Source organism: Polynucleobacter necessarius (genome assembly GCF_900096765.1).
GTDB classification, from domain to species: Bacteria; Pseudomonadota; Gammaproteobacteria; order Burkholderiales; family Burkholderiaceae; genus Polynucleobacter; species Polynucleobacter necessarius_F.
Genome location: NZ_LT615228.1, coordinates 1316974 through 1374644 on the forward strand (window position 1 = coordinate 1316974; position 57671 = coordinate 1374644).

Consider the following 57671-nt stretch of genomic DNA (forward strand, 5'->3'; position numbering starts at 1 on the left):
AAGTGGTTTGCGGTCCAGATGGCAGCGCCAAATATTTACTGCTTTTATCAGTGACCATTGGTGTGACCATTGGTGTCAACTGACTGTTGTAGGCAGCAGTAATGTTCGGCATGATGTTGTACGGCGCTTGCACTAAATTATTCGGATCTGGCTGAAGCGTTTGGAAAGTTGCAGCCTTTGCACCAACGACCCAATTGCTCAAGCTACCAGTCAACTGCTTGGAGGTTCCTACTTCTTGACGAAACTTACTAGTAACTCCGCCAGCAATACTTTGAGAAAAATCGGTAGGGTACAAACTATCTGATACACGTGCCATATTGGCATAGCCACTCCAAGACCCTGGAAGTGGTGCACCACCAGGTCCTATACCACCACTAAATACTTGTCGTTGCTGCCAATCGTACTTCCAGCGATTAGTGCCAGTTTGTCTGTCGTATGGCAAATACTCGCCAGTTGCTACCCCAGAATATTTGCTATCTAAATATCGATAAGTTGTTCCGATCATCAAACCGCGATGCGTCATTTCCCTAGGAACCAAAAGCAGATCACGATTTGGTGCGATATTTACATAATAGGGCTGAGTGATATCTAACCCATTATTTGAGTTATATCCAACCGTTGGGGCTAAAAGACCGGAGCGGCGCTGCCCGCCTGTTGGGGCAGTAAAATATGGAACATAAGCAATAGGTACATCGAAGAAATGCATCACGCCATGTGTACCAGTCATTTCTTTTTGCTCGTTGTCAATCTCCATACTGGCTACTGTGAAATACCAATCCATATTTTCAGGTGTACAAGTAGAGTAGGTCGCCTTATCAAAAACAAACACATCTGAGTTTTCAATCGTTAATTTCTTCGCTTTTCCATTTCCGCGACTATCACGAAGCTCGTACGTTGGAGCGTCCATCGAACCTTCGCGAGCATCGACTTTAAATTGACCCCTTGGTCCTTTAAAGGTTGTATTGCCTTTTGACAGTTCCGCATTACCAATAAGATCAGCAATATCAGTATCGGGATCGTAAGTAATCTCATCAGCTTTTAGTGCTGCGCCATTACGGCGGATTTGTGCGCGCCCCTTCAGGTGCATATCGCGCTCAGCCACCCCATCAATCTCATCACTAGAAGTAAAGGTAAGGGCTTGACCATCACTAATGGGTTTGCCAACACGCAATTGATCATCCAGCTTTAATACTGTTACATTTCCCCGATCGGGCAACAGGACCGCATTAGCTGAGGCTTGTGATACTGGAGGCAAAGGAGCAGGAGCCTGAGCACTTGCCGGAAGTGCCAATTGAAGCAATACAAGCCCCGCCACTACTCGCAGGGTTACTAGCCAAAAAAGAGGGGCGCAAAGGCCGGCGCGACGGCGATAATGACTCATGGATCCAGACCCGCCTTATTATACGAATCGACCATGACTGACTCTCGCTTAAACACCCTCCGCAACTGGCTAAAAACCCTGCAGCCTAGCTGGCAATTAGATCTTGATACCTTGGCGCCTGCCTCGGCCGATGCCAGTTTTCGGCGGTATTTCCGAATTGAGTCCAAAAACCCTGATTTTGGCACTTTGATCATTATGGATGCTCCGCCGCAACATGAGCCCTTAAATGCCTTCATTCAGGTGGATTTATTACTTTCAGAAGCGGGTATTAATGTCCCTAAAATTTTGGAGCAAAGCATTGCAGAAGGTTTTCTTTTGCTTAATGACTTAGGCAATAAAACCTATCTTGCGCAACTGAATGATGAAACTGCAAATCGTTTATACCAAGATGCCACAAATACGCTAATTAAAATGCAATTGGCTAGCAAGCCAAATGTGCTACCAAACTATGATGCCGCACTGTTACAACGTGAGTTAGATTTATTTCCTCAATGGTACTTAAGCAAGCATTTGCAAATTGAACTAAGCGGTACTCAGCAAGAGCAACTCAAGAATGCATTTGAGCTCATCATTGCAAATAATCTTGCGCAGGCTAAAGTTTATGTTCACCGCGACTATCACTCTCGCAATTTAATGGTGACCGATATCAACAATCCTGGTGTCTTGGATTTTCAAGATGCCGTCTATGGCTCTATTACCTACGATGCATCTTCGCTCTGGCGCGATGCATACATCGCGTGGCCCGAGGAAAAAGTAATTGACTGGACTATCAAATTCTGGGAGCAAGGACGTAAAGCTGGACTCCCTATGCCAGATGACTTTGGTCAGTTTTACCGTGACTTTGAATGGATGGGACTACAACGTCATTTAAAAGTACTTGGTATTTTTGCCAGACTATTTCATCGGGATGAGAAAGATGGTTACCTTAAAGATATCCCATTGGTTTTGGAATATGCGATTGCAACAGCAAATCGTTACATTGAATTAAAGCCGTTGGCACGTATTCTGGAAGCAACGCGTTCAAATATTCAATCAAAGTAATGATGGACAAGTACAACTCTATTCCTTGTTTTTTGCTTGCTGCTGGCAGAGGAGAAAGGATGCGTCCTTTAACAGATCACCTCCCCAAACCTTTGCTCACTATTCAAAATAAGTCCCTACTTGCCTGGCATTTGGAAGCACTCTCTAGTGCCGGCATTCAAAATGTCGTAATCAATCATGCGTGGCTGGGCGAGAAGATTGAACAAGCACTCGGCTCTGGCGATCAGTTTGGACTCAATATCCAATACTCTCCTGAAGTGACTGCCTTAGAGACTGCAGGTGGAATTGCTAAGGCCCTTCCCATTCTTAAAGCAAAAGACTACTTTTTGGTTATTAATGGCGATGTGTTTAGTCCTGAGCTTCCCCTCCAAAGGCTTCTAGAACAAGTTTTGCAGTTACGACAAGATGTCGGTCCAATTTTGGCGCACCTCTTGCTGGTTCCCAATCCCGCTCAACACCCCAATGGTGACTTCTACCTCCAGGGTTCTCAAGTAAGTGATACACCACTAGCCGGCTCAGAAAAGCTGACTTTCTCTGGAATTGGTATCTACCACAAGGATCTCTTTAGAAATTTAGTCATTGATACATCTGCAAAGCTTGCTCCCTTGCTTAGTGAGGCTATGGCGCAAAATAAAGTGACCGGTGAAAAATATCTAGGTCCGTGGCACGATGTAGGTACGCCACAACGCCTAGAAGAACTCAATGCAGCATATGAATAAAAACAATATTTATCAACTTCGTAGAGAGCAACTCGCAAAGCAGATTTTTGCCAAAACCGGTGGCGGCATTGCCATCATTGCCACTGCACCAGAATTGGCTCGTAATCGTGATAATGATTTTCCGTATCGTCATGACAGCGACTTCTTTTATTTAACTGGGTTTGAAGAGCCTGGCGCTACCTTGGTAATGCAAATTCAAGGCGAACAAAAAAATTACACACTCCAATCGCATTTATTTTGTAGGCCCAAAGATCTAGAGCGAGAAATTTGGGATGGCTTCAGACTTGGGCCTGAAGCAGCTCCGAAGGCTTTGGGGATCGAATTTGCTCACAGCACTCAAGAGCTTGATCAAAAATTAAGTGACTTACTTGCTGATCAAGAGGCGATTTATATTCGACTTGCTGAAAGTGCAGAAGCTGATAGACGCTTACGACACTGGATGAAAGAAGTGCGAGCTCAAGCTCGCTCGGGAGTTAATCCACCCTCTGAGTTTCATGATATTGAAACTTTGATTCATGAAATGCGTCTTTTTAAAGATGCACATGAAATTGATATCATGCGTCGCGCTGCAGAAATTTCTGCACGTGCTCATGTGCGCGCGATGCAAGCCTGCAAACCGGGAATGCGCGAGTATCAACTTGAAGCCGAACTTCTTCATGAGTTTCGTAACAGCGGCGCGCAAAGTGTTGCCTATAACAGCATTGTTGCCGGGGGTGCTAACTCATGCATCTTGCACTATCGTGCAGGTTCAACGGAGTTACGTAGCGGAGAGCTCTGCTTAATTGATGCTGGCTGTGAATTAGATGGCTACGCATCCGACATCACCAGAACCTTTCCGGTTAACGGAAAATTTTCCGGGCCTCAGCGCGCGCTCTATGACATCACCCTAGCAGCACAAGAAGCCGCCATCTCCATGAGTAAGCCCGGTAATACTTTCATGCAGCCGCATGAAGCCGCTTTAAAAGTGCTCACCCAGGGCTTATTAGATGAAAAGTTGCTCAAACTATCAGAGCTAGGCTCACTTGAAAATGCACTTGAGAGTGGCGCTTATCGCCGCTTTTACATGCATCGCACTTCGCACTGGTTAGGTATGGATGTTCATGATGTAAGCTCCTATCGCGAACCAATTGATTCGCTCGCTTCTGAGAAACCATGGCGCATTCTCAAAAGCGGTATGGTGATCACTATTGAGCCTGGTTTGTATATCAGGCCAGCTTACGATATCGATGAAGCATTTTGGAATATCGGCATTCGCATTGAAGATGATGCGGTTATCAATGATTCGGGATGCGAGTTGATTTCTCGCGGTGTTCCTGTGAAGGCTGATGAAATCGAAGCCTTAATGAAAAACGCTTAAGAGTATCGAACGATATATGAGCGGATCTAGTTGCGATATTGTGATTCATGGTGGTGGGCCAGTTGGCTTATCTTGCGCTGCATGGATTTTGCAAAAATTTCCAGATGCCAAGCTCACTTTGCTCGATCGCAATCCAGTTAATGATGCCGACTTAGCAAATACTGACGGCAGAGGCATTGCACTCTCCCATGGCAGCAAACTTCTTCTCGACACCATCGATGCCTGGCCAAGCGATTGCGCTGATATTCATCGAGTACATGTCTCACAAGCGGGACGCTTTGGTCGCGCCCTCATGACGCGAGAAGAGCTGGCACAAGACGCACTAGGTCATATTATTCGCTATCGCGATATTCACATCACATTACGCAAAGCTCTTAGAACCATTCAAAAAAGTAGTCCTCATTTTTCTTGGCAACATATTGGCAAGGATGAGCAAATTCACATTGACGCAAGATGCGTAGTTCATGCTGAAGGCGGTCTCTTTAAAACTCAAGATTGGGTAGAGTCTGGTCGCGACTATGGTCAATCTGCATTAGTAGGCTTGGTTGAGGTTAAAAATGCTGTGCCTCATCAAGCGTGGGAACGCTTTACAAGCGAAGGTCCATTAGCTGTATTGCCTAGTCATTATGGCAATAATATTTTGAATCTCGTTTGGTGTGGGTCTCCTGAGTCTTCACAAAAACGCCTAGATCTAAGTGATGCAGATTTTCTCATTGCCCTGCAAAAAGAATTTGGTGCACGAATTGGCCGCTTCCTCAAAATTCAAGATCGTCGTTTATACGAACTTGGCCTGAACTACCGCAAGCACATTACCCAACATCATGAAGTGTGGATTGGCAATGCTGCGCAAACTTTGCATCCAGTAGCCGGGCAAGGACTCAATCTTGGTCTCAGGGACGCTTTCTTATTAGCCGAAAGACTCGCCGGCGTTTTTTCTGGTCCTCAAGACGAACAATCTTCAGCTCACATTCAAAACGCATTGGAAGCTTATGCACAAAGCCGCCAGGCAGACCGTAAGGCAACCATTGGTTTAACGGACTTTATGGCCAGAGTATTTACCTCAAATCTAGTGCCTGTAGTGGCAGCCCGTGGGCTGGCTTTATCAGCTCTCCAATGGCTTCCGCCGGTAAAGAAAGCCTTAGCCCGCCAGATGATGTTTGGCAGACGCTAAGGGGCTTAAATTAGCCCCAAAGATCAATATTCCAGAATTGCTCGAAACCTAGCAACCTGCCTAAAAAATAGGCAGATTTGGGCTCGACTGTGCTAAAGTGTCATGCTTTACGCAAGACTCCTTCAATATACATCCCCGTAAATGAAGATCGGCCCACATCTCCCTCGCAAATAGACTATTTGTAGCCCCTATGGCGGGGGTAACTGATCGTCCATTTCGGCAGCTTTGCAAGCAACTGGGCGCAGGATATGCAGTCTCTGAAATGGTGACATCCAATGCCTTGCTCTGGAAAAGCGAAAAAACACAGCGTCGCGCAAATCACATCGGTGAATTCAAACCCATTGCGGTACAAATTGCTGGCGCAGATCCAGCCATGATGGCTGCTGCTGCCAAAGTCAATGTTGACCATGGAGCCCAAATTATTGATATCAATATGGGCTGCCCAGCAAAAAAAGTATGTAACGTTGCAGCTGGATCCACACTCTTGCGTAATGAAACTCTTGTGCAAAATATTTTAGAGGCTGTTGTCAATGCGGTTGGCATTGGACCAGATGCGGTCCCTGTCACATTAAAAATTCGTACTGGCTGGGATTGTGAACATAAAAATGCGATCGAAGTTGCAAGAATTGCTGAACAGTCTGGCATCTCCGTGCTGACCGTTCACGGCCGCACCAGAGCCGATCTATATCATGGGGAAGCAGAATACGAAACTATCACTGCAGTCAAAAATAGTGTGCGCATACCGGTAGTGGCCAATGGAGATATCAATAGTCCTGAAAAAGCGGAGTTTGTTTTAAAACAAACCGGTGCTGATGCCATCATGATTGGTCGCGCCGCACAAGGTCGTCCATGGATATTCCGCGAAATTCATCACTTCCTAGAAACTGGTAACGAGCTACCCACCCCAGAAATCAATGAAATCCAGAGCATTATGAATGCCCATCTACTGGATCACTATGAGTTCTACGGCGAGCATATTGGTCTTCGTAAAGCCCGTAAGCATATCGGCTGGTACTGCAAAGGTTTACGTGATTCTCATGCCTTTCGTCAGCGCATGAATACTGCCGATGACTGCAAAACCCAATTGCAAATGGTGAATGATTATTTTGATGAGATGAAATCTCACTCTGATCGTTTAGTTTTTTTAGAAGCAGCGTAATTTTAGTTTTTTGTATTGATATCAATTTATGACCAATAAACATCCCATCACCGAATGTATTGAAACGCAACTACAAGCGTACCTGACGGATTTAAAGGGCACTCCACCAAGCAATATTTATCAAATGGTATTAGCTGTCGTTGAGAAACCGATGCTTGAGCTTGTCATGCGTCACGCCAAGCAAAACCAGTCACTAGCAGCACAGTATTTAGGCATTAATCGCAATACTTTGCATAAGAAATTAGTGGAGCATCAATTGCTCAGGTAAGCAGTGAATTTATTAACCTTCGAAACTACTCTTCATTCAATCCTTTAAAAACTATGATCCGCACAGCCCTTCTCTCCGTTTCCGATAAAAATGGCATCGTCCCTTTTGCTAAATCACTTCATGAGCAAGGTATTCAATTGATTTCTACCGGGGGTACTGCAAAACTATTGGCCGAGAATCATTTACCAGTTGTTGAAGTGTCTTTATTAACAAAATTTCCAGAAATGCTTGATGGGCGTGTAAAGACTTTGCATCCGATGGTTCACGGTGGCTTACTCGCCCGCAGAGATCTTCCTGAGCATATGGCCGCCCTCAAAGAACACGGTATCGATACGATTGATATGCTGGTGATTAATCTTTATCCGTTTAATGAAACGGTTGCCAAAGAAAATTGTTCGTTTGAGGATGCAGTTGAGAATATTGATATCGGCGGCCCTGCCATGTTGCGTGCTGCAGCCAAGAATCATCAAGATGTCACTGTACTGATCTCGCCAGAAGATTACGCACCGATATTGGCAGAAATGAAAGCCAATAACAATACGGTATCTTACAAAACCAATCTAGCCTTAGCAAAAAAGGTATTTGCACACACCGCCCAGTACGATGGTGCAATCGCCAACTATCTCTCAGCTTTGGGTGATGACTTAGATCACAAGGCACGCTCAGCATACCCAGAGACATTGCATTTGGCTTTTGAGAAAGTACAAGAGATGCGCTATGGTGAAAATCCACATCAATCAGCGGCCTTCTATAAAGATATCAATCCTGTAGAGGGCGCTCTAGCCAACTATAGGCAATTGCAAGGAAAAGAGCTCTCCTATAACAACATTGCTGACGCAGACTCTGCTTGGGAATGCGTCAAGAGCTTTACTGGAAACGTCGGTGGGGCTGCTGCGTGCGTCATCATTAAGCATGCCAACCCCTGTGGCGTAGCAGTTGGTGCTTCCGCTCTAGAGGCCTACCAAAAGGCTTTCAAAACTGACCCTAGTTCTGCTTTTGGCGGCATCATTGCTTTGAATGTGCCATGTGATGGCGCTGCGGCCGAAGCCATCTCAAAACAATTTGTAGAAGTATTAATTGCTCCTGGCTTTAGCGATGAAGCCAAGGCAATTTTTGCAGCCAAGCAAAATGTTCGTCTTCTAGAAATCCCCCTAGGTGGCGCATTTAATACTTTTGACTTCAAACGAGTTGGTGGCGGCTTACTGGTGCAATCACCTGACGCTAAGAATGTTTTACAAAACGAGATGCGCGTTGTCAGCCAAAGACAGCCAACCCCTAGCGAAATGAATGACATGATGTTTGCTTGGCGCGTAGCGAAGTTTGTCAAATCCAACGCAATTGTCTATTGCGCCAACGGCATGACTCTCGGCATTGGCGCCGGTCAAATGAGCCGCGTAGACTCTGCACGGATGGCCAGCATTAAAGCAGAAAATGCAGGCTTAAGCCTCAAGGGATCAGCTGTAGCCAGCGATGCCTTTTTCCCATTCCGCGACGGTTTGGATGTCGTAGTGAATGGTGGTGCAAGCTGCGCGATCCAACCTGGCGGCAGCATGCGTGATGATGAAATCATTGCAGCGGCGAATGAGCATGGCATTGCCATGATCTTCACTGGCACTCGTCACTTTCGTCACTAAGCAAATTTAGTACTCATGCGCTGGATTGGAATCGACCCGGGCTTACGGACTACTGGTTTTGGGGTCATTGATGTCGATGGCCAAAAACTCACTTACGTAGCTTCCGGAACGATTGAGAGCGGTGATCCAGTCAAGGGGCTCCCAGAGCGTCTAGGGGCTCTTTATGCTGGCGTAAAAGAGGTTTTAGATACCTATCATCCTCAGTCAGCCGCCATCGAGGAAGTGTTCTTGAACGTCAACCCTCGTTCCACATTAATGCTGGGACAAGCTAGGGGTGCTGTGATTGCAGCCCTCGTTTCTGAAAATCTTCCTGTCGCTGAATACAGTGCTCTGCGAGTAAAACAAGCGATTGTGGGTACAGGTCGTGCTGCTAAACCTCAAGTTCAAGAGATGGTGAAGCGCTTACTACGCTTAAGTCGCGCACCAGGCGCCGATGCTTCGGATGCCTTGGGGGTTGCAATTTGCGCCGCTCACCATGCGCAAATACCTAAAGCCATTAGTGCTGCACTGATTCCAAAAAAACGTAGCAAGTAAAAATATACATCACAGGTTAAGATCTTTATATGATTGGTCGCATTCAAGGTACTCTCGTTTCAGTTCACCCTCCTAGACTCTTGGTGGATTGCCAAGGCATTGGTTACGAGGTAGATGTGCCAATGAGCACCTTGTATCAATTGCCACAAGCAGGTCAAAAAATTACTTTGCTAACGCACTTTCAGGTGCGTGAAGACGCTCAACAGCTCTTTGGTTTTGCCACAGAGACTGAACGTGAAGCATTTAGGGCACTTATTAAAATTAGTGGTGTTGGCTCTCGCACAGCACTAGCCATTCTATCTGGAATGAGCGTCAATGAACTGGCTCAAGCAATTGCTCTACAAGAAGCAGGGCGCTTGACTCAAGTTCCTGGCATCGGCAAAAAGACTGCCGAACGTTTATGTCTTGAACTCAAAGGCAAGCTTGCGCCAGATCTTGGCATCACACCAGGCGGCAGCTCTCAAGCACTTGAAGCTAGCAGCGAAGTATTACAGGCCCTCTTAGCTCTGGGATATTCCGAAAAAGAAGCCATCCTTGCTCTCAAGCAAATTCCGCCTGATACCTCTGTTTCTGATGGCATCCGTATGGGACTGAAATATCTTTCAAAGCCATAAAACCACTACACTTGCAGTATGGCAATTCACACTGACGACCTAAGCTCTATCCCCGAAGATTTACCGGAAGGAAACGATCGCATTGTGAGCGGGACGGTAGGCAATGCTGAAGCAGTATTTGAAAGAGCATTGCGCCCCAAACAGCTTGATGAGTATGTCGGACAGACCAAGGCACGCGCCCAATTAGAGATTTTCATTAGCGCTACGAGAGCAAGACAAGAAGCCCTAGACCATGTACTACTATTTGGCCCTCCTGGTCTTGGTAAAACTACTCTCGCCCACATCATTGCGAGAGAGCTAGGCGTTAACTTACGTCAAACCAGCGGCCCCGTCTTAGATAGGCCTGGCGATCTTGCAGCTCTGTTAACCAATCTAGAGGAAAACGATGTGCTCTTTATCGATGAGATACATCGTCTTTCACCAGTGGTTGAAGAAATTCTCTACCCAGCACTAGAGGATTACAGTCTTGACATCATGATCGGTGAGGGCCCGGCTGCTCGCAGCGTCAAAATTGATCTCAAACCATTCACTTTAATTGGTGCCACCACTCGTGCCGGTATGCTCACCAACCCATTGCGTGATCGTTTCGGTATTGTGGCAAGACTGGAGTTCTACACCACTGAAGAACTCACCAAAATTATTGAACGCTCCGCCAATTTACTGAAGGCAGATATTGATCCAGATGGATCAGTAGAAATCGCTAAGCGTGCTCGTGGCACACCTCGTATTGCCAATCGCTTATTACGTCGCGTGCGGGATTATGCCGAGGTGAAAGGTACTGGCACCATCACTAAAGCAATGGCTGATGCCGCCTTGAAGATGCTGGATGTTGATCCGAGCGGCTTTGATGTCATGGATAGAAAACTACTAGAAGCGATCTTGCACAAGTTTGATGGAGGTCCAGTAGGCATCGATAACTTAGCGGCTGCCATTGGCGAAGAGCGCGATACGATTGAGGATGTTTTGGAGCCTTACCTGATTCAACAGGGCTACCTACAAAGAACTTCGCGCGGCCGTGTAGCTACTCGCCAAGCCTATGAGCACTTTGGCTTAACACCACCAAGTGGCAGTGCTAGCCTAGATCTTTAAGACCATCTGTTAACTGAGGGTGACTTTTACAAACTTACGTTTGCCAACCTGCACTACGTAAGTTCCTACTTCAATCTTAAGCTGCTTATCAGACACATTGACGCCGTCAATCTTGACACCATTTTGCTCAATATTGCGCATCGCTTCCGAAGTTGATGGAGCCAGCCCAGCAGCCTTCAATAAGCTTGCAACTCCCATCGGGGCACCCGAGAGATTGACCTGTGGAATATCATCAGGTACTCCACCCTTAGCGCGATGGTTAAAGTCTTCTAATGCTTTTTCTGCGGCAGCCTGAGAATGAAAGCGTGCCACGATTTCTTGGGCAAGCAACACTTTGCAGTCTTTTGGATTTCGTCCAGCGGCAACTTCTTGCTTCATCAAATCAATTTCTGACATCGGTCTAAACGACAACAGCGTGAAGTAATCCCACATTAAATCATCAGAGATACTCAAGAGCTTGCCAAACATATCACCCGCAGGCTCACTAATACCAATGTAGTTACCCTTAGATTTACTCATCTTCTCAACGCCATCTAAGCCCACTAAAAGCGGCATTGTCAGGATGCATTGAGGCTCTTGGCCATACTCGCGCTGAAGCTCGCGACCTACTAAGAGATTAAATTTTTGATCTGTACCACCCAACTCTAGATCACTCTTGAGCGCAACCGAGTCATATCCCTGCATGAGTGGGTATAAAAATTCATGAATCGAGATAGGAACACCATTGCGATAGCGCTTCGTAAAGTCATCACGCTCTAGCATGCGGGCGACGGTATGTTTTGCAGCAAGCTGAATCATACTGCGCGCACCCAATGGATCACACCACTCACTGTTATAGCGTACTTCTGTTTTAGCAGGATCGAGCACCATGCTGGCTTGTCGATAATACGTTTCTGCATTGACAGCGATTTCATCTGCGGTCAATGGAGGACGTGTCGCATTGCGGCCTGATGGATCACCAATCATGCTGGTGAAATCACCAATCAAGAAAATAACGGTATGCCCAAAATCTTGTAACTGACGCAATTTATTTAAAACTACGGTATGACCCAAATGAATATCGGGCGCAGTAGGATCTAGACCCAATTTAATTCGCAATGGAGTCTTAGTTGCTTGACTACGAGCGAGCTTTTGCACCCAGTCGGCCTCAACCAATAGCTCATCGCAACCGCGTTTAGTAACTTCGAGCGCTGCAAAGACTTCAGGAGTCAAAGGATATTTTGGATCTGGTTTGGCCGTCATGCTGATTCGGGTTGCTGATTCAGTTAAATTAGTAGTTAAATTGCTAAAGCATAATTGTCGCATCCCTGAGAGCCAAACCTAGATCTGCATGAACAAACCTTTTTCCTTCTATATCGGCCTGATGTCTGGTACCAGCCTAGATGGAATAGATGCTGTTCTTGCCAAGATTGGGCCCAATGGGGAAACCAGTGCCCAAGCCTCCATCAGCATGCCTTTTCAGCCTACACTTCGAAAAGCCCTATTTGATCTCCAGAGCCCAGGGCCAGATGAACTACACAGGGAAAAGCAGGCTGCCAATACTCTGGCTTTAGCCTATGCACAAGCCGTTGAACAATTACTGAAAAAGTCAAACCTGGAGCCTTCAGACATCTGCGCCATCGGCGCCCATGGACAGACCATCCGACATCAGCCGCATTTAGGCGATATGGCCTACACCCACCAAACCCTCAATCCAGCCTTATTAGCTGAAAAAACGGGTATTGATGTCATTGCTGATTTTAGAAGTCGTGACCTTGCTGCCGGAGGTCATGGTGCTCCACTAGTCCCCGCTTTTCATGCACAGCAATTTGCATCTTCAAAAAATATTGCAATCCTCAATATTGGAGGCATTGCCAATTTGACGCTTCTTTCAAGTGAAGGCTCTGTTAGAGGCTTTGATTGCGGACCAGGCAATATGTTGATGGATGCCTGGATACAGGAACAACAAGGAAATCCATTTGATACAAATGGCGCTTGGGCACTTCAAGGAAAAGTAAATGAAGCATTGCTCAAGTCAATGTTGTCAGATCCATTTTTCGCAAAGACACCCCCTAAAAGCACCGGTCGAGATGACTTTCATCTGCAATGGTTACAAGAAAAACTAGGAAATGAAAATCTTCAAGCAGAAGATATTCAAGCAACCCTACTACATCTCACCGCTCATAGCACCTTAGATGCCTTGTCGCGCTATGCACCGCAGACCGAAGAGTTGCTTGTCTGCGGCGGTGGAGCACGAAATGGTGCATTGATGAATTTACTCAAAGTAAAAGCACTACAGTTTTTCAAACACGCATTAAAAATCTCTTCCACTGATTCTGCTGGTATCGATCCTCAACTAGTTGAAGGTCTTGCCTTTGCATGGCTTGCGTGGGCCCATCAAGAAAAACGGCCAGCAAACTTGCCAGCCGTTACAGGAGCGAAGGGGCCTAGAGTTCTAGGTGCTCGCTACCCAGCTTAGTTTCTTAAAACTTTAAGCCGAGAAAGAAGATCCGCAACCACAAGTTGTTGTGGCATTTGGGTTCTTAATCACAAATTGAGATCCATTAATATCTTCTTTGTAATCAATTTCAGCACCAACTAAATATTGGAAGCTCATGGAGTCAACCAATAAAGTAACACCGTTCTTTTCAAAGAGAGTGTCATCTTCATTCACAGCATCATCAAATGTGAAGCCATACTGGAATCCTGAGCAACCACCACCTTGCACGAATACGCGCAACTTCAACTCTGGATTGCCTTCTTCAGCAATCAAGTCAGCCACTTTTGCAGCAGCAGCGTCAGTGAACACCAAAGGGGTTGGTGGCTCAGCCAAATCTTGTGCAGTTTGCGTAGCTAATTCAGTCATGATTTACTCCCAATTCAAAGGCAATATCTTATTTTAGGCTTTTAATGCCGAATTTGCTTAAGGGTACTGTTGCCATACCCCCACAGACATTAAGGCGATACAGCAATCTGCGTTAAGCCCGTTGTTTCTGGCAGGCCAAACATCAAGTTCATACACTGAACGCCTTGCCCAGATGCACCCTTCACCAAATTGTCCTCAACCACTAAAATCACTAAAGTATCGCCACCACCTGGACGATGGATTGCAATCCGGATGCCATTGCTGCCCCGCACCGAGCGAGTTTCTGGATGACTTCCAGCTGGCATCACATCAACAAAGGGTTCGTCTTGATAAAAATTCTCATACAGCTTTTGGTAATCCACGTCTTTGCCAGCTTCAGTCAGGCGCACATACAAAGTGGAATGAATACCCCTTACCATTGGTGTTAAGTGTGGCACAAACGTCAGACCAATTTGGTCATGCCCTGCTATCGCTTTTAAGCCTTGAACGATCTCTGGCAAATGGCGATGTCCCTTTACACCATAGGCCTTGAAGTTATCGCTAGCCTCAGAAAGCAAAGTGCCAATTTCAGCCTTGCGACCAGCTCCGGAAGTACCAGACTTCGAATCAGAAATAATGTGATTGCCATCAATCAATTGCTTGCCACCAGTTGATTTAGGAGCAAGTAATGGCGCAAGACCAAGCTGCACTGAGGTTGGATAACAGCCAGCCAGACCTACTACACGGGCCTTCTTAATTGCTTCACGATTAATTTCTGCCAAACCATAAACCGCTTCAGCCAAAATTTCGGGACAGCTATGCTCCATGCCATACCACTTGGCGAACTCTTTGACATCCTTTAAACGAAAGTCTGCAGCTAAATCCAAAATCTTCACATTATTAGCAAGCAATTCCTTTGCTTGCGCCATAGCAACACCATGTGGAGTTGCAAAGAAAACAACATCACACTCATTTAATTTAGCTTCGTCGGGGGTCGTAAATTTCAAATCAACACGACCACGCAAAGATGGGAACATCTCAGCTACTGGCATACCAGCTTCAGTACGGGAAGTAATAGCAACGATTTTGACTTCAGGGTGTTGTGCTAACAAACGCAATAGTTCAACCCCGGTATAACCTGTGCCGCCAACAATACCCACCTTAATCATGCCATTCTCCAAAATGCTTAATAATCAATTATCTTCTAAAGCGTAATACTTGATTCTTACAGATTTCTTAATTGTAGAAACAAAAAGGGCCGCTTTCGCGACCCTTTCGATAAAACTTGAGCGACTGAAAGAATTAGCGCTTGCTGAACTGTTTACGACGACGCGCGCCGTGCAGACCAACTTTTTTACGCTCAACTTCACGAGCATCGCGAGTTACCAAACCTGCTTTAGACAGAGTTGACTTCAAAGCGTTGTCGTAGTCGATCAATGCACGAGTAACACCGTGACGCACTGCACCAGCTTGACCAGTTTCACCGCCGCCAGAAACGTTTACTTTGATATCAAAGGTCGTTAAATGGGCCGTGAGAGCCAAAGGCTGACGCGCAATCATGCAGGATGTTTCACGAGCAAAATAGGCATCAATAGGCTTACCGTTAACGATAATTTCACCTTTGCCAGACTTAATAAAGACGCGCGCAACAGAACTCTTGCGACGGCCTGTACCGTAATTCCAATTTCCGTAATTAATAGCCATTTGGTTTCCTTAAATCTCTAACGCTTTAGGCTGTTGAGCCGCATGCGGATGATTAGCGTCGCCATAGACTTTTAATTTCTTGATCATGGCATAGCCGAGTGGGCCTTTTGGCAACATACCCTTCACAGCCTTCTCCAAAGCGCGACCAGGAAAACGGTCTTGCATCTTGTCGAAGTTAGTCGAGCTAATACCACCTGGGTATCCGCTGTGACGGTAGTAAATCTTGTTCAAGCCTTTTGTGCCTGTGACACGTAGCTTAGATGAATTGATCACGACGATGAAGTCGCCAGTGTCAACGTGTGGTGTGAATTCAGGCTTGTGCTTGCCGCGTAGACGGTGTGCCACTTCACTGGCGACACGACCGAGGACTTTGTCCGTAGCGTCAATCACGAACCATTCACGCTTTACCTCATGGGATTTTGCGGAAAAAGTTTTCATGATTTCTCAAATTGTTATAGTCAAAAATACTCCAACCAAACTACGTCCACCTTGGCCCTGCTTATGTTTGCAAGCTCGCAGATTCTGCAATCTAACTGGTACAACAAACTACCGCTGACTGGTTCGGTAATTCCTGACTGGTTCGGTAATTCAGTAAAGCCTTAAATTATAACCCAAAAAAAACCCAGGAACGAGTCCTGGGTTGGAATCCACCTATGTTTGGGTGGAGGAGACACTTGGAGGAAAGTCGCAGTGTATAAGACTCAGTGTATAAGATATAAGTATAATAAGACTGACTACCAATGGGGTTATTCTACACAAGTAGATTGGTGCAAAGCAAGATTCTTGACGAAAATCAAGATTTTCATGTTGCTATGCAACAACTAATGCATCTGTAAAAATTGATAAACTATTGATAATATTGATTTATTTAGTAAGTAAGTGGTCACTAATATGGAATGTCGAGTATCTTGGTTGGGTAATAGCGGAATGGCATTTTCCGCAGAAACTGGCAGCGGACACCTCGTCAATATGGATGGCGCCCCTGAAGCAGGAGGCAGAAACCTTGCCCCAAGACCCATGGAGCTGCTTTTAGCTGGCGCCGGGGGTTGCTCTGCCTATGATGTGGTTTTAATCCTACAAAGGGCTCGTCAGGCCGTTAGCGCCTGCGATGTGACCCTTCAAGCTGAACGCGCCACCGAAGATCCCAAAGTCTTCACGAAAATCAACTTGCACTTTTCCGTCAAAGGGAAAGACCTCGATCAGGCCAAAGTAGACCGTGCAGTGAAGTTGTCACATGAAAAATATTGTTCAGCCACAACTATGTTGGCCAAAACTGCAGAGCTCACTTATAGCGTTGAAGTCATATCAGAGTAGTGCAGAGTCAATCGATAAGCCGGATTCTGTCGCCTAGACTTTCATCTAGGGGCAATCATTCCTCTAGGCCGTCAGTTACCTGATGGCTCAAGCTCCCTACCCGCAGACTCAGCGGGACGCCTCATTGTCTGCATACTTGGGATTGCTCCAGGTGGAGGTTACCGCGTTTCACCGTAACTTAATACGCTCGTCTCTGTGGCCCTATTCCTCACGTCACCGTGGATGGCCGTTAGCCATCACCCTACCCTATGGAGTCCGGACTTTCCTCCCCTTCAATCAAGAAGCGGCGATTGCCTAATTGACTCTGCGCCTGCAGTCTAACGCAGTCGGAGAAAATTGGCTGATAAAAGCACTGAGCGTGATTAAACGAGTGACCAAGCAACTGTTTCGCCCGCACGCAGCGGAACAATCGTTGCATCACCCAAAGGCAACTCTACAGGTATGGCTTGTGCTTGTTTTGCCAACGTAATTTTTTTGCTATTGCGCGGCAGCCCATAAAAATCGGGGCCAAAGAAACTGGCAAAACCTTCTAACTTATCTAGCTTGCCAACACTCTCAAATGCTTCCGCATATAAACCCAGTGCATTAAATGCGCTATAGCATCCTGCGCAACCGCAAGCAGCTTCTTTAGCGCCTTTTGCGTGAGGAGCACTATCAGTTCCCAAGAAGAAACGGGCGTTACCACTAGTTGCCGCTTCTAGCAAGGCAATTCGATGCTCTTCTCGCTTGAGCACTGGAAGACAGTAATTATGAGGACGAATGCCGCCAGCAAAAATCGCATTGCGATTCATCAAGAGATGTTGCGGAGTAATCGTTGCAGCAATGCTATTTTTTTTGCTTATAGCAGCATCACGCACATAGTGAGCCGCCTGCTTGGTTGTAATATGTTCGAACACAATCTTGAGTTCAGGAAAGTCTTTGCGCAATGGCTCAAGAACAGTATCAATAAATACCGCTTCACGATCAAAAATATCAATATCAGCGCTTGTTACTTCTCCATGCACTAATAAAGGTATCCCAAGCACTTGCATTGCCTCAAGAGCTTGATAGCAGTGCTTAATGTCGCTTACTCCAGCGTCACTATTAGTTGTAGCGCCAGCAGGGTACAACTTAAATCCAGCAATGCCTTCAGCCTTAGCTTTGCGTACTTCCTCTGCAGAAGTATTGTCCGTGAGATACAAAATCATTAGTGGCAAAAAATTAGTGATACCTAAAGCTTTTAAATTCGCATCTATCCGAGATTGATATGCCTTCGCCAAAGCAACCGTAGTAACTGGTGGCTTTAAATTTGGCATGATGATCGCCCGGGCAAACTGACGAGCTGTATCGGCCAACACATCCTTCACCACCTCGCCATCACGAATGTGCAAGTGCCAATCGTCAGGCTGTATAAGTTGAATATGAGTGGGGCTATTAGTCATAATTATTTTTCTAGCAAGATGATGCGGAAATCATTCACATTCGTAAGTGTAGGGCCAGTTTCCACTAAGGCATCTAATTCTGCAAAGAAACCGTAGCAATCGTGGCCAGCTAAGAATGTTTCTGGCACTACAACCATAGCTTCACTTGCTTTACGAATATCGGCATCAAACCATGCTCCCGCATTCTTTTCACTACCATCAATGCCATCGGTGTCTGCCGCTAAAGCGGCAATATTTGGCAAATCGGAAGTGGCGGAGAATAGAGAAAGCAAATATTCGCTACAGCGACCACCGCGACCCTTCGCGCCCGCAGGAATAGTGACAGTGCACTCGCCCCCAGAGATGATTGCCTGAGGCTGACTAGCTTTTCTTAAATGATGACGAACTAATTGAGCCTGCTCCACTCCTACTTCTTGGGCTTCGCCAGTGATGGTGTCGCCCAATATGATTGGCTCATAACCTTGGCTATGAACATATTGCGCAGCAGCCTCAAGGCTTTTATAAGCAGTTGCAATGACATGATTAGCAACTTGTGCATTGATTAAATCAATATCTTTTAATGTCTCCGGTCTTTCACCTGCTAAACCTTGCTTGAGGTGAGCAAGAACAGAAGTAGGAATAGAACCTACTCCCAAGCGATATTTTTCTAAAATATTGAGCGCGTCTAAATAGGTGGAGTAGTCAGCAGCACATGGTCCACTAGCAATATCAGCTGGATCATCGCCAGTTACATCAGAAATCAATAAAGCCTCTACTCGTGCACCCCGCTCAATTGCCACGCGAGCCAAATTACCGCCAAGAATGGCAGATAGATGCTTACGGACCACATTCATCTCTTCAATTGGGGCGCCACTTCGTAAAAGGGCTTGAGTGGTAGCGCGCATATCATCTATGGAAATGCCTTCAACCGGCAACGTCAAAAGACTTGAGCCGCCACCAGAAACTAATGCAATCAACACATCGCCTGGTGCGAGCTGTTTCGCTAAAGCTAATATATCTCGCGCCCCATCCATGCCCGCTTGATCAGGGACCGGGTGTCCAGCCTCAATGATCTTAATTTGAGAAGTTGGGGAACCATGACCGTAGCGCGTTAAAACAATTCCCTCGTAGTGAATTTTGGGCCAATGTTTCATAGCAAAATTCTCAAATGCGCTGGCCATTGAAGCGCTAGCCTTACCTGCACCGACTACCAAACATTTACCACGCGGCTCCTGACCAGCAGGAAAGATCTTCGCTAAATATTGAGGAACAATCATTTGTGGGTCAGCCACTGCCACCGCAGCTGCAAAAGCATTTTTTAAAATTTCTTTGGTGAGTGTTTTTTGCAACATCGCACTATTCTAATTAAGTGCAGTTCGTTCCTGCATATACCACATTTCAGCATATTTTCCCTGGGCAGCAAGCAACTCCAGATGCGTGCCCCGCTCTACAATCTGACCATGCTCCATCACTAAAATTTGATCGGCATGAATGATGGTTGAGAGTCTGTGGGCAATGATCAGAGTCGTGCGATTTTTTGCTAAGTTCAGTAGCTCTTCCTGAAATGCTCTTTCAGTTTTTGAATCTAACGCTGAGGTTACCTCATCAAAAATTAACATGGCTGGTTTTTTGAGCAAGGTTCTGGCAATGGCAACCCGTTGCTTCTCGCCACCAGATAATTTTAAGCCACGCTCTCCTACCTGAGTGCTATAGCCATCAGGCAAGCGTTTGATAAAGCCATCAATTTGAGCTGCTCTAGCAGCCTCTTGCACCTCTTCAATCGAAGCCGAAGGATCACCATAAGCAATGTTGTAGCCGATTGTGTCATTAAATAAAACGGTATCTTGCGGAACAATACCAATTGATTTGCGTAAGCTAGCTTGGGTGACATCTTGAATATTTTGGCCATCAATCAAAATTTTTTCAGACTGAACATCGTAAAAACGAAAGAGCAGTCTTGCGAGTGTACTTTTACCAGCACCGCTTTGACCGACGACTGCCGTAATGGTGCCTGCTGGGATGTTAAAGCTGACATCGCGCAAAATCTCACGCTTTACATCGTAATGAAACGAAACATGCTCAAAACGGACATCAGGTCCGTGGCCATGATGATGAATTTGCAAAGGGTGGGCATTGGGTGAATCAGCAATCTCTTTATCTGTATCCAACAAGGAGAACATCCGATCCATATCAGTGAGAGATTGCTTAATCTCCCTATAAATCACCCCCTAAGAAGTTGAGCGGAATGTAGAGTTGAATCATGAGGGTATTTACCAAAACTAGATCACCCAAAGTCATCGTGCCATTCACCACACCGAGGGTAGCGCGCCAAAGAATCAACATTAAACCAATGGCAATAATGATTTGCTGACCCAGGTTTAGAAAAGCCAAGGTCTTTTGGGATTTCACTGCTGCAGATTGATAGCGCAATAAGTTTTCATCATAACGACGAGCCTCAAAGGCTTCGTTACCAAAATATTTCACTGTTTCAAAATTCAACAGAGAATCAATGGCTTTTTGATTCGCCTTGGAATCCATATCATTCATAGTCCGACGGTAGTGCGTGCGCCACTCGGTCACCACAATCGTAAAGACGATATACAGCACCAGCGCGACTAAAGTGATGGCTGCAAACCAAATATCATAGGAATAGGCAAAGTAGCCAAGCACTAAGCAAAACTCAATCAGCGTTGGCAGAATGCTATAGAGCGAATATGAAATGAGAGATTGAATTCCCCTAGTACCGCGTTCAATATCCCGACTCACGCCACCGGTCTGCCGGGCTAAGTGAAAACTCAGCGCCAAAGAATGTAAGTGCTCAAATACTTGCAGGGCAACTTTGCGTACCGCATTTTGGGTCACCCTCGTAAAGAGGGCCTCACGCAATTCAGCGAATAGGGATGCTGAAATTCTTAATAAACCATAAGCAACAATAATGCCCACTGGAACGACCAATAAAGCCTGAGGAGAGTTCGCCTTGACATCCAAAGAGTCAATCAAGTCTTTCATCAGAATTGGAATACCTAAATTAGCAAACTTAGCTGCTATCAAGCAGCTCAGCGCTAGCAAAACTCTAATGCGATATTCAAACAGGTAAGGCAAGAGATCGCGAATGACACGCCAATCACCTCTTTTCGGTGTTTTGAATCTGTGCTGCTACGAATGTGCCCCGATGAATGTCTCATCGTTCTATCTTATTCGCTTCTAGTTTCGTTCGCAGAAAACAATTTCAGAATTGCCTCGCCATTACTGCGTGAGAAACATTTCTGTACCGCTTGATGGTAAGACAACCATTGATAAGCCACATGCTCCCTAGGGGCTAATTGAACGGATGTTGCATCAGGTACCTCTAGAGCAAACCAGTGTTCAGTATTTTTGGTGACGCCAGGGGCATATCGAAAACGCCACTCTGGGTAAATTTCATACTCAATGTGATGATGTAAGTTGCGCAGTGCGCCAGATGGTAATTGCTCAACCGTAATGCCCGTTTCCTCAAATACCTCACGTTTAGCTGCAAAGGCTAGGTCTTCATTCGGGGTATCCAAACTGCCAGTAACAGACTGCCAAAACCCAGCGCGATCAGCACGCTCTATCAATAAAACATCCCTATTCGATTTATAGATAACAACTAAAACCGAAATAGGGATTTTCAAGATAGTTACTGCTTAGATTGTTTTATGCGGCAGGTGCAGCTTGGCGCAAGCGAATATGCAACTCACGTAACTGACGCTCATCCACCGGGCTAGGAGCTTGAGTAAGCAAGCACTGTGCACGCTGTGTTTTAGGAAAAGCAATCACATCGCGAATCGATTCAGCACCAGTCATCATGGTCACAATGCGATCGAGACCAAATGCAATACCGCCGTGCGGAGGCGCGCCATATTGAAGCACATCTAACAAGAAGCCAAATTTTGCTTGAGCTTCTTCAGCGCCAATCTTGACCGCACGGAATACTTGGCTTTGAACAGCTTCTTGGTGAATACGCACAGAACCGCCACCGATTTCACTACCGTTCAGAACCATGTCGTAAGCCTTCGCCAAGCACTTACCGGGATCAGACTCCAAGTACTTCATGTGCTCATCTTTAGGGCTGGTAAATGGATGGTGGCAGGCAACCCAACGCGCCTCACCTTCGTCATAGTCAAACATGGGGAAATCCACAACCCACAACGGCTTCCAGCCTTCAGTGAAGAGACCGTGCTCCTTGCCCCAGGCAGAGTGACCAATACGTAAACGTAGATTACCAATTGCATCATTCACCACTTTTTCTTTATCTGCGCCGAAGAAAATAATGTCACCATCTTTTGCACCGGTCCGTTTCAAAATGCCTTCGATAGCAGCATCATGCAAATTCTTCACAATCGGTGATTGAAGTCCATTACGACCTTCAGAGACAGAGTTCACCTTGATCCAAGCCAAACCTTTTGCACCATAGATGCTGACAAACTGCGTATAATCATCGATCTCACTACGACTAATTTCAGCGCCGCCGGGCACGCACAGACCTACTACACGACCGCCTGCCTGATTAGCGGCGCCTGAGAAGACCTTGAAATCAACATCTTTCATCAAATCGGTTAATTCGGTGAATTCAAAATTCACGCGCAAGTCTGGCTTATCCGAACCAAAGCGTGCCATACCTTCTGAGTAGGGCATAGTTGGAAATGGATTAGGCAACTCAACATTCATCGTTTTCTTGAAAATATGACGAATCATGTTTTCAAAAAGGTTGCGAATTTCCATCTCATCTAAGAATGCAGTTTCACAGTCAATCTGGGTAAATTCAGGTTGACGGTCTGCACGCAAATCTTCATCGCGGAAACATTTAGTAATCTGATAGTAGCGATCAAATCCAGCCACCATCAATAACTGTTTAAACAACTGAGGAGATTGCGGCAAAGCAAAGAATTGACCATCATGCACACGAGATGGAACTAAGTAATCGCGCGCACCTTCTGGTGTGCTCTTAGTCAGCATCGGGGTTTCAATATCAATAAAGCCAGCATCATCTAAGTAGCGGCGGCACTCCATTGCTACGTTGTAGCGCAGGCGTAAATTCTTTTGCATTTGCGGACGACGCAAATCTAATACGCGATGCGTTAAACGTGTTGTCTCAGATAAATTCTCATCATCGAGTTGGAATGGTGGTGTAACAGAGGCATTCAGAATCACTAAGTTATGGCAAAGAATTTCTACCTTGCCGCTAACTAAATCAGTGTTTTCAGTGCCGGCAGGACGTGCACGCACCAAACCTTTAATCTGAATGCAGAACTCATTACGCACTTGCTCAGCAAGAGCAAACATCTCTGGACGATCGGGATCGCAAACCACCTGAACAAAGCCTTCACGGTCACGCAAGTCAATAAAGATCACGCCCCCATGGTCACGACGACGATTAACCCATCCCGAGAGGGTGACTTCTTGACCAATCAGCGCATCGGTTACTTGGCCGCAATTATGGCTACGCATTGACATAACAATTTCCTATAAATCAAAAATGGTGTGGCGGCTCGAGAGAGGTCGAGCCACTAGAATTATTCGGTGGAACAGAGCCCATAGAGACAATATGCTTTAAAGCCTCTTCAACACTCATATCTAATTCGATCGTTTGTGCACGAGGCACAATCATGAAAAATCCCGATGTGGGATTAGGTGTAGTAGGCAAAAAGACATTGACATAGCCTTCGCCCAATTTTGAAGTGACTTCTTTTGCAGGGGTTCCGGTCTGAAACGCGATTGCCCAAGAATCTGCGTGTGGATAACGAATTAATAAGGCCTTACTGAAGGCCTGACCACTACCCGAAAACAATGTAGATGAAACCTGCTGCACACTAGAATAAATTGAACGCACAACAGGAATGCGATTCACAAACTTATCCCACGCTTTTAACCACCATTGACCAGCAAAATTGATTGCCAATAATCCAGTTACCAAAATCACGGCAACTACAATCAAAATACCAACACCTGGTAATTCGCGGAAATGTTGAAGATCTGCAGCAAACTGCTGAGGGAAAATTGCGATGATGGCATGCATCACCGAACCAAAAACACCGTCGAGCAAGCCCAAGCCCCAAGTGATCACCCAAATAGTGACCGCCATGGGAGCCCATACGAGGATGCCAGCGATAAAGTATTTTTTCATGTGTTTGCCTAGCCAGCTATTTTAGCTGTACAGGAAGCAATCGGCGAGACATTAATAAATATGTAGGCCGATGATCAAAATTCCGACCAAAAACCCGCTGATGAAGAGTAAGGAGCCCACTAATAGATGGCTAGTACGCTTTTCTTGCTGCAAAAGGGCCTTCAACACCTCCAATTCGCCACTTTGGTCTTTTATTTGATGACGTCCCTGAGCTAAGCTATCAGCAAATAAGCGGGGCAAGGTGGGCAAAATCTTGGCCCAGGTAGGCGCCTCTTCCTTTAGGCCATCGAGCAATCCGCGCCAGCCAAGCTGCTGACTGACCCACTTTTCCAGAATCGGTTTAGCAGTCCTCCAGAGATCTAGGTCTGGGTCTAACTGACGGGCCAAACCTTCAACATTTAATAAAGTTTTCTGCAACAGTGTCAGTTGAGGCTGGATCTCCACTTTGAAGCGACGAGATGTCTGGAATAAGCGCATCAACACAATGCCTAGAGAAATCTCTTTCAAAGGGCGATCAAAGTAAGGCTCGCACACCGAGCGAACTGCCCCCTCTAGTTCTTCTACGCGCGTATTGGCCGGCACCCAGCCAGACTCGATATGTAGCTCTGCAACCCGGCGGTAATCGCGATTAAAAAATGCCAAGAAATTCAGGGCTAGATAATTTTTATCGGACTCGCTTAAGGCGCCAACAATTCCAAAGTCCAAAGAAATGAACCGGCTAAAAGTTTCTGGCTCTAAGCTAATCATGATATTTCCGGGATGCATATCAGCATGGAAAAATCCGTACTCAAAAACTTGAGTGAAAAATATCTCTACGCCGTCAGCCGCCAACTTTTTAAAATCAACGCCAGCAGCGCGTAGTTCGGCAGTACGTCCAATGGAAATGCCACGCATTCTCTCCATGACAATGACATTGGTATGGCAAAGATCCCAATACATTTCTGGAATCATGAGCTTTTTAGAATCCACAAAGTATCGACGTAATTGACTAGCGTTAGCTGCCTCGCGCATAAGATCTAACTCATCGTGCAAATAGGTATCGAATTCAGCTACGTTCTCACGCGGCTTCAAACGTCGACCATCTTCAGAGCTCTTCTCAATGACCTTGGCCAGGTCATACATTAAAGCCAGATCACCCTCAACCACTGGCAGGATGCCAGGACGCAAAACTTTAATAGCAACTTCACGACCCTGCCACTCAGGATGTTTATCTGTTCCACGCAAAACACCAAAATGCACTTGAGCTACAGAGGCACTCGCAACTGGTGTTGCGTCAAAGCTAATGAATACCTCTTCAATAGATTGACCCAAATCTACTTCGATTAAGCGGCGAGACTCTTCATTAGAGAATGGCGGAACTTGGTCTTGTAATTTGGCCAGCTCATTAGCAATATCTTCAGGCAATAAATCTCGGCGAGTAGACAACACTTGCCCAAACTTCACAAAAATTGGGCCTAGCGCCTCTAGCGTGAGACGAATGCGCTCACCTCTTGAAAGCTTTGTACCAGGAGAGGTCCAGCAAACGACTGTCAGGAAACTACGACCAATACCTGGCCTGAGCACATCGCGTAACAAAGGCAACAAGCCATAACGCCAAGCAGTAAAGAAAATAAAACTAAGACGAGCAATTCGACGCACGATTATTTAGCCTTTTGCTCTAGGAGTTGAATGCGTTTTTCCAGGCGGTCTACAGAGTCGCGCAAGTCATTTAATTCGGATTTACGAAGCACAAAGTCTCGCTTATTTAGTAGCACTTTCTTTTCTTCGCTAACATATTCCACTACATTGTCCAGTAAATCCCCGACGGCTGATCTACTGGCAGCAAGAAACTTTTTCCCTTGACGTACAGCAAAGTTTGCAGGAGCATCCCCCATCACACGAGCAAGATCTTCTTCATATTCCCAGCGCACTTGACTGGCCAATCGTCCAATCAATTGTGCCAAATCTGCATCTCCAGTAATTTTGACGGCCTTGAATGCCTGCTCACGCAAATTTCCAGTACTAGCAGTTAATTTACCAAGGGCATCCGTAGTAATCTCCAAAGCTAAAGAGGGGGATTCGAGCTCTTGGATGGCAGTCAAAAATCCGTCGGTATCAATTTGAAAATACAAGCGCCCCAAAGGCATTTGGATTAATACCGTCTTATGGGCATGCTGAGCCAATTGCTCCCTTGCCCAGGGCTCAGCCGCAAGGACGTGATTAATAGCGCGACAAGCGGCGCCAGCAGCAAATGTATGAGTAGAAAAAGATAGTGTGTTCATGAGTGTAAAAAACCCGCACTAGTGCGGGTTTTCCAACGGAAAGTACCTAAAGCTTAAACCAACTGGGTGATACCCGCCAAGACCCAGCCTCCAGGGCCCTCAACTGGCTTGCTCAGATTCCATATTTCAGAGAAATCACTCGCCGGCGCACCTGCTTGCTCGCGAATAATACCGCTAAACTGAACACTACAGAAATAATGGCCCAGATTCATTTCAATACCCAACAGCCTAGCATTAATGGTAATCACGTCAGTTTGATTGGCACTGTCAGTTCTTCCTGCCAAATCTTGTGAAATAGTGGCAAACATCTCTGGAGTAGTGAACTCGCGCAGGGAATTTAAATCACCTAAATCCCAGGCGTTTTGCAAGGTGACAAAGTATTGCTTTGCATTCTCTAAAAAAGTATGCTCATCAAAACCTGGCGGCAAAGTCGATTCAAACTTTTCCGGCTCGGAACTAACGCCGCCAAATGCATTTGCTGCCGGCGTAAAACCAGGCTCCTGTCTTGGTTGATCTAACCTAGCGCGCTGCAGGGCTGTAGAACTCAAGGCATTCGAATTTTGACCAAGCCCTGAAAAAGCAGGAAGTAGTTTGCGAATAATGAATATGATGGCAAAACCAGCCAACACGGCAATTAACAAACCAGTAATCAGCGATGAAGCTGCTTCACCTAAGCCAAAGTGCGACAAAAGATAGCCGATACCCAAACCAGCGGCTAAGCCACCCAAGATACCACCCATGCCACCAAAGCGACTAGGAGCTGGCGCTTGCGGAGCCGAAGGCGTTGGGGTAGCTGATTGAGCTTGGTTATTTTGCACAGGCTTTTGTACAGGGGCAGCCTGTTTCTGAATTGGAGCACTTGGTGCGCGCCCAAAACTTCTACCACCACCTAAACGTCCCGCCTCAACATGACTAATTGATGTGAAAACTAAAATCATGCTTAAGAAAACTGATTTGAAAAAATGTTTTTTCATTTTTTACCCCTTTCTTTGATAGCCACCTTATTTCTCTAGTCTTTAAGAGTTTAAAAACTATACAACTGTCAGTATTTAATACCAATATGCAGGGCTACGATACCCCCTGTCATCCTATGGGTTTCAACCTCATCAAAGCCCACACCTAACATCATGTCTTTCAAAGTCTCAGCATCCGGATGCATGCGAATAGACTCTGCCAGGTATCTATAACTCTCAGAGTCTTGTGCAATCTTTTCACCCAGCCAAGGCAAGACCTTAAATGAGTAAGCATCATATGCAGGCTGCAAAAAGGTATCTGGCTTAGAAAACTCCAATACCAGTACTCTTCCGCCCGCCTTAATGACTCGACACATTTCACCGAGAGCAACTTCTTTGTGCGTCATATTGCGCAAACCAAAAGCAACAGTAACTACGTCGAAATGGTTGTTAGGAAACGGGATTTTCTCTGCATCAAACTGAACGCAAGGCAAAGCTAAGCCTCGATCGAGCAATCGATCACGCCCAACACCCAACATGGAAGCATTGATATCGCTTAACCAAACCTGGGCCTCGGGATTGCAACCCCAGTCAGCAGCCTTGGCAAAGGCAGCCGCTAAATCTCCAGTGCCACCTGCGATGTCTAAGATCTTTTGACCAGGGCGAACGTTGGCTCGCGCAATCGTAATTTTTTTCCAAACACGATGCAGACCAAATGACATTAAATCATTCATCACATCGTACTTACTAGCTACCGAATGAAAAACCTGGGCAACTTTGCCAGCCTTTTCAGCCTCATCAACACTTTGATATCCGAAGTGAGTTTTACTCATTAATGACTTCCACAAGAATGGCCATGCGAATGTCCTGCTTGCGCCATTGGCGCATCTCGATCAAGACCTGCAGCAGCTAATTTATCTAAATACTCTTTCCAAACTTGCTCTTGGTTCTCACATAGAAAGCGCAAGTAATCCCATGAATATAGTCCTGAGTCATGCCCGTCAGAAAAGCTAGGCTTCAAAGCGTAATGGCCAACAGGCTCAAGATTAGCGATTAACACATCGCGTTTTCCGGTTTGCAAAGTCTCTTGTCCAAGGCCGTGGCTTTGCACTTCCGCTGAAGGCGAAACCACTCTGAGCAACTCAAAAGACAAACGGTAAATTTGGCCATCTTCATAGGCAAGCTCTAATACTTTGGATTGCTGATGAACCACGATATTGATTGGAATCATTAAACCAAGACCCTTTCGATGCCGCCTTGATTTGCTTTAGCAACGTAATCTTGCATCCAGTTATCGCCCAGCAATTTTTGGGCCATTTCAACAACAATGTAATCCGCAGTGGTATCGCTATCAGCATCAAAACGAGTGAGGCCCTGCAAGCAAGATGGGCAGCTAGTAAGCACTTTTACATCGCCAGTGAAATCACCCTTGCGCAAATCATTTGCACCCTTTTCCATTTCGATTTGTTTTCTGAAACGTACTTGGGTGGAAATATCGGGGCGTGTCACAGCCAAAGTGCCGGACTCTCCACAGCAGCGATCATTTTTTGCAATCGCCTTACCACCTTCCACCTGAATGAGCTCGTTTACAGTCTTGAGGGGATCTTGCAACTTCATTGGCGAGTGGCATGGATCGTGATACATATATTTCACACCAGTTACACCTGAGAGCTTGACACCCTTCTCAGCCAAGAACTCATGAATATCAATGATTCGGCAACCTGGGAAAATTTGCTCAAACTGATAGCCGGCCAACTGGTCATAACAAGTGCCGCAAGAAACCACAACCGTCTTGATATCTAAATAGTTCAAGGTATTAGCAACTCGGTGGAATAACACCCGATTGTCGGTAATCATCTTCTCGGCTTTATCAAAGTCGCCATTACCGCGTTGTGGGTAGCCACAGCAAAGATAGCCAGGGGGCAAGACAGTTTGAACGCCGACATTCCAAAGCATTGCCTGAGTCGCCAAACCTACCTGAGAGAACAGTCGCTCAGAGCCACAACCTGGGAAATAAAACACGGCTTCAGTATCGGCAGAAGTTGTCTTTGGATCACGAATAATAGGTACATAGTTCGCATCTTCAATATCAAGAAGTGCACGCGCTGTTTTCTTGGGCAAGTTTCCAGGCATCTTCTTATTCACAAAGAAAATCACCTGCTCTTTGATGCTTGGTTTACCTACAGTTGCAGGAGGGTGGGCAGTTTGCTGTTTTGCAAACTTACGCAAGACATCATTACCTAGGCGCTGCAACTTGTAGCCCCAGCCAATCATGGTCTTGCGAGCTAAATGAATTGACTCTGGGCTAGTGGCGTTCAAGAAGAACATCGATGCTGCAGTTCCTGGATTGAAACGCTGTTGACCCATCTTGCGCAAGAGATTGCGCATATTCATGGTGACATCACCAAAGTCAATCTTGACCGGGCAAGGGGTTAAACACTTGTGACAGACAGTGCAGTGCGCAGCCACATCATCAAACATTTCCCAGTGGCGAATGGATACGCCACGACGAGTTTGCTCTTCATATAAGAAGGCTTCAATGAGCAATGAAGTTGCTAAAATCTTATCGCGTGGGCTATACAGCAAATTAGCACGTGGTACATGGGTAGAGCAAACTGGCTTGCACTTACCGCAACGCAAGCAATCTTTGACGCTATCAGCGATAGCACCAATATCACTTTGCTGCATAATGATTGATTCGTGACCCATCAATCCAAAGCTAGGGGTATAAGCCATGCTCAGATCAGCATGTGGCATCAATTTGCCTTTGTTAAAGCGCCCTTCTGGATCAACGCGATTTTTGTAGCTGCGGAAATCTTTTAATTCAGCCTCAGTTAAATACTCTAGCTTAGTGATACCAATACCATGCTCACCAGAGATCACACCGTCTAATGAACGCGCCAACTTCATAATGCGATCTACAGCACGATGCGCGTCTTGCAACATCTCATAGTCATCAGAGTTCACTGGAATATTGGTGTGCACATTACCGTCACCAGCATGCATGTGCAAGGCAACGAATACACGCTTGCGCAAAATATTCTTATGAATGGCCTCTAACTCGGCAAGGATTGGTTCAAATGCCAAACCACCAAAAATAATACGTAGCTCAGAACGAACTTCATCTTTCCAAGAGGCGCGCAAACTATAGTTTTGTAACTGCGGGAAATAAGTATCCATCTGGGTGAGCCAATCAGCCCAGCGAGTACGCACCTTAGCGATTAACTCCAAAGCCTGTTGAACACGGTCACCCAAGATCTCAGCAGTTGGAATCTCATAATCATCTTCACTCTTACCCAATGGCAGAGCATTTTTCTTTAAAAAGACCTCTAAGCCATCCAAAACTTGTAACTTATTTTTAAGAGATAACTCAATATTGATGCGATCAATACCATCGGTGTACTCACCCATCCGTGGCAATGGAATCACAACGTCTTCGTTAATCTTGAAAGCATTAGTGTGACGCGCAATGGCTGCCGTACGCGCACGGTCTAACCAGAACTTTTTACGCGCCTCAGCACTCACTGCTACGAAGCCTTCGCCAACGCGTAGGTTAGCCATCCGAACTACTTCGCTGGTAGCGGCAGCAACAGCTTCCTCATCATCACCAGCAATATCGCCAATCAAGACCATCTTTGGCAGGCTATTGCGCTTTGATTTAGTGGAATACCCAACTGCTCTTAAGTAACGATCATCTAAATGCTCAAGGCCAGCCAAAATAGGACCACCCTGCTTGCTTAATCCATCTAGATGAGCCTTGATTTCGACAATACTTGGAATGGCTTCGCGCGCTTGACCAAAAAACTCTAGGCAAACCGTGCGCATGTACCTAGGCATGCGATGCAATACCCAAGTTGCGCTAGTAATCAAACCATCGCAACCCTCTTTTTGTACGCCGGGCAAGCCGGATAAAAATTTATCTGTAACGTCTTTACCCAAGCCTTCTTTGCGGAAACGCTTACCTTCAACTTCCAATAATTCTGTCTTGAGAATACGTTGACCAGGCTCGCTAAGACCATCAGACCAAGTGAGTTGAAAACGCACTTTCTCAACATCATGAATCTTGCCAAGGTTGTGCTCAAGACGCTCGATATCTAACCAGTTACCTTCAGGGTCAACCATGCGCCAGCTAGCTAAATTATCTAAAGCAGTTCCCCAAAGAACTGCTTTTTTGCCGCCAGCATTCATGGCGATATTTCCGCCAATGCAGCTTGCATCAGCAGAAGTAGGATCAACAGCAAATACGAGGCCAGCATGCTCAGCAGCATCCGAGACACGACGCGTTACAACGCCAGCACCAGTGAAGATAGTAGAAACTTCACGGTCTAAACCAGGTAATTTCTTTGACTTGACGCTGCCGATATCTTGCAACTTCTCAGTGTTAATCACTGCAGACATGGCATAGAGAGGAATGGCACCGCCGGTATAGCCGGTGCCGCCTCCACGCGGAATAATGGTCAGACCTAATTCCACGCAAGCTTTTACCAAACCAGGAATTTCAGATTCATAGTCAGGCTTTAAAACGACTAATGGAAACTCAACTCGCCAGTCAGTTGCATCAGTCACATGCGCTGCACGCGATACACCATCAAAACAAATATTGTCACTAGCGGTATGACGGCCTAACTCTTTGCGGGCACGCTTGCGAATTTGCTCAACCTCTTTAAAACCATCTTCAAAATTTTCAATCGCGCGGTAGGCAGCGCTTAATAAAATTTCTACTTGGTCTGCAGAGTCACCGTTGTTGCGCTTTTTCACTTCACCTAAGCGATGCCAAAGGGCATCAATCAACTGCTTACGGCGACTAGGGTTATCTAGCAAGTCATCTTGCAAAAATGGGTTACGTTGAACGACCCAGATATCGCCCAGAATTTCGAATAGCATGCGGGCGGAACGGCCAGTCCGGCGCACACTGCGGAGATCATTCAGAACGCGCCATGACTCCTCGCCCAACAGGCGAATGACAATTTCTCGGTCAGAAAAGGAGGTGTAGTTGTAGGGAATTTCACGAAGACGGGGAGATCCCGCCTCAGCATCCAACAACTGGTTCAAAGCTAATGGTGCGTTCATAGCGACATATTTGATAAATAAGCATTTTAAATGAGCGAACCTGATAGTGGCAGGAAACCAAGAAAGTTGCTGTCCGTAGACATAAACCCTTGCAAATCTAAGGGCTTAGGAGCCATCCGTGGTACGCTCATTGGATGGCAACGAACTATTTAAAGAAAATTTTATCGGCTCGCGTCTATGACGTAGCCAGAGAAACCGAACTTCAGCTGGCTCCCGAGCTGACCAAGCGTTTGGGCAACAAGGTATTGCTCAAAAGGGAAGATAACCAGCCCGTTTTCTCCTTCAAATTACGAGGCGCCTATAACAAAATGGCTCATTTACCCCCAGAGGCCTTAAAACGCGGGGTTATTGCGGCTTCGGCAGGCAATCATGCCCAGGGTGTTGCCCTGTCGGCCGCCAAAATGAAGTGCAAGGCGGTCATTGTAATGCCGACCACCACTCCCAGCGTCAAAATAGATGCCGTTAAGGTCAGAGGTGGCTCTTGGGTAGAAATCATCCTCCACGGCGAGTCCTACAGCGACGCCTTCAAGCATTCTGAGGTCCTAGAGAAGAAACGGGGTTTGACCTTTATTCACCCCTTCGATGATCCAGATGTCATAGCTGGACAAGGAACCATCGCGCAAGAAATTTTTGCTCAATACCAAGAACCCATCGATGCAGTATTTGTAGCAATCGGTGGTGGTGGACTCATCGCTGGAATTGGTGAGTATGTCAAAGCAGTTAGCCCAAAAACTAAGGTGATTGGCGTTCAAGCATCTGACTCGGATGCTATGAAAAGATCGCTCAAAGCAAATAAACGCATTGAGATGAAAGACGTTGGTCTCTTTTCTGATGGGACAGCAGTTAAGTTAGTCGGCAAAGAAACCTTCCGCATCTGTAAAAAAGTAGTTGATGAAATCATCACGGTTGATACCGATGAAATCTGCGCAGCAATTAATGACGTATTTACCGATACCCGTAGCATCCTTGAGCCTGCTGGTGCCTTAGCCATCGCGGGCATGAAGAAATATGTTGAGCAGAAAAAAGTAAAAAAAAGAAAACATTAGTAGCAGTTGCTTGCGGTGCCAACATGAACTTTAGCCGTCTGCGGTTTGTGGCAGAACGTGCCGATGTTGGTGAATTCCGCGAAGCCGTATTTGCGGTCACCATTCCGGAAGAGCGTGGATCATTTAAACGATTCTGTGAACTACTAGGTAAGCGCAACGTTACTGAATTTAACTATCGTATTGGCGATCAAAAAGAGGCGCATATTTTTGTGGGCATCAGCACACAAAAAGCAGGTGATAGCGAAGCTATTGCAAAACATTTTCGTAAGGCCAAGTTTGCCACTATCGATCTGACTCATGATGAGCTAGCTAAGTCTCACTTGCGTCATATGGTTGGCGGGCACTCCACTCTTGCAAAGGATGAATTACTCTATCGCTTTGAGTTCCCCGAGCGCCCTGGTGCACTGATGAAATTCTTAACTAGCATGGCGCCCAATTGGAATATTAGCCTGTTTCATTACCGTAACCATGGGGCTGACTATGGCCGCATTTTGGTTGGTATTCAGGTTCCCAAAAATGAGCAGAAAAAACTGCAAACCTTCTTGGCAACCCTCGGTTACCCACACTGGGATGAGAGCAATAACCCAGCATATCGCCTCTTCCTGAAATAAGGGCTAATTTAGAAGATGTCTTACACCCTCACCGGAAAACTAGTTGTTGCGATCTCTTCGCGCGCCTTGTTTGATTTTGAAGAAGAGAATCGCATCTTCGAGTCGACCGATGACAGTGCGTATATGAAATTACAACTCGAACGCCTGGGAATAGCGGCACAAACCGGTGTTGCATTTCCTTTGGTGAAGAAACTCTTAGCGTTTAATGAAGAGGGTGAGCAACGTGTTGAGGTTGTCATTCTTTCGCGCAATGATCCCGTGAGCGGCCTGCGGGTTTTTCGCTCTGCAGAGCACCATGGTCTTCATCTTGAGCGCGGTGTATTTACCCGTGGTCGCCCTCCCTATCATTACCTCCGCTCCTTACATGCCAATCTCTTTTTGTCTGCCAATGAAGATGATGTCAGAGCAACGATCGATGCAGGATTTCCGGCGGCGCGGGTGTACCCAGAATCCAGTAAGACCGCTGAATCACACCCCAACGAAATTCGTATCGCCTTTGACGGAGACGCAGTACTCTTTTCCGATGAGGCCGAACAAGTCTTTCAGAAAAAAGGTCTTGAGGCATTTGTAGATCATGAGAGCAAGAAGGTTGATATTCCTTTGCCACCCGGTCCATTTAAACCCTTGCTAGAGGCGCTTCATCGCCTACAACGATCGACTAGCGAAAACGGTATGCGCATTCGTACCGCTTTAGTGACTGCGCGTTCAGCACCCGCACATGAACGCGCTATTCGAACACTCATGGCATGGGGTATTGATGTTGATGAGGCCATGTTCTTAGGCGGACTATCTAAGAGCGAATTCCTAAGAGAGTTTGAGCCAGACTTTTTCTTTGACGATCAAACTGGTCATTGCCAATCAGCAGCTTCAGTAGCTCCTACAGGTCATGTCGTTTCAGGCGTATCCAATAAACCTAAGAAGTAAACAGAAGAAGCAAGTATTCATGGCAACCATCCCACTTGGACAATCCACGCAATATCCCGATCATTACGATCCGAGCTTGCTCTTTCCCATTCTTCGGGCCCAAAACCGCACCAAGATTGGCTTAAAAGAGGGGCAAGCTCTTCCATTTGTGGGTGTTGATATTTGGAATGCATTTGAGCTGAGCTGGCTCAATAAAAAAGGTAAGCCTCAAATTGCATTAGCTGAATTTCAAATTCCAGCTGACTCCCCAAACATGATTGAGTCCAAGTCATTTAAGCTCTATCTCAATAGTCTCAATAATGCACACTTTGAAGATGAAGCAGAAGTTTGCGAAAAATTGATTGCGGATTTGTCTGCAGTTGCTGGTAGCAAAATCACCATTCGTATCAATCCGCCAGAGCTCCTAGCAAAAAAGGCATGGAGGAGATGGGTGGCATCTTGCTGGATCGATTGGATATTGAGGTTGATCCAAGCCTACCGGCTGATCCAGCTCTGCTGACTGCAAATGAATCCTTTGGCCCTATTGAGCAGTGTCTTGTGTCTCACCTACTTAAATCAAATTGTCCTGTCACAGGTCAACCTGATTGGGCGAGTGTGCAAATTCGTTATCAGGGTCGCCCCATTTTGGAGGAAGGTCTTTTGCGCTACCTCATTGGCTTTAGACAGTTAGGCGAGTTTCACGAACATTGTGTAGAAACCATCTTTACTGATATCAAGCGTCAATGCAAACCTGACAAACTATCAGTCTATGCTCGCTACACTAGACGTGGCGGATTGGATATCAATCCCTTTAGAACCGATCACAACGCGCCTTGGCCTGAAAATATTCGGCATGCACGCCAATAGCTGAATGATGACAAATAAAACCCCTTATAAGGAAATCCTAGAAGGGGTTTCTTACTACTGCACTGCTAATACAGTACTGAAGTTTTAATTCTTAAAACGGAATATCGTCATCCATTGCACCGAGTGATGCAGCATTAGATGATGCAGGGGCAGACTGCTCAGCCGGCTTTGAGCGCGCATAGCTTTCGACACCATCACCGCTTCCGCCTACTGGCTTACCACCAAGCATTTGCATTGTTTCTGCAACGATTTCTGTGGAGTACTTCTCTTGACCACTTGCATCAGTCCATTTGCGAGTACGCAAACGACCCTCTACGTACACTTGTGAACCTTTCTTAAGATACTGGCCAGCGATTTCTGCAAGCTTGCCAAAGAATGCAACACGATGCCATTCGGTTGTTTCTTTCATTTCACCAGTTTGCTTGTCTTTGTAGCGATCAGATGTTGCTACTGAGATATTAGTCACCGCGTCACCACTTGGCATATAACGCGTTTCTGGATCACGTCCTACGTTACCTACGATGATGACTTTATTTACCGAAGCCATGTTGTCTCCCGAAGAAAAATACTGCTGTTATTACTACTAAAAATGAACTGTTCGCTTTTATCAAATTAATCAAGCTGCGGTTTTGTCTTTGCTGGTAATTCACGCATCGACCAAGCAATTGTAAGCCAGCAAAATACGAGTACTGCACCCATCACAAAGACTGATAAATCACCATGGCTATCCATCAAATAACCCCCAATGGCTGCGCCAGTGAATAAGCCAATGGATTGGGTTGTGTTGTAAACACCTAAAGCAGTGCCTTTGGATTCTTTTGCAAAACGCGACACTAAAGAGGGTTGCAAAGCTTCAAGCAAATTGAAGCCCACGAAATAAACTAACAAAGCAATTGCAATTAAGCTTACCGAAGAAGTATTAGTAAACAATATTTCAGCAAGCAATAACAACCCAATTGCCAATAACAAAATAGTGCGTAATTGCTGTTTCTTTTCACCAAAAATTAGGATGGGCGCCATCAAGAAAAAAGAGAGCAACACGACTGGAAGATAAATTTCCCAATGGGATGACAATGGCAAACCTGCTTGGACTAGCAAACGGGGTACCACTAAAAACATCGCCACTTGGGTTGCATGTAATACAAATACGCCGATATTTAAGCGAACTAACTCGGGACGGAAAAACACCTCCTTCAAAGAAGCTTGCTGCACTTTGACTTCTGGCTGATGGCTTGGCAAAACATAGTAGGTCACCAACATGGCCATCACCCCAAAAACAGCCAAGACCACAAAAATTCCACTAAGACTGATCAATCGGTAGATTGGAGCAGCAATGACCAAAGAGAGGGCAAATGAGAGCGCAATGCTGCCCCCAACTAAAGCCATGGCACGGGTACGAACCTGTTCACGGGTGAGATCAGCCACCCACGCAGAAATAGCAGCTGATACTGCTCCGGCCCCCATCACGCCTCGGCCAATAGCAATCCAGAGCAAGTCGTCCTTAGCGGCGCAAATTAAAGCACCAGCCACAAATAGAGACAGGCCCCATAAAACCACGGGTTTACGACCAATTCGGTCGGATAAACGCCCTAAAGGGATGTAAAAACAGGCTTGAACAATATTGAAGATTCCCAGGGTCAGGCCGACCCAAAGTGAATGCTCACCACCCGGCAAGCCTCGCGCATGAATACTAAAGACGGGCAAAAGCAAAAACAGGCCTAGCATACGGAGGCCAAAAATGCCTGCTAAGGCCAGAGTGGAGCGAAGTTCAGAAGGATTCATGGGAAAGAGCTATATTAACAAGTTACGCAAAATAATCATGAATAACGAAATCAAAATCCGCGGTGCCCGCACCCACAACCTCAAAAACATCAATCTAGACATCCCTAGAGAGAAATTGGTCGTTCTCACTGGATTATCTGGCTCCGGCAAAAGCTCCCTGGCTTTTGACACTCTCTATGCCGAGGGTCAACGTCGCTATGTCGAATCTCTTTCTGCCTATGCCCGTCAATTTTTACAGCTCATGGAAAAACCCGATGTGGACATTATCGAAGGTCTTTCGCCTGCAATCTCGATTGAGCAAAAAGCTACTAGCCATAATCCACGCTCTACCGTTGGTACCGTAACGGAAATTCATGATTACCTGCGCTTATTGTTTGCCCGTGCAGGCACACCACATTGCCCTGATCACGATCTTCCGCTTGAGGCACAGAGTGTTTCACAAATGGTCGATACCGTACTGTCAATGCCAGAAGAGACCAAACTCATGATTCTTGCTCCGGTGGTCAGTGAGCGCAAAGGGGAGTTTGTGGATCTGTTTCAAGACCTCCAGGCCCAAGGCTTTGTGCGCTTTCGCGTCCGCTCTGGTGGCGGTACAGCGAATGCTGCTAAAGCTCAGATTTTCGAAGTAGATCAATTACCAACACTCAAGAAAAACGATAAGCACTCTATTGAAGTGGTGGTCGACCGCATAAAGGTGCGTCCGGATATTCAACAACGCCTTGCCGAATCCTTTGAAACTGCTCTTCGACTTGCCGATGGCAAAGCGATGATTGTGGATATGGATACTGGCAAAGAAATGATTTTCTCAAGCAAGTTTGCTTGTCCAGTGTGCTCCTACTCTCTACAAGAACTTGAACCACGTCTTTTTTCTTTTAACAACCCGATGGGCGCCTGCCCTTCTTGTGATGGCCTTGGTCATCAATCATTTTTTGATCCAAAGCGGATCGTGGCTCATCCCGATCTATCACTGGCCTCTGGCGCTATTAAAGGCTGGGATAGACGTAATCAGTTCTACTTTAAGTTACTACAAACTCTAGCCAAGCATGGCGGCTTTGATGTTGAAAAACCATTTGAGTCACTCAGCAAAAAACAACAAGATCTTGTATTGCTCGGCTCTGGAGACGTCACAATTCCGTTTGAGTACATTAACGAGCGCGGCAAAAATAGTATTCGCGAACATGCTTTTGAAGGCATTGTTACGAACTTTGAAAGACGCTATCGCGAGACCGACTCTGTCACTGTGCGTGAAGAATTAGCGCGCTATCAAAATGTGCAGACCTGTCCAGAATGTAATGGCAGTCGCTTGCGTAAGGAAGCGCGTTTTGTCAAAGTGGGTGAAAAAAAACAATCTCGCGCCATTTATGAAATCAGCGCATTGCCACTTAAAGAAGCAAAAGAATACTTTGAAGCGCTCGAACTCAAAGGCGCCAAAAAAGAAATTGCAGACAAGATCGTCAAAGAAATTAGCGCTCGTTTGCGCTTTTTAAATGACGTAGGACTAGACTATCTCTCTCTTGAGCACAGTGCAGATACCTTATCCGGAGGTGAAGCACAGCGTATTCGTCTGGCCTCCCAGATTGGCTCGGGTCTTACTGGTGTGATGTACGTACTCGATGAACCCTCTATTGGATTACATCAACGGGATAACGATCGTTTGATCGGCACCCTCAAACATTTACGCGATTTAGGCAACAGCGTTTTAGTCGTTGAGCATGATGAAGACATAATTCGCGCCTCAGATTGGGTCATTGATATTGGTCCAGGCGCTGGTGTCCATGGTGGCGAAATTGTTGCTGAAGGCGCACCTGAAGAAGTAGAAGCAAATCCAAATTCACTCACTGGCGCCTATCTTGCTGGACGTGAAGCAATTGCCGTGCCAGAAAAACGCGTACCTGTAAACAATCGCTTCCTAGAAATTATCGGGGCACGTGGCAATAATTTGCAATCAGTACATGCCAAGATTCCGGTTGGTCTTCTCACTTGCGTGACTGGAGTCTCCGGCTCAGGCAAATCAACCCTCATTAATGACACCTTGCATCATGCGGTTGCGCAGCATCTGTATGGCTCCAATGCAGAACCTGCTGCACACGATGCAATTAAAGGCCTTGAGCATTTCGATAAAGTCATTAGCGTTGATCAATCGCCCATTGGTAGAACACCCCGCTCAAACCCAGCGACTTATACCGGCCTCTTTACGCCAATTCGTGAACTCTTTGCTGGTGTTCCAGCAGCGCGCGAACGAGGCTATGAAGCTGGTCGCTTCTCCTTCAATGTTAAAGGTGGTCGTTGCGATTCTTGTGAAGGCGATGGCGTTCTCAAAGTAGAAATGCACTTCCTTCCAGATGTCTATGTTCCGTGTGACGTTTGTCATGGCAAGCGCTACAACCGCGAAACTTTAGATATTCGCTACAAGGGTAAAAATATTCATGAAGTTCTCTCAATGACGATTGAGCAAGCGCATGAATTTTTTGACGCTGTTCCAGTCGTAAAACGCAAACTCAAAACTCTCCTTGACGTGGGCCTGGGTTATGTAAAACTGGGTCAAAGCGCTACGACCTTATCGGGCGGTGAAGCACAACGCGTCAAACTTTCATTAGAGCTTTCAAAGCGAGATACCGGAAGAACACTCTACATCCTTGACGAGCCAACCACTGGGTTGCACTTCCATGACATTCAGTTATTGCTATCAGTGATTCAGACCCTCAAGAAACAAGGCAATACGATCGTGATCATCGAGCACAATCTGGATGTGATTAAGACTGCTGATTGGATTATTGATTTGGGTCCTAAAGGTGGTGCGGGAGGCGGTCAAATCATTGCTACAGGCACACCTGAGGAAGTAGCAAAAAACGAAGCAAGTTTCACAGGCTATTACTTAGCGCCTTTACTTAAGCGCAAACCTGCCTCTACAAAAAAAGGAGCTGGCGATCGGTACGGCTAACTCCTAAGATTGAGTTCAGAGTAATTTAGCTTCAGCCAAATCGGTTGCCTCTGAATTACCTGAGATTACCAGAATATCGTTCGCCTCAAGCCTCAATTCGGGCGCTAAGCTTAATTTAATGTAATCTGCGTTACGCCCTTTACGACGAACTGCCTGAATACTCACACCCTCAACTTCATCACTGAGTTCGCCCAATGTTTTACCGACTGCCCGGGAATTTGGCAATAGCGTGATGGAATGCAAACGCCAAGACTCTTTGGAGCTAAAGTCATCGTCACTAGCGCCCCTGAAATATCCCCGTAATAGGCTATAACGCTCCTCACGCGCAGTAGTAATGCGCCTCACAACCTTGCGCATGGGCACTCCCATGATCAGCAGAACATGTGATGCAATCATCAAACTGCCTTCAATGAGCTCGGGCACAACCTCAGTAGCACCAGCTGCTTGCAGTTTGGCAATATCTGCATCATCTCTTGTACGAACCAATACCGTCATACCAGGACGTAAATGCTCAACTTGATGTAACACGCGCAAACTAGCTGCGGTATCCGCATAAGTAATCACCACAGTTTTGGCTCTTGCGAGTCCAGCGGCAACTAAATAATTTTCACGACTTGCATCTCCGTACACTACGTTATCCCCTGCTGCTGCAGCCTCCTTAACTCGATCTGGGTCTAGATCTAAGGCAATGTAGGGAATCTTTTCTTGATCAAGCATGTGTGCCAGGCTTTGACCAGAGCGGCCAAATCCGCAAATAATCACGTGATTCTCGTTGCGCACACTTTTTGCAGCAACACGAGTTAAGGCAAGGGATTGCAGTAACCACTCATTGCTGGAGAATCGCATCGCGATGCGATCGCTATACTCAACCAAGAATGGTGCACAAAACATCGAGAGTAGCATTGCTGCAAGCACTGCTTGACTCAAAGTGGGATCTATCAAGTCAAGTCCGTCAATTTGAGTGAGCAATACAAAGCCAAATTCACCAGCTTGCGCTAGGCATAATCCGGTCCGAATCGAAATACCGGTGCTCGAACCAAAAGCTCTCGATAGCAAAGCAATGAGGCTGAACTTAAATACCAGAGGACCAATTAAAAGCGCCATGACCAGCATCCACTGCTCTCGGATGACCGCGAAGTCCAACAACATGCCGATAGTAATAAAGAACAGACCCAGCAAAACATCACGAAAAGGTTTGACGTCCTCTTCAACTTGGTGGCGGTACGGCGTTTCTGATATCAACATGCCTGCTAAAAAAGCACCTAGCGCCAAAGACAAACCAAAGTGCTCTGTGAGTCCTGCCATCCCTAAAACAATGAGCAAGAGATTCAACATAAACAACTCTTGCGAACGTAACTTTGCTACCAACCTAAACCATCGACTCATCAGAGTCTGGCCAATGAAGAAAATCAGACTCAAAGCAACCGTAATTTTGATTGAGGCGCTCGTCAAAGCAAAGAAGAGATCTTTGGGATTCTTTCCGAGAGAGGGCAATAAAATCAACAAAAATACCACCGCTAAATCTTGAAAGAGCAAAATTCCTACAACATTGCGGCCGTGTTCTGTTTCTAGCTCAGAGCGATCTGAAATGAGTTTGGTCACAATAGCCGTGGAGGACATTGCTAATGCGCCACCTAATGCAATTGCGGCCTGCCAAGAAATGGGATAAATCCAGCTCATTAGCAAACTGGCGGGAACAGCAAGGAGCATTGTCAATAGAACTTGACTGCCGCCAAGACCAAATACGATGACACGCATGGAACGTAATTTATGGAGATTAAATTCCAGCCCAATCGAAAACATCAAAAAGACCACCCCAAATTCGGCCAAATACTTCACTGTGGCCGAATCACTCGCCAATCCTAGGGCATTGGGGCCGATTAACACCCCAATAGCCAAATAGCCCAAAATAGGGGGTAATCCAAAATAGCGGAAAATAACCACTCCAGCCACACCCGAGGCTAGGAGAATGAGGGTTAATTGAAGGACTGACGGCATATACTTACTCGATGATAGCTAAGACTCGTGAACGTACCCTAAAGCTTGCACGCGACACCCTCACCATTGAGGCTGCCGCACTGCAAACTATGCGCGATCGCCTTGAAGGTAGCAATGCGGATAACCTAGTACAGGCAGTTCAACTACTAGAAGGCTGCAAAGGTAGAATTGTGGTCTCTGGTATCGGCAAATCAGGCCATATTGCCCGCAAGATTGCAGCTACTTTTGCCTCTACTGGCTCGCCAGCATTTTTTGTTCACCCCGCAGAAGCCAGCCATGGTGACTTGGGCATGGTGACTAGAGAAGATGTATTTGTGGCCCTCTCTAACTCGGGAGAGACTGAAGAACTCCTCACTATCGTTCCGATTGTAAAGCGTACAGGCGCAAAACTGATCGCACTTACTGGCGCACCAAGCTCTTCTCTCGCCAAATTAGCAGATGCGCATTTAGATACCAGCGTTGAAAAGGAGGCTTGTCCTTTGAATCTTGCCCCTACCACCAGCACTACCGCAATGCTCGCTATGGGCGACGCATTAGCAGTGGCTTTATTAGATGCAAGAGGCTTTCAGGCAGAAGACTTTATTCGCTCGCACCCAGGCGGGCGATTGGGACGCAAGCAGCTAGCTCATGTCAGTGAAGTGATGCGTAGCTTTGAAGACACTCCAAAGATTTCAGTTGATGCCTCCTTACAAGATGCTCTTTTAGAAATGACATCGAAGCGCATGGGCATGGTAGTCATACTAGATCAGCAACAAAAAGTATTTAGCATCTTGACTGATGGAGATTTACGCCGTCTCTTAGAAAAGACAACCAACCTTGATGGTGTTAGCCTGCAAAATGCAACCACCGCCAATCCTCGGACTATTCCTGCAGACCTGATTGCAGAAGAAGCCATTGAAATGATGGAAAAACATCGTATTAATCATCTCGTAGTGACCGATCAAGAAAGTCGCTTATTAGGTGCGTTGAATCTACATGACCTCTTTGCAGCGAAAGTGATCTAAGACGGTCGATCTCGAGCAAGCTCCTTATGCCTAGCGCCTTTAATACCCACACGACAAATCCCTCATCTTCACACCCTCAAGCTTGGGAGCGCGCGAGTCAAATCAAACTTCTCGTACTCGATGTTGATGGCGTTCTGACCAATGGTCAAGTATGGATTGACGCTGATGGCAAAGAATCTCTCAAGGCATTTGATATTCAAGATGGTTTAGGCATCAAACTCCTAGAGCAATGCGGTATTTCCACTGCCATCATCACCGGCAGAAACTCCAAAATGGTATTAGCTCGCTGCGAAGAGCTCGGAATCAAACAGGTTCACATGGGAGTCGGAAATAAAGCCATTGCTTTAGATGAGGTTCTTAAATCACTCAAACTCAAATCAGCTAATTGCGCCGTCATGGGTGACGATTGGCCAGACTTAGCTATAATGAAAAACGCAGGGTTGCGAATTGCGCCGGCACAAGCTCACCAAGCAGTTCAAGACTTTGCACATTATGTCACCTCCCGCACTGGCGGCAACAGCGCTGTACGAGAGGTTTGCGATCTTATATTAATGGCGCAAAATCGCTACGAGGAATTGCTGAATAAGGCTCAACTTTAAGCAATGCAATTGAATTCTCAAAAAATCAAGATTGGCATTGGACGTGGGCTATTGCGTTTGATGCCATTAATTTTGATGGGCTCATTAACTCTGGCAACCTTTTGGCTGGTTCAAAAAAATATGCCACCAGAAAAACCTGCCCTCGAACGGATTCGCCTCCATGAACCAGATTACACTATCCGTAATGGCGCACTCTCAGCCCTCAACGAGCTAGGCAACACTAAGTATCGTGTGCTTGGTGACAAGGTTACCCACTACGATGATGACGCTTCAATTGATATCATCACGCCCCGAATGCGTCTCTTTCAACCGAACAAAGCGCCCGTCACAGTGAAATCGGATACGGGTCATCTTGATGGCGATCTGACCATCTTGGACTTATTTGATAACGCCTCTATTTTCCGGCCAGCACAAGAAGCCACCAACACTGAACCGGCCACTTTGAGAATGTTGGCAAGGTCTACCTATTTCAAGGTACTAATTAATGATGACATTATCGAAACCAATAAGCCAGTCACTTTGGAACAAGGAATGTCCACGATGAATTCCACAGAGGGTGGCTCTTTTGATAACGTTCAACAAAGCATGACTTTAAAGGGTCAAGTTAAAGGCCGAATTGAACGAGCGCCAAAAGGCAATCCGTAAAATAGAGTCATGCACAGTCATTTTTTTCGCCTACTCTCATTGTCCTGCTTTGCATCTGCTATTGCCGCTGTAAATTTAGTGCATGCTGAAAAAGCCGATAGGGATAAGCCCGTGATTCTGGAGGCGGAAAAAGTATCTGTAAATGATGTGAAACAAATTTACGATCTCAACGGACAAGTTCTACTCATCAAGGGCAGCATAATTGTGACTGGAGAGGAAGGACACATCACAGTAGATCCAGAGGGATATGAATTTATAGATGTCAAAGGAACCCCCGATACCGTTGCTAGCTTTAGGCAGCGGCGTGAAGGCCTTGCAGATGAGTACATGCATGGTAAAGGCAGTAAAGTGACCTACGATGCAAAGACTGAGCTCCTTACCCTGATTGGTGATGCGAGCTTAAAGCGCTCACTCAATATGCAAATGCTCGATCAATTGCATGGCTGGAAAATTGAATATGACGACATAATGCAGTACTATCGTGTAATACCACCGGCAGATGCAAAGCCAGAGGATCTTCCTTTAGCTAGAGCCGTCCTCTCACCAAGACGAAAAGCTACACTAGAGAAATGACAACGGACTTAGCTCAAGATCATCATGCTGCAACCCTGAGTGCGCATCACCTTCAAAAACGTTACGGCTCTAGAACGGTAGTTCGTGACGTATCCGTTGAAGTGCAATGCGGCGAAGTTGTTGGCTTACTTGGACCAAATGGGGCAGGCAAAACTACCTCGTTCTATATGATTGTTGGGTTAGTACCGCTAGATGGTGGTCAGATTGTTTTAGATGGCACCGATATTACCCATCTACCTATTCATGAACGTGCGCGCATGGGCTTGTCCTACCTTCCTCAAGAAGCCTCTGTTTTCAGAAATCTCAATGTTGCTGAAAATATTCAGGCAGTTCTTGAACTTCAAGTGCAAGGCGGGCGCCCGCTATCTAAAAGCGAAATAGCCAGCCGACTAGATGAGCTCTTGGGTGAGTTACAAATCAGCCATCTTCGCAACAACCCAGCACTCTCGCTATCGGGCGGGGAACGTCGACGCGTTGAAATTGCTAGAGCCTTAGCGACACAGCCTAAATTTATCTTGCTAGATGAGCCCTTTGCTGGCGTTGATCCTATCGCTGTCGAGGAGATTCAGAGGATCGTGCGTTTTTTAAGAGACCGTCAGATTGGCGTACTCATTACCGACCATAACGTTCGGGAAACTTTAGGCATTTGCGACCACGCTTACATTATCAGCGAGGGAAGTGTGTTAGCAGAAGGCAAGCCCGATCAAATCATTCAAAATGACGCGGTTCGCAGAGTCTACCTAGGCGAAAACTTCCGGATGTAAATCACGGAACCCGGCTCAAATCTATAAAAAATTGCGTTTCCCTCTTGGTTTTCGGCAAATTCGCTGATACGCTGGAGTCTCATGTTGCATTTTCAAAAAAACGACTCAAAAAAAATTACAGGGGCTTGCTGCGCACCCCTAGCATGACTTTGCGCACGCATCTTTACATCCATAAGGGAGTTGCTGATGAATTTAAAAATCAATAGCCGTCATGTCGAAGTTACGCCTGCTATGCGTACCCACCTAGAAGCCGGACTAGCTAAAATTCGCAAGCACTTTGACCATGTAATTGATGCCTCCGCTTTTTTAGTGGTTGATAACGCCAAAGAGAAGGATCTACGTCAAAGCGCTGAGATCACCATTCACCTCAAAGGCAAAGAATTATTTGCACAGGCCCATAACGCCGATCTTTACCATGCGATGGATGCAGTGGTTGATAAATTGGAACGCCAAGTTGTCAAGCACAAAGAAAAGGTCCAGGATCATCACCACGAAAAGCATTTTGAGTAATCCAAGCCACCAGAGCACCTATAATCTTTTGCAATGAATGCTCTGACTAATCTCTTCAACCCGGACTGCATTGCATTAGATAACCCTGCTAAAAGTAGGGCTGATGCATTTGCGGCCGCTGGTCAGTTATTTGCGAAACAAACCGGCATTGATTCTGGCGCAGTTGTTGAATTCCTTAATGCGCGAGAAGAATTGGGATCAACCGCACTTGGGGCTGGCGTTGCTATTCCGCATGGTCGCGTCAAAGGCCTAAAACAACCTGCGGCAGCTTTAATACGGCTTAGCAGTCCTATCGAATTTGCCGCCCCTGATGGCGAGCTCGTTTCCATCTTGATTTTTTTATTAGTTCCGGAAAAAGCGACCCAACAGCACCTAGAAATACTATCTTCAATAGCGCAGTTCTTGTCCGATGCCCAAGCTCGAGAAATGCTAGCCACTGCTGATAACCCAAACCAAGTTTGCGAGCAACTGCAAAATTGGGGTACCCCAAAATGACTCAACCTCTGCTACTCGACGGAGTTACCGCACAGCAGATTTTTGATGACAATGTCTCAGATTTAAAACTCTCTTGGATTGGCGGCCTTGAAGGAGCGGACCGCACTTTTCCACCTGAGGCAGTCAAAGCAGCAGCAGCGAGCTCTGATTTAGTGGGGCACTTAAACCTCATCCACCCAAGTCGTATCCAAATTTTTGGTGAGCAAGAGGTTGACTACCACGCTGCCCTCGAACCAAAACAAAAACAAGAACAAATTGCCAGCTTAATTTCTAAGACGCCGCCCTGCGTCATTGTGGCTGACGGTAAAACGGTTGACCCCGACCTTCAACTCTTTTGTCAGCGCTCTTCCACACCACTCTTCACCACTCAAATTTCTGCCGCGGAAGTCATTGATCACCTGCGCACCTACCTCACCAAAATTGGCGCCCCTCAAATCACCATGCACGGAGTATTCATGGATATCTTGGGTTTAGGCGTATTGCTCACCGGTGAATCAGGGCTTGGCAAAAGTGAGTTGGGTCTTGAGCTCATTTCTCGCGGGCATGGTTTGGTGGCCGATGATGCCGTAGATTTTTCCCGCCTTGGGCCCGATTACATCGAGGGCCGCTGTCCAGTCATCTTGCGCAATCTTTTGGAGGTCCGTGGACTGGGTTTATTAGATATTCGCACTATTTTTGGTGAAACCGCCGTACGACGTAAGCTCAAGCTAAGGCTCATTGTGCAACTAGTGCGTAGAACTGATGGTGAATTTGAAAGATTACCGCTTGAAGCTCAGCACATTGATGTCCTAGGCATCCCTATTCGCACCGTCAAAATTCAAGTGGCAGCCGGGCGCAATTTAGCGGTTCTCGTTGAAGCCGCAGTACGTAATACGATTTTGCAATTACGCGGCATCGATACCCTAAAAGAATTTATTGAACGTCAGCGCATTCAGATGAATGCTGAATCAGACTCCGCAAAATCTCAGGGGCGCTTGCTTTAAGCCATGCAAATCAATCTGATTGCCGGAATCTCAGGCTCAGGTAAATCAGTAGCCCTGAGGGCATTTGAGGATGCAGGTTATGATTGCGTAGATAATCTCCCAGTCTCGCTACTCGAAAGCCTCATTAGCACCCTAGTCAAAGAAAACAGCGAACGGGTTGCAGTTGCTATTGATGCACGTCGTGGTAAATCCATTACTGAACTTCCCTCCATTCTTGAGAGCCTGAGAAAAGATCATCAAGTCAGAATTGTTTTTCTCAATGCAGACACGAACACACTTGTTCAACGTTTTTCAGAAACCCGCAGACGCCACCCCTTATCGACCAATCTATCTCAAAGTCAATCCACCACCTTGATAGAGGCGATCGATCGTGAACGGAGTCTACTAGAGCCTCTACGAGCCCAAGCGCATAGTATTGATACCAGTAATTTGCCCGCACATGCCTTAAGATCCTGGATTCAAGATCTTTTGAAAGATAAACCTCTTGGTCTTACTGTCGTCTTTGAATCATTCGGTTTTAAAAAAGGCGTTCCAAGCGAAGCAGATCTTGTATTTGATGTGCGTTGCTTACCAAACCCACACTATGACAAAGTTCTCAGACCCTTAACCGGTAACGACAAGCCGGTAAAAGAATTTTTAGAAAAAATTCCTGAAGTGGTCAGTATGGAAAGTGACATCATTCAATTTATTGATAAATGGTTACCTCACTATATTGCAGATGGACGCAGTTATTTAACCGTTGCAATCGGTTGCACAGGCGGCCAGCATCGCTCTGTGTATTTAGTCTATCGCATCAGTGAGCACTTCCGCGCCCAAAAAGATCTGATTAATCTACAGCTTAATTTCTTGAATCGTCATCGCGAGCTTGACTCAATCCCTGCAACAAAACCTTAATGGGTTGTGGTAGCCCATAGCGCCCTATCTGACTCAACGGCACCCATTCCAAATTAGGGTTGGAAAACTCTTTTTTCTCTAGCGCCTCTAGCATCCATATTTGCATCCACAAGCGGCGGTGAGTGAAAACATGCTTAATTTGGGTGCCTTGAACTGCTGATTTACAAATCTTCCGGCAAGTGGCAACTAACTCTGCAGGCAAAGCGGAGCTCAGCAAATCCTTCAAACCAAGAACTTTTACTTCCCCAGAAAGCCTAGGACTCCAAGCAGATTCCGGCAAAGACCAAAGACCTCCCCATATGGCTTTGTCAGGTCGCTTTTGTAACAAGATTGCATTACCTGCACGTATCAGTAGCATATTGCAATCAAACTCAGGTGACTTCGTTTTCACCTGCTTTTGCGGGAACATCAGCACCTGGTCGCTCAAATTTGCCTGGCACTCTTTTGCAAATGGGCATGCCTTATCACCGCTGATACACACTGGTTTTCGAGAAGTACACCAGGTGGCACCAAAATCCATTAAGGCTTGTGTGTAGATCGACATTTCTTGTGGATTCTCAGGCAACAAGTCAGTAGCCAAACTCCATAGACGATTATTGACCGCCTTATCTTGAATAGCGCCCTCCACGGCGAAAAGACGAGCGAGAATACGCTTTACGTTCGCGTCCAAAATCGGTGCTCGTTCATGAAAAGCAAAAGCAGCTATTGCCCCTGCAGTCGATCGCCCAATGCCTTTCAGTTTTTCCAGTAATAAAGGATCGCTAGGAAACTTCCCTGCAAACTCATTCATGATCTGTTGTGCACAAGCATGCAAATTTCTGGCGCGTGAGTAATAACCTAAGCCGGCCCATTCCGCCAATACTTCATCGATATCAGCTGCAGCTAATTTTTTAACTGTGGGGAAACGTTTCATGAAACGTGGGTAACGCTCTAAAACTGTAGCCACTTGCGTTTGTTGCAGCATGATCTCGGATACCCAAACAGCATAGGGATCTCGGTTGGCTTGCCATGGAAGGCCTGAGCGGCCGCTTCGCGCATGCCAATTGATTAATTTCTTAGCAAACGTACCGATTATCGTTTTTGACATACAGGACAAAAATAGGTGGAGCGCTGGCCCTGCACAATCTGTTTAATAGGCGTCTTGCAAGCTTTACAAGGCAAATCTTTGCGGTCATACACTTTGGTTTGCATCATGAAATGGCCTGGGTCTCCATCGCTATTCACGAAATCCTTAAGGCTACTACCACCAGCATCAATTGCTTTTTTCAAAACTAATCTCACTGCACTGGCCAACCGAGCACATTGAGGGCGAGTCAACTTACCGGCAGGCTTTGTGGGATGAATGCCCGCCTCAAACAAACTCTCAGAGCAATATATATTGCCAACACCAACAACCGCTTGACCGGCCAATAAAAATTGCTTCACAGCAACACTTCTTTTTCGAGACGACTGGAATAACACCTCTGCGCCCTTTTCTCCAGAAAATTCTGGTGAAAAGGGCTCGACTCCCAGCTTGAGTAAAAGCGCATTTTTTTCAACCGGCCCCTTGGTTTTGGGATGCCATAAAACCGCACCAAATTTACGGGGGTCATGTAAACGCAAGCTCAATTTGCCAAACTCGAAAGCCACTCGATCATGTGCCTTTAAAGGTTCAGAGTATGGCAAAACTCGCAAAGTACCGGTCATACCGAGGTGTATGAGGAGATACCCTTCGCCCATCTCAATCAAGAGATATTTACCGCGTCTATGGATCGAGATTACTTCTTGGCCAGACAAAATCTTTGGGAGATTTTTGGGGACAGGCCAACGCAAACGCCCATCAAGTACTTTGACGGCGCTAATACTGCGTCCCTGGAGGTGGGGGGCAATCCCCAGCCTAGTGACCTCTACTTCTGGAAGTTCTGGCATAAATCAATTGTAGATTCGCGCATTAGAATGTGCTCATGAGCAAATTCATATTGAAATCCCTTCTCAAGGGCATCTTTCTAATCTGCCTAACTGGTGGAATGGTCATTTCAAGCCAGGCCAACACATCTGCTGATGAGACCCAAACTGGTCAGGCGGTGTTTGAAGTGCTAGCCTCTGAAATTGCTCTGCAACGGGGCGAGGCTGGTCTGGCCTACAGCACCTATATGGAAATGGCCCGCCAATACAAAGATCCCAGACTAGCCCAAAGAGCAATGGAAATTGGGATCGCAGGCGGATCTCCAAATCTTGCCCTTCAAGCAGCTCAGACTTGGGATGCCTTGTCACCGCCAAACCAAACCAAACCACAGGAAGTCTTAATCACTCTTCTTGCCTTGAGTAATCGTTGGTCCGATATTGTCAAACCCAGTATTGCGTTGTTAGCACAACAATCACCTACACAACAAGAAAATACACTCTTGCAATTGCAAGCTTTACTTGGCAAAGCTAAAGATGAATCCGAAGCCTTACGCGCTTTCTATTCAATAGCTTCTACAGTAAAACTGAGCCCTAAAGAACCTGGCCTTTTATACACGTATGCGATGTCAGCAGAAAAAGTAGGGCGCATCGATGTGATGGAAAAAACATTACGAGAAATTTTGCGTAAAAATCCAAACGATGCAAATTCACTCAACGCCCTGGGATACTCTTTAGCTGATCGCAATGTTAAGTTATCTGAAGCTTTAACATTAGTCAGTAAAGCCCATCAGCTCTCTCCACAAGATGGTTTTATCTTAGATAGTCTTGGTTGGGTCAATTTTCGTCTGGGTAAAAATGCACTTGCTCTAGAGCAGTTGCAGCAGGCCTACCAGATGAAACCTGAAGCAGACATTGCTGCGCATACTGGGGAAGTATTGTGGGTAATGAATCGACGAGCAGAAGCTGAAGAGATGTGGCGTCAAGGGCAAAAATTAGACGCTAACAATGCCACCCTTAAAGACACACTAAAACGCCTAAAACCAGACTGGTCTAACTCCGATCAGGCTGCAAAGGGCGTTTGGGATGGGCGCTTTGCTGTTAAGGTTACCGGCCTTACCGAGTCTCAAAATCAAGGTGAATCTGGCGGATTTACCCTGACGCAAGATGAACTCAAAGATATTTTAGAGATCCGTAATCCTGTAGGTGGCTCGCTTGCAAAAATCACGATTACTCCGGGTGAAGCAACGCTAGAACGCGATGGACAAATTGTCACCGCTATTGATACCGATACCTTAATTCAAAATACACTCGGACTTCCATTACCAGCAAGGGGGTTATCCAACTGGCTCAGAGGTGAAATACGCCCTGGGAGCGAAGCAAGCGTAGAAAGAAATAATAGGGGACAAGTAAGCAAGATCAGTCAAGATGGTTGGAATATGGTCTACACCTGGGGCAACAATAATCGACTTGAAAAGCTCATCATGACTCGTAGCTCTAATGTTGGGTCAATTGATATCCGGCTAGTATTTGACAATCCAAATGAGTGATGCGCTTCAAAACTCAGTAACGCTTCGTGCTCCTGCGAAGCTCAATTTATTTCTGCACATTATTGGTAGACGCCCTGACAGCTACCATCTATTACAGTCCGTCTTCCAACTGATTGATTGGTGCGATAACGTCACCTTAAAACGTATTTCTGAAAATGAAATTCGTCGCATTCATCCTATTGACGGTGTACCACCCGAACAAGATTTAGTGGTTCGAGCGGCAAAGTTGTTAAAAGAATTTTCTGGTGTGAGCTACGGGGTTGAGATTGAGCTTCAAAAAAATATCCCAATGGGCGCAGGATTGGGTGGTGGATCTTCAGATGCGGCGAGCACTTTAATTGGCCTCAATTTGCTATGGAATCTCAATCTCCCCACCGAAACACTTTGCAAGCTCGGATTACAACTAGGGGCAGATGTGCCATTTTTCATTTTTGGCAAAAACGCTTTTGTTGAGGGAATTGGGGAGAAAATCCAGGAAATCGCCCTGGAAACACGGGACTTTTTAGTGATTTTTCCCAACCAAAGCATCTCGACCGTTAGCATTTTTCAAGACCCTGAATTGACCAGGAATCATGCTCAGATTACAATCGAAGGCTTTCTTGCATCGCCATGGTCGAATTTATCAAACGATTGTCAGGCGGTAGCGATGCGGATTTGTCCTGAAGTGAAGCAAGCTTTGGATTGGATTAACCAGGCGCTACCGGGCTCCCAGCCTCGTATGTCGGGCTCCGGAAGTTGCGTTTTTGCCATCTTGGATCCTAAGAATGACAACGCAAAACTGGAAAATCTTCTACAAAATCTTCCGGAAGGGTGGATAGGTCGAGTTGTTCGGAGGCTAAATAAAAATCCCGCTTACAATTTGGTTTCTTCAGATTGATCTATAGGGGAATCGCCAAGCTGGTTAAGGCACTGGATTTTGATTCCAGCATGCGAAGGTTCGAATCCTTCTTCCCCTGCCAAATACTGTAGAAACGACAAAGATAACCTTTTGAACCCACAAAACCCTTAAGCCTATGTCCTCCACAAACGCAGATTTATTGACTTTATTCACAGGCAACGCAAATCCGGTTTTGGCTGAGGCGGTGGCCAAAGAGCTCAATTTACCCATGGGCAAGGCCTTTGTGGGACGCTTCTCAGATGGCGAAATTCAAGTAGAAATTCAAGAGAACGTTCGCGGTAAAAATGTCGTAGTTATCCAATCAACCTGTGCGCCAACCAACGACAGTTTGATGGAATTAATGATCATGATTGATGCGCTTAAGCGAGCGTCCGCAAGCCGTATAACCGCGGTGATTCCTTACTTTGGGTATGCCCGCCAAGATCGTCGACCACGCTCTGCACGCGTTGCTATTTCGGCTCGCATTGTTGCAAATATGCTCCAGTCCGTTGCTGGCATTGAACGCGTGTTAACCATGGACCTTCATGCAGACCAAATTCAAGGCTTTTTCGACATTCCTGTAGATAACATTTACGCCTCACCAGTTTTATTGTCTGACCTTCAGGCTCAAAAGACCCGAAAAGACTTAATTATTGTTTCCCCAGACATTGGTGGTGTAGTTCGCGCCCGCGCGATGGCCAAACAATTGGGCACAGATTTAGCGATTATTGACAAACGCCGCCCCAAGGCCAATGTGTCTGAAGTAATGCACCTTATCGGAGAAGTAGAAGGTCGCCATTGCGTGATTATGGACGACATTATCGATACCGGCGGAACTCTTTGCAAGGCTGCTGAAGCACTTAAGGAGCGCGGTGCTAAGGGCGTTACGGCGTACTGTACTCATGCCGTTCTTTCCGGAGGGGCTGTAGCCCGTATTGCAGCATCTCAACTTGATGAATTGGTTGTTACGGACACCATTCCATTGACAGCAGAAGCTTCGAAAGTAAGCAAAATTCGGCAATTGACTGTTGCCCCCCTACTTGCTGAGACCTTGTCTCGCATTAGCAAGGGCGATTCAGTCATGTCCATGTTTGCTGAATGAGCCAAAAAACACTGTTTTAATCGGTTTTTTAGTATTTTTAGGCTCTTTGTAAGCAAAAACCTCCTTTCCCACGATATAATCGAAGGCTTTTCTGTTTGGTCGCGAACGGAAATTAACCTTTAAAGGGAATTTATTATGAAAGTTGTTGCTTTTGAAAGAAGCGTACAGGGAACGGGTGCGAGCCGCCGTCTGCGCAATTCCGGTAAGACTCCGGGTATCGTTTACGGTAGTAAAGATCCAGCCTTGGTCATCGAGTTAGACCATAACGCTCTATTCCATGCTCTGCGCAAGGAAGCGTTTCACTCATCCATTCTTGATTTGGAAATCGGTGGCAAGACACAAAAGGTGTTGTTGCGTGATTACCAGATGCATCCATTTAAGCCATTGGTTCTGCACATTGACTTCCAGCGCGTTTCTGCGACTGAGAAAGTTCATATGCGCGTTCCATTGCACTTCACTAACGCCGAAACTTCAGCTGCCGTGAAATTGCAAGGCGCAGTCGTAAGCCATATCCTCAATGACATCGAAGTTTCTTGCTTACCAGCAGACTTGCCAGAGTTCATTGAAGTAGACTTGAGCAAAATCGAAGTTGGTCATTCAGTACATGCTAAAGACCTGGCATTACCAACAGGCGTTGAATTGGTATTGCATGTTGAGCAAGAGAACCCAGTGATCGCCAATGCCCGCATTCCAGCTGTTAAAGCCGCTGAGACTGCAGCAGCTGCTGCTGATGCAAAGGACAAGGCTTAATTTAGCTAAGTTACTTGCACAATAAAGCCCGCATATGCGGGCTTTATTTTTGCCCTTTGTAGAAACGTTGGTATATCTTTAAACTCCCACCATGACTAAATTAATTGTTGGCCTAGGAAACCCTGGCAATGAGCATGAAGCTGATCGGCACAATGCTGGCTTCTGGTTTCTCGATGCCCTAGCAAAACAATTAAATACTCGATTTGAAACTGAAAAACGTTTTCATGGTCAAGTAGCAAAAGCAAAGTGGGAAGGCGAAGATCTTTTTTTACTCAAGCCAAGCACCTATATGAATCTCAGTGGTCAAGCAGTTGGTACTTTGTGTCGCTTTCATAAAATCACTCCTGAAGCTATCTTGGTAGTGCAAGATGAGCTTGACCTCAAGCCCGGTACAGCGCGCATCAAATTAGGTGGCGGCACGGGGGGTCACAATGGCCTCAAAGATATTCAAGCGCATTTGGGGACGCCGAACTATTGGCGGCTTCGCCTGGGCATTGGACACCCTAGAAATCTGGCCGGTGATGGTCGCCCAATGGATGTTGCAGATTATGTTTTACGTAGACCGCAACTAGCAGAGCAAAAACTCATCAATATCAGCATTGATAATGGCCTGAAAATTTTGCCGCATTTTTTAAAGGGTGATACTCAAACCGCCATGATGGAACTGCACTCCAAACCTTAAGCCGCTCAGTTAAACTGAATTGGCCTTTTTTGCAGCAGTTAAGAGCTTGAATTTCACCATGAGCTGCTCTTGAGTTTCTGCGTGCTCGGGATTAAAAGGAATGCAATCTACGGGACAGACTTGTCGACATTGAGGTGCATCGTAGTGACCGACACATTCAGTACATTTATTCGGATCGATTTCATAAATCTCTAGACCCATATAAATTGCATCATTGGGGCACTCTGGCTCGCATACATCACAGTTGATGCATTCGTCCGTAATCATTAAAGCCATTTTTTACTCAGTGGCCTTACTTAGCATTTTGATTGGCGATCTTCTTCACGAGCCATTTCTCAACCGACGGGAATACAAACTTGCTCACATCGCCGCCCATTGATGCGATTTCACGTACAAAAGTTCCAGAAATAAATTGGTACTGATCGGATGGCGTCAAAAATAGAGTTTCAACATCTGGCAACAGGTAACGATTCATCCCCGCCATTTGGAACTCATACTCAAAATCAGAAACTGCACGCAGACCACGGACGATTACACGCGCATTGTGATCACGCGCAAAATCTTTTAACAATCCATCAAAGCCAACGACCTTAACATTGGAGTAATGACCCAGTACTTCTTTAGCAATATCAATACGCTCATCTAAAGTAAAGGAGGGATGCTTACTTCGGCTAGAGGCCACACCAACAATCAGTTCACTAAAAATGCTTGAAGCACGACGCACCAAATCCTCGTGACCACGAGTAAATGGATCAAAAGTTCCTGGATATACAGCTACAGTCATAAGACTCCTAAGGCTTTATCAGCTACAGGCAAGAGTTTAGCCTCTTCCGCTGCGAAAAAGACAGGCTTTTACCTGCCCGGTCTCTAAGTATTTTCCACAATGCCAATCTGGTAACAGGGCCTCTATTTCCACAAGAGAGCGATTTGATGGAAATTCGACATATATTCCACCCCCTTTAGCATCATCACATACTCGAGATGCCTCTTTTACCGCTCGGTCGAGCAATCCCGATTCCAGAAATGGTGGATCAATAAAGACAAGGTTCGTTGAGTGATCCGCTTGGCGTTTTAAAAATTCAATGCTGTCTTGATGAGCCACCTCTACATGGCCAGCAACAGGTGCAGATTGCAAAAGACTTAAGTTATTTAGCAAATTAGCGAAAGCTTTTTTATCTCTTTCCAACAAAATATCCAAATCTGCGCCACGAGAAGCCGCTTCAAAACCGAGTGCACCAGTGCCCGCGAATAAATCGAGGCAGCGTAGACCAGTGAGATTCTGTCCTAGCCAGTTAAATAGCGTTTCTCGAATTCTGTCAGTGGTAGGGCGTAGACCAGGCAAATCCAATACCGTCAGCAAGCGACTTCTCCAGGTTCCGCCGATGATACGAACTTTTTTAGGCGGCTCGGCTTTAACTGGTTTCGTTGCTTTATTTATTTTGAGCTCCCAAGACCACAATTTTCATGCGATCCATCGCAAGATATTTTTGGAAAGCGTCTTTGACCTGATCCAAAGTCACGGCATCTACTTGCTTAGTCCAAGTTTCCATCGTATCGAGCGGCAAATCATTCCACA

Annotated in this window: 54 protein-coding genes, 1 tRNA gene, 1 other RNA gene and 3 pseudogenes (2 of these 59 only partly in view); 31 read left to right on the forward strand and 28 right to left on the reverse strand. The window is 46.1% G+C overall.

The features are described from left to right. Positions 1-1381, reverse strand: partial view of an LPS-assembly protein LptD gene (locus DXE33_RS06815; protein WP_114639224.1) — the 5' portion only. 1157 nt of this gene lie to the left of the window's left edge; 1381 of the gene's 2538 nt are visible here — the first part of the coding sequence; its start codon is at positions 1379-1381; its stop codon lies beyond the left edge, outside the window. Between the two features lie 33 nt (positions 1382-1414). Here DXE33_RS06815 and DXE33_RS06820 point away from each other — a divergent pair, with 33 nt between their 5' ends. The 10 genes from DXE33_RS06820 to ruvB all read left to right on the forward strand — a co-directional run bounded on the left by DXE33_RS06820 (position 1415) and on the right by ruvB (position 10967). Beyond that, positions 1415-2422: an aminoglycoside phosphotransferase family protein gene (locus DXE33_RS06820; protein ID WP_114639225.1), complete on the forward strand. Its 1008-nt coding sequence runs from the start codon at positions 1415-1417 to the stop codon at positions 2420-2422. A 2-nt stretch (positions 2423-2424) separates the two neighbouring features. Then, entirely contained in the window at positions 2425-3141 is a 717-nt protein-coding gene (gene murU, locus DXE33_RS06825) for an N-acetylmuramate alpha-1-phosphate uridylyltransferase MurU (protein WP_174222322.1), read from the forward strand. Beyond that, complete coding sequence (locus DXE33_RS06830; RefSeq protein ID WP_114639226.1) at positions 3134-4498, forward strand: aminopeptidase P N-terminal domain-containing protein; 1365 nt, start codon at positions 3134-3136, stop codon at positions 4496-4498. Before murU ends, DXE33_RS06830 begins: the two co-directional genes overlap by 8 nt. Positions 4499-4514: 16 nt before the next feature. Beyond that, positions 4515-5669 (forward strand): FAD-dependent monooxygenase, encoded by a 1155-nt coding sequence (locus tag DXE33_RS06835; protein ID WP_114639227.1) that lies wholly within the window; start codon positions 4515-4517, stop codon positions 5667-5669. Positions 5670-5859: 190 nt separating this feature from the next. Beyond that, positions 5860-6828, forward strand: a complete 969-nt coding sequence (dusB, locus tag DXE33_RS06840; RefSeq protein ID WP_114639228.1) for a tRNA dihydrouridine synthase DusB — start codon at positions 5860-5862, stop codon at positions 6826-6828. Positions 6829-6856: 28 nt separating this feature from the next. Beyond that, on the forward strand, positions 6857-7096 hold the full coding sequence (locus DXE33_RS06845) for a helix-turn-helix domain-containing protein (protein WP_114639229.1): 240 nt from the start codon (positions 6857-6859) through the stop codon (positions 7094-7096). Between the two features lie 53 nt (positions 7097-7149). Beyond that, entirely contained in the window at positions 7150-8730 is a 1581-nt protein-coding gene (purH, locus tag DXE33_RS06850; protein WP_114639230.1) for a bifunctional phosphoribosylaminoimidazolecarboxamide formyltransferase/IMP cyclohydrolase, read from the forward strand. A gap of 15 nt (positions 8731-8745) precedes the next feature. Continuing rightward, complete coding sequence (gene ruvC / locus DXE33_RS06855; RefSeq protein WP_114639231.1) at positions 8746-9264, forward strand: crossover junction endodeoxyribonuclease RuvC; 519 nt, start codon at positions 8746-8748, stop codon at positions 9262-9264. Positions 9265-9293: 29 nt separating this feature from the next. Beyond that, entirely contained in the window at positions 9294-9878 is a 585-nt protein-coding gene (ruvA, locus tag DXE33_RS06860) for a Holliday junction branch migration protein RuvA (protein ID WP_114639232.1), read from the forward strand. An 18-nt stretch (positions 9879-9896) separates the two neighbouring features. After that, the gene (gene ruvB / locus DXE33_RS06865; RefSeq protein WP_114639233.1) at positions 9897-10967 is read left to right on the forward strand and encodes a Holliday junction branch migration DNA helicase RuvB; all 1071 of its coding nucleotides are present in this window, start codon (positions 9897-9899) and stop codon (positions 10965-10967) included. A gap of 9 nt (positions 10968-10976) precedes the next feature. On the opposite strand, the gene tyrS is transcribed toward ruvB, so the two are convergent. Beyond that, complete coding sequence (gene tyrS / locus DXE33_RS06870; RefSeq protein WP_114639758.1) at positions 10977-12209, reverse strand: tyrosine--tRNA ligase; 1233 nt, start codon at positions 12207-12209, stop codon at positions 10977-10979. Positions 12210-12297: 88 nt separating this feature from the next. Between tyrS and DXE33_RS06875 the strand changes: the two genes are divergently transcribed. After that, positions 12298-13425, forward strand: a complete 1128-nt coding sequence (locus DXE33_RS06875; RefSeq protein WP_114639234.1) for an anhydro-N-acetylmuramic acid kinase — start codon at positions 12298-12300, stop codon at positions 13423-13425. A 12-nt stretch (positions 13426-13437) separates the two neighbouring features. Here the strand turns inward: DXE33_RS06875 and erpA are convergent, their stop codons facing one another. The 4 genes from erpA to rplM all read right to left on the reverse strand — a co-directional run bounded on the left by erpA (position 13438) and on the right by rplM (position 15933). Beyond that, entirely contained in the window at positions 13438-13812 is a 375-nt protein-coding gene (gene erpA, locus DXE33_RS06880; protein WP_114639235.1) for an iron-sulfur cluster insertion protein ErpA, read from the reverse strand. Between the two features lie 89 nt (positions 13813-13901). Continuing rightward, a complete protein-coding gene (argC, locus tag DXE33_RS06885; RefSeq protein ID WP_114639236.1) occupies positions 13902-14960 on the reverse strand; it encodes an N-acetyl-gamma-glutamyl-phosphate reductase in 1059 nt (352 codons plus the stop codon). A gap of 133 nt (positions 14961-15093) precedes the next feature. Next, positions 15094-15495, reverse strand: coding sequence for a 30S ribosomal protein S9 (rpsI, locus tag DXE33_RS06890; RefSeq protein WP_114639237.1), 402 nt, complete (start codon positions 15493-15495; stop codon positions 15094-15096). Between the two features lie 9 nt (positions 15496-15504). After that, on the reverse strand, positions 15505-15933 hold the full coding sequence (gene rplM, locus DXE33_RS06895; RefSeq protein ID WP_114639238.1) for a 50S ribosomal protein L13: 429 nt from the start codon (positions 15931-15933) through the stop codon (positions 15505-15507). A gap of 453 nt (positions 15934-16386) precedes the next feature. Here rplM and DXE33_RS06900 point away from each other — a divergent pair, with 453 nt between their 5' ends. Continuing rightward, a complete protein-coding gene (locus tag DXE33_RS06900; protein WP_114639239.1) occupies positions 16387-16809 on the forward strand; it encodes an OsmC family protein in 423 nt (140 codons plus the stop codon). Here the strand turns inward: DXE33_RS06900 and rnpB are convergent. The 13 genes and pseudogenes from rnpB to DXE33_RS06965 form a co-directional block, all read right to left on the reverse strand. Next, an RNA gene (rnpB, locus tag DXE33_RS06905) (RNase P RNA component class A) lies at positions 16809-17115 on the reverse strand. The two genes, DXE33_RS06900 and rnpB, sit on opposite strands and share 1 nt — an antisense overlap. Positions 17116-17171: 56 nt before the next feature. Then, positions 17172-18230, reverse strand: a complete 1059-nt coding sequence (pyrC, locus tag DXE33_RS06910; RefSeq protein ID WP_114639240.1) for a dihydroorotase — start codon at positions 18228-18230, stop codon at positions 17172-17174. Positions 18231-18232: 2 nt separating this feature from the next. Beyond that, a complete protein-coding gene (locus tag DXE33_RS06915) occupies positions 18233-19561 on the reverse strand; it encodes a glycerate kinase type-2 family protein (RefSeq protein WP_114639241.1) in 1329 nt (442 codons plus the stop codon). 9 nt (positions 19562-19570) lie between these two features. Continuing rightward, a pseudogene (locus tag DXE33_RS06920) lies at positions 19571-21323 on the reverse strand (ABCB family ABC transporter ATP-binding protein/permease). An 80-nt stretch (positions 21324-21403) separates the two neighbouring features. Continuing rightward, entirely contained in the window at positions 21404-21862 is a 459-nt protein-coding gene (gene nudB / locus DXE33_RS06925) for a dihydroneopterin triphosphate diphosphatase (RefSeq protein ID WP_114639242.1), read from the reverse strand. A 22-nt stretch (positions 21863-21884) separates the two neighbouring features. Continuing rightward, a complete protein-coding gene (aspS, locus tag DXE33_RS06930; RefSeq protein ID WP_114639243.1) occupies positions 21885-23684 on the reverse strand; it encodes an aspartate--tRNA ligase in 1800 nt (599 codons plus the stop codon). A 16-nt stretch (positions 23685-23700) separates the two neighbouring features. Then, the gene (locus DXE33_RS06935; protein ID WP_114639244.1) at positions 23701-24354 is read right to left on the reverse strand and encodes a DUF502 domain-containing protein; all 654 of its coding nucleotides are present in this window, start codon (positions 24352-24354) and stop codon (positions 23701-23703) included. Positions 24355-24405: 51 nt separating this feature from the next. Continuing rightward, a complete protein-coding gene (gene ubiB, locus DXE33_RS06940; protein WP_114639245.1) occupies positions 24406-25992 on the reverse strand; it encodes a ubiquinone biosynthesis regulatory protein kinase UbiB in 1587 nt (528 codons plus the stop codon). A gap of 2 nt (positions 25993-25994) precedes the next feature. Further along, a complete protein-coding gene (locus DXE33_RS06945) occupies positions 25995-26615 on the reverse strand; it encodes a ubiquinone biosynthesis accessory factor UbiJ (RefSeq protein WP_114639246.1) in 621 nt (206 codons plus the stop codon). A gap of 53 nt (positions 26616-26668) precedes the next feature. After that, a complete protein-coding gene (locus DXE33_RS06950; RefSeq protein WP_114639247.1) occupies positions 26669-27589 on the reverse strand; it encodes a Tim44 domain-containing protein in 921 nt (306 codons plus the stop codon). Positions 27590-27657: 68 nt separating this feature from the next. Then, positions 27658-28401 carry a bifunctional demethylmenaquinone methyltransferase/2-methoxy-6-polyprenyl-1,4-benzoquinol methylase UbiE gene (ubiE, locus tag DXE33_RS06955; protein ID WP_114639248.1) on the reverse strand — a complete coding sequence of 248 codons (744 nt, stop codon included), beginning with the start codon at positions 28399-28401 and terminating at the stop codon, positions 27658-27660. Beyond that, positions 28401-28799: a gamma-butyrobetaine hydroxylase-like domain-containing protein gene (locus tag DXE33_RS06960; protein ID WP_114639249.1), complete on the reverse strand. Its 399-nt coding sequence runs from the start codon at positions 28797-28799 to the stop codon at positions 28401-28403. Before DXE33_RS06960 ends, ubiE begins: the two co-directional genes overlap by 1 nt. After that, the gene (locus DXE33_RS06965) at positions 28799-32638 is read right to left on the reverse strand and encodes a DUF3683 domain-containing protein (RefSeq protein ID WP_114639250.1); all 3840 of its coding nucleotides are present in this window, start codon (positions 32636-32638) and stop codon (positions 28799-28801) included. Before DXE33_RS06965 ends, DXE33_RS06960 begins: the two co-directional genes overlap by 1 nt. Before the next feature lie 134 nt (positions 32639-32772). Here DXE33_RS06965 and ilvA point away from each other — a divergent pair. From ilvA to queF, 3 genes and pseudogenes are all read left to right on the forward strand, one after another. Then, positions 32773-34295: pseudogene (gene ilvA, locus DXE33_RS06970) on the forward strand (threonine ammonia-lyase, biosynthetic). 15 nt (positions 34296-34310) lie between these two features. Continuing rightward, positions 34311-35219, forward strand: coding sequence for a 5'-nucleotidase (locus DXE33_RS06975; protein WP_114639251.1), 909 nt, complete (start codon positions 34311-34313; stop codon positions 35217-35219). 19 nt (positions 35220-35238) lie between these two features. Beyond that, positions 35239-36065 (forward strand): annotated as a pseudogene (queF, locus tag DXE33_RS06980) (NADPH-dependent 7-cyano-7-deazaguanine reductase QueF). A 91-nt stretch (positions 36066-36156) separates the two neighbouring features. On the opposite strand, the gene ssb reads toward queF, so the two are convergent. Together ssb and DXE33_RS06990 are read right to left on the reverse strand one after the other, a co-directional pair. Further along, complete coding sequence (gene ssb, locus DXE33_RS06985; protein WP_114639252.1) at positions 36157-36612, reverse strand: single-stranded DNA-binding protein; 456 nt, start codon at positions 36610-36612, stop codon at positions 36157-36159. 65 nt (positions 36613-36677) lie between these two features. Further along, positions 36678-37847: an MFS transporter gene (locus tag DXE33_RS06990; RefSeq protein ID WP_114639253.1), complete on the reverse strand. Its 1170-nt coding sequence runs from the start codon at positions 37845-37847 to the stop codon at positions 36678-36680. Between the two features lie 37 nt (positions 37848-37884). Between DXE33_RS06990 and uvrA the strand changes: the two genes are divergently transcribed. After that, positions 37885-40788, forward strand: a complete 2904-nt coding sequence (gene uvrA, locus DXE33_RS06995) for an excinuclease ABC subunit UvrA (RefSeq protein ID WP_114639759.1) — start codon at positions 37885-37887, stop codon at positions 40786-40788. A gap of 15 nt (positions 40789-40803) precedes the next feature. Here uvrA and DXE33_RS07000 read toward each other — a convergent pair whose 3' ends face one another. Further along, positions 40804-42786 (reverse strand): monovalent cation:proton antiporter family protein, encoded by a 1983-nt coding sequence (locus DXE33_RS07000; RefSeq protein WP_114639254.1) that lies wholly within the window; start codon positions 42784-42786, stop codon positions 40804-40806. An 11-nt stretch (positions 42787-42797) separates the two neighbouring features. On the opposite strand from DXE33_RS07000, the gene DXE33_RS07005 reads away from it, so the two are divergent. The 9 genes from DXE33_RS07005 to rapZ all read left to right on the forward strand — a co-directional run bounded on the left by DXE33_RS07005 (position 42798) and on the right by rapZ (position 49253). Further along, a complete protein-coding gene (locus DXE33_RS07005; RefSeq protein ID WP_114639255.1) occupies positions 42798-43790 on the forward strand; it encodes a KpsF/GutQ family sugar-phosphate isomerase in 993 nt (330 codons plus the stop codon). A 26-nt stretch (positions 43791-43816) separates the two neighbouring features. Continuing rightward, positions 43817-44389 carry a KdsC family phosphatase gene (locus DXE33_RS07010; protein ID WP_114639256.1) on the forward strand — a complete coding sequence of 191 codons (573 nt, stop codon included), beginning with the start codon at positions 43817-43819 and terminating at the stop codon, positions 44387-44389. Positions 44390-44392: 3 nt separating this feature from the next. Next, positions 44393-45034, forward strand: coding sequence for an LPS export ABC transporter periplasmic protein LptC (gene lptC / locus DXE33_RS07015; protein WP_114639257.1), 642 nt, complete (start codon positions 44393-44395; stop codon positions 45032-45034). Positions 45035-45043: 9 nt separating this feature from the next. After that, the gene (locus DXE33_RS07020; protein WP_114639258.1) at positions 45044-45607 is read left to right on the forward strand and encodes an LptA/OstA family protein; all 564 of its coding nucleotides are present in this window, start codon (positions 45044-45046) and stop codon (positions 45605-45607) included. Next, positions 45604-46371, forward strand: coding sequence for an LPS export ABC transporter ATP-binding protein (gene lptB / locus DXE33_RS07025; RefSeq protein ID WP_114639259.1), 768 nt, complete (start codon positions 45604-45606; stop codon positions 46369-46371). The genes DXE33_RS07020 and lptB overlap by 4 nt, the downstream gene beginning before the upstream one ends. A 186-nt stretch (positions 46372-46557) precedes the next feature. Next, positions 46558-46881, forward strand: coding sequence for a ribosome hibernation-promoting factor, HPF/YfiA family (gene hpf / locus DXE33_RS07030; protein ID WP_114639260.1), 324 nt, complete (start codon positions 46558-46560; stop codon positions 46879-46881). 33 nt (positions 46882-46914) lie between these two features. Continuing rightward, positions 46915-47376, forward strand: a complete 462-nt coding sequence (locus DXE33_RS07035) for a PTS sugar transporter subunit IIA (RefSeq protein WP_114639261.1) — start codon at positions 46915-46917, stop codon at positions 47374-47376. 8 nt (positions 47377-47384) lie between these two features. After that, complete coding sequence (gene hprK / locus DXE33_RS07040) at positions 47385-48359, forward strand: HPr(Ser) kinase/phosphatase (RefSeq protein WP_174222323.1); 975 nt, start codon at positions 47385-47387, stop codon at positions 48357-48359. A gap of 3 nt (positions 48360-48362) precedes the next feature. Beyond that, a complete protein-coding gene (rapZ, locus tag DXE33_RS07045; RefSeq protein WP_114639263.1) occupies positions 48363-49253 on the forward strand; it encodes an RNase adapter RapZ in 891 nt (296 codons plus the stop codon). Here rapZ and mutY read toward each other — a convergent pair. Further along, positions 49198-50340 carry an A/G-specific adenine glycosylase gene (gene mutY / locus DXE33_RS07050; protein WP_114639264.1) on the reverse strand — a complete coding sequence of 381 codons (1143 nt, stop codon included), beginning with the start codon at positions 50338-50340 and terminating at the stop codon, positions 49198-49200. The two genes, rapZ and mutY, sit on opposite strands and share 56 nt — an antisense overlap. Beyond that, positions 50325-51161, reverse strand: coding sequence for a bifunctional DNA-formamidopyrimidine glycosylase/DNA-(apurinic or apyrimidinic site) lyase (gene mutM / locus DXE33_RS07055; RefSeq protein ID WP_114639265.1), 837 nt, complete (start codon positions 51159-51161; stop codon positions 50325-50327). The genes mutY and mutM overlap by 16 nt, the downstream gene beginning before the upstream one ends. Positions 51162-51196: 35 nt before the next feature. Here mutM and DXE33_RS07060 point away from each other — a divergent pair, with 35 nt between their 5' ends. From DXE33_RS07060 to pth, 6 genes are all read left to right on the forward strand, one after another. Beyond that, positions 51197-52684 (forward strand): outer membrane lipoprotein LolB, encoded by a 1488-nt coding sequence (locus DXE33_RS07060; RefSeq protein WP_114639266.1) that lies wholly within the window; start codon positions 51197-51199, stop codon positions 52682-52684. Next, the gene (gene ispE, locus DXE33_RS07065) at positions 52677-53561 is read left to right on the forward strand and encodes a 4-(cytidine 5'-diphospho)-2-C-methyl-D-erythritol kinase (RefSeq protein ID WP_114639267.1); all 885 of its coding nucleotides are present in this window, start codon (positions 52677-52679) and stop codon (positions 53559-53561) included. The genes DXE33_RS07060 and ispE overlap by 8 nt, the downstream gene beginning before the upstream one ends. Before the next feature lie 5 nt (positions 53562-53566). Beyond that, a tRNA-Gln gene (locus DXE33_RS07070) sits at positions 53567-53643 on the forward strand. A gap of 54 nt (positions 53644-53697) precedes the next feature. Continuing rightward, positions 53698-54663: a ribose-phosphate pyrophosphokinase gene (locus DXE33_RS07075; RefSeq protein WP_114639268.1), complete on the forward strand. Its 966-nt coding sequence runs from the start codon at positions 53698-53700 to the stop codon at positions 54661-54663. A gap of 135 nt (positions 54664-54798) precedes the next feature. Further along, entirely contained in the window at positions 54799-55413 is a 615-nt protein-coding gene (locus DXE33_RS07080) for a 50S ribosomal protein L25/general stress protein Ctc (RefSeq protein WP_114639269.1), read from the forward strand. Positions 55414-55504: 91 nt separating this feature from the next. Then, positions 55505-56095, forward strand: a complete 591-nt coding sequence (gene pth / locus DXE33_RS07085) for an aminoacyl-tRNA hydrolase (RefSeq protein WP_114639270.1) — start codon at positions 55505-55507, stop codon at positions 56093-56095. A 9-nt stretch (positions 56096-56104) separates the two neighbouring features. Here the strand turns inward: pth and DXE33_RS07090 are convergent, their stop codons facing one another. The 4 genes in view from DXE33_RS07090 to DXE33_RS07105 are tightly spaced (at most 36 nt apart) and all read right to left on the reverse strand, a layout consistent with a single transcriptional unit that may run on beyond the window. Continuing rightward, positions 56105-56371 (reverse strand): YfhL family 4Fe-4S dicluster ferredoxin, encoded by a 267-nt coding sequence (locus tag DXE33_RS07090; protein ID WP_114639271.1) that lies wholly within the window; start codon positions 56369-56371, stop codon positions 56105-56107. Between the two features lie 16 nt (positions 56372-56387). After that, a complete protein-coding gene (gene coaD, locus DXE33_RS07095) occupies positions 56388-56879 on the reverse strand; it encodes a pantetheine-phosphate adenylyltransferase (protein ID WP_114639272.1) in 492 nt (163 codons plus the stop codon). 36 nt (positions 56880-56915) lie between these two features. Continuing rightward, the gene (gene rsmD / locus DXE33_RS07100; RefSeq protein WP_114639273.1) at positions 56916-57554 is read right to left on the reverse strand and encodes a 16S rRNA (guanine(966)-N(2))-methyltransferase RsmD; all 639 of its coding nucleotides are present in this window, start codon (positions 57552-57554) and stop codon (positions 56916-56918) included. Beyond that, positions 57526-57671, reverse strand: the end of a protein-coding gene (locus tag DXE33_RS07105; RefSeq protein WP_114639274.1) for a M16 family metallopeptidase. It continues 1192 nt past the right edge of the window; the window shows 146 of its 1338 coding nt (coding positions 1193-1338); the start codon falls outside the window, past its right edge; the stop codon is at positions 57526-57528. The genes rsmD and DXE33_RS07105 overlap by 29 nt, the downstream gene beginning before the upstream one ends.

Bases quoted from the DNA above. Each gene is read 5' to 3' on its own strand.
- dusB (WP_114639228.1), top strand. From the start codon at position 5,860: ATGGCGGGGGTAACTGATCGTCCATTTCGGCAGCTTTGCAAGCAACTG.
- pth (WP_114639270.1), top strand. From the start codon at position 55,505: ATGACTAAATTAATTGTTGGCCTAGGAAACCCTGGCAATGAGCATGAA.
- DXE33_RS07060 (WP_114639266.1), top strand. From the start codon at position 51,197: ATGAGCAAATTCATATTGAAATCCCTTCTCAAGGGCATCTTTCTAATC.
- DXE33_RS06820 (WP_114639225.1), top strand. From the start codon at position 1,415: ATGACTGACTCTCGCTTAAACACCCTCCGCAACTGGCTAAAAACCCTG.
- ruvB (WP_114639233.1), top strand. From the start codon at position 9,897: ATGGCAATTCACACTGACGACCTAAGCTCTATCCCCGAAGATTTACCG.
- DXE33_RS07035 (WP_114639261.1), top strand. From the start codon at position 46,915: ATGAATGCTCTGACTAATCTCTTCAACCCGGACTGCATTGCATTAGAT.
- DXE33_RS07090 (WP_114639271.1), bottom strand. From the start codon at position 56,371: ATGGCTTTAATGATTACGGACGAATGCATCAACTGTGATGTATGCGAG.
- DXE33_RS06975 (WP_114639251.1), top strand. From the start codon at position 34,311: ATGTCTTACACCCTCACCGGAAAACTAGTTGTTGCGATCTCTTCGCGC.
- argC (WP_114639236.1), bottom strand. From the start codon at position 14,960: ATGATTAAGGTGGGTATTGTTGGCGGCACAGGTTATACCGGGGTTGAA.
- murU (WP_174222322.1), top strand. From the start codon at position 2,425: ATGGACAAGTACAACTCTATTCCTTGTTTTTTGCTTGCTGCTGGCAGA.
- hpf (WP_114639260.1), top strand. From the start codon at position 46,558: ATGAATTTAAAAATCAATAGCCGTCATGTCGAAGTTACGCCTGCTATG.
- pyrC (WP_114639240.1), bottom strand. From the start codon at position 18,230: ATGACTAATAGCCCCACTCATATTCAACTTATACAGCCTGACGATTGG.
- DXE33_RS06950 (WP_114639247.1), bottom strand. From the start codon at position 27,589: ATGAAAAAACATTTTTTCAAATCAGTTTTCTTAAGCATGATTTTAGTT.
- DXE33_RS07010 (WP_114639256.1), top strand. From the start codon at position 43,817: ATGCCTAGCGCCTTTAATACCCACACGACAAATCCCTCATCTTCACAC.
- aspS (WP_114639243.1), bottom strand. From the start codon at position 23,684: ATGTCAATGCGTAGCCATAATTGCGGCCAAGTAACCGATGCGCTGATT.
- tyrS (WP_114639758.1), bottom strand. From the start codon at position 12,209: ATGACGGCCAAACCAGATCCAAAATATCCTTTGACTCCTGAAGTCTTT.
- coaD (WP_114639272.1), bottom strand. From the start codon at position 56,879: ATGACTGTAGCTGTATATCCAGGAACTTTTGATCCATTTACTCGTGGT.
- DXE33_RS06900 (WP_114639239.1), top strand. From the start codon at position 16,387: ATGGAATGTCGAGTATCTTGGTTGGGTAATAGCGGAATGGCATTTTCC.
- DXE33_RS06835 (WP_114639227.1), top strand. From the start codon at position 4,515: ATGAGCGGATCTAGTTGCGATATTGTGATTCATGGTGGTGGGCCAGTT.
- rplM (WP_114639238.1), bottom strand. From the start codon at position 15,933: ATGAAAACTTTTTCCGCAAAATCCCATGAGGTAAAGCGTGAATGGTTC.
- ruvA (WP_114639232.1), top strand. From the start codon at position 9,294: ATGATTGGTCGCATTCAAGGTACTCTCGTTTCAGTTCACCCTCCTAGA.
- erpA (WP_114639235.1), bottom strand. From the start codon at position 13,812: ATGACTGAATTAGCTACGCAAACTGCACAAGATTTGGCTGAGCCACCA.
- mutY (WP_114639264.1), bottom strand. From the start codon at position 50,340: ATGTCAAAAACGATAATCGGTACGTTTGCTAAGAAATTAATCAATTGG.
- DXE33_RS06945 (WP_114639246.1), bottom strand. From the start codon at position 26,615: ATGAACACACTATCTTTTTCTACTCATACATTTGCTGCTGGCGCCGCT.
- rpsI (WP_114639237.1), bottom strand. From the start codon at position 15,495: ATGGCTATTAATTACGGAAATTGGAATTACGGTACAGGCCGTCGCAAG.
- DXE33_RS06960 (WP_114639249.1), bottom strand. From the start codon at position 28,799: ATGATTCCAATCAATATCGTGGTTCATCAGCAATCCAAAGTATTAGAG.
- DXE33_RS06875 (WP_114639234.1), top strand. From the start codon at position 12,298: ATGAACAAACCTTTTTCCTTCTATATCGGCCTGATGTCTGGTACCAGC.
- lptC (WP_114639257.1), top strand. From the start codon at position 44,393: ATGCAATTGAATTCTCAAAAAATCAAGATTGGCATTGGACGTGGGCTA.
- DXE33_RS06935 (WP_114639244.1), bottom strand. From the start codon at position 24,354: ATGAAAAAATACTTTATCGCTGGCATCCTCGTATGGGCTCCCATGGCG.
- lptB (WP_114639259.1), top strand. From the start codon at position 45,604: ATGACAACGGACTTAGCTCAAGATCATCATGCTGCAACCCTGAGTGCG.
- DXE33_RS06830 (WP_114639226.1), top strand. From the start codon at position 3,134: ATGAATAAAAACAATATTTATCAACTTCGTAGAGAGCAACTCGCAAAG.
- DXE33_RS07005 (WP_114639255.1), top strand. From the start codon at position 42,798: ATGATAGCTAAGACTCGTGAACGTACCCTAAAGCTTGCACGCGACACC.
- DXE33_RS07080 (WP_114639269.1), top strand. From the start codon at position 54,799: ATGAAAGTTGTTGCTTTTGAAAGAAGCGTACAGGGAACGGGTGCGAGC.
- uvrA (WP_114639759.1), top strand. From the start codon at position 37,885: ATGAATAACGAAATCAAAATCCGCGGTGCCCGCACCCACAACCTCAAA.
- DXE33_RS07075 (WP_114639268.1), top strand. From the start codon at position 53,698: ATGTCCTCCACAAACGCAGATTTATTGACTTTATTCACAGGCAACGCA.
- DXE33_RS06915 (WP_114639241.1), bottom strand. From the start codon at position 19,561: ATGTTGCAAAAAACACTCACCAAAGAAATTTTAAAAAATGCTTTTGCA.
- DXE33_RS06845 (WP_114639229.1), top strand. From the start codon at position 6,857: ATGACCAATAAACATCCCATCACCGAATGTATTGAAACGCAACTACAA.
- rapZ (WP_114639263.1), top strand. From the start codon at position 48,363: ATGCAAATCAATCTGATTGCCGGAATCTCAGGCTCAGGTAAATCAGTA.
- DXE33_RS07020 (WP_114639258.1), top strand. From the start codon at position 45,044: ATGCACAGTCATTTTTTTCGCCTACTCTCATTGTCCTGCTTTGCATCT.
- purH (WP_114639230.1), top strand. From the start codon at position 7,150: ATGATCCGCACAGCCCTTCTCTCCGTTTCCGATAAAAATGGCATCGTC.
- ruvC (WP_114639231.1), top strand. From the start codon at position 8,746: ATGCGCTGGATTGGAATCGACCCGGGCTTACGGACTACTGGTTTTGGG.
- ubiE (WP_114639248.1), bottom strand. From the start codon at position 28,401: ATGAGTAAAACTCACTTCGGATATCAAAGTGTTGATGAGGCTGAAAAG.
- mutM (WP_114639265.1), bottom strand. From the start codon at position 51,161: ATGCCAGAACTTCCAGAAGTAGAGGTCACTAGGCTGGGGATTGCCCCC.
- ispE (WP_114639267.1), top strand. From the start codon at position 52,677: ATGAGTGATGCGCTTCAAAACTCAGTAACGCTTCGTGCTCCTGCGAAG.
- DXE33_RS07000 (WP_114639254.1), bottom strand. From the start codon at position 42,786: ATGCCGTCAGTCCTTCAATTAACCCTCATTCTCCTAGCCTCGGGTGTG.
- DXE33_RS06990 (WP_114639253.1), bottom strand. From the start codon at position 37,847: ATGAATCCTTCTGAACTTCGCTCCACTCTGGCCTTAGCAGGCATTTTT.
- ssb (WP_114639252.1), bottom strand. From the start codon at position 36,612: ATGGCTTCGGTAAATAAAGTCATCATCGTAGGTAACGTAGGACGTGAT.
- DXE33_RS06965 (WP_114639250.1), bottom strand. From the start codon at position 32,638: ATGAACGCACCATTAGCTTTGAACCAGTTGTTGGATGCTGAGGCGGGA.